Genomic DNA, 54,885 nt, shown 5'->3' with positions numbered 1-54,885 from the left:
TCGGCTTCGAGGCTTATGTCGAATGGGCGCTCGACGTGCCCATGTATTTCGTCTATCGCGACGACCGCTATATCGATGCCTCCGGCCAGTCGTTCCGCGATTTCCTGGACGGCCGCCTGCCCGCCCTGCCGGGCGAGAAACCCCATCTCGGCGACTGGTCGGCCCATCTGACCACCCTTTTCCCCGAGGCCCGGGTGAAGCGCTATATCGAGATGCGCGGCGCCGACGGCGGCCCCTGGAAGCGGCTGTGTGCCCTGCCCGCCTTCTGGGTCGGGCTGGTCTACGACGACCAGGCGCTGGCCGCCTGTCTCGACCTGGTGAAGGACTGGACGGCGGAGGAACGCCAGGCCCTGCGCGCCGCCGTGCCGCGCCTGGGCCTGCGCGCCCCCTTCCGCCGGGGCACCGTGCTCGACCTCGCCCGCCCCCTGGTCGAGATCGCTGACGCCGGCCTGAAGCGCCGGGCCGCGGTCAACGGCCTCGGCAGCGACGAGACCCTGTTCATCGAAGTCCTGAAGAAGACGGTCGACAGCGGCCGCAGCCCGGCGGACGACTTGCTGGACGCCTATCAGAACCGCTGGCACGGCGACATCACCCGCCTGTTCGCCGAATACGCCTATTGAGGCGGCGGCGATGGCGGGCCGGCGCGTCCTGACCATCCTCGGCCACCCGTCCGGGGACAGTTTCTGCGCCGCCGCGGAAGCCGCCTATGCCGAGGCCGCGGGGGCCGCGGGGGCCGAGGTCACCCGGCTCCGGCTGGGCGAGATGGCCTTCGATCCGATCCTCCGCCACGGCTACCGCAAGCGCCAGGACCTGGAGCCGGACCTCGAACGGGCCCGGGCGGCGATCCTGGCGGCGGAACACGTCGTCTTCGTCTATCCGATCTGGTGGGGTTCGGTCCCGGCCCTGCTGAAGGGTTTCCTCGACCGCAGCTTCCTGCCCGGCTTCGCCTTCGCCTATCGCGGCGACGGCCCGTCCCTGCCCGACAAATTGCTCAAGGGGCGCAGCGGCCGCCTGATCGTCACCCTGGACACGCCGGGCTGGTTCAACTGGCTGGCCTATGGCGCCCCGGGGCACCGGATGATGACCCGGACGGTCCTGAAATTCTGCGGCATCAGCCCGGTCGCGCGCAGCACCTTCGCCCCGGTGCGGAACTCCACCCCCGCCGCCCGCGCCGCCTTCCTGACGAGGCTGGCGGCGGCCGGGCGGCGCGACGCGCTCAGCGGGCGCTGAAGGCGGCGCGGGCGAAGAGCAGCATCACCCAGATGGTGAGGCCGGCCGCGATCGCCGCCGGCAGGAAGGCCACGAGGCCCCAGAGCGAGCCCGGCCCGGCCGCATTGTCCCAGGGCGAGAGGCCGCGGTTGGCGGCGAAATTGGCCGCGAGATAGAATAGCGTATTGGCCCAGATGGCGAGGGTCAGCACCCGGACGATCAGGCGCCGGACCTTCTCCGTCCCGACCACCCGGTCGATCAGGGCGGCGACGGTCAGGGCCATGACCCCGTTCAGGATCGAGCCGACATGCATGGCGCGCCAGCCCCGCTCGCTGCCCGGAAACTCGAACCGGGCCGAGGGCAAGGGATCCAGGATGAAGCCGCCGAGGGCGACGAAGCCGATGAAAAAGCCGGCGACCAGCCCGGCGACGACGACGAGCGCGCCATGGCCGGCCAACCGGCGCGCATCAAGAGACAGGCCCTGCATGTTCTTCCTCCGCTTGCGGAACTTCGTCCGATCCGGCAACGAGCATAGAGGAAAACCGCGATCGGCCCTGCCGATCGAAAGAAGGGGGTTCCATGTATCGCCGACTGGCCGCCGCCCTGCTGAAAGCCGCCATGCTGACTGGGCTGGCGACCGTCCCGGCCGCCGCCGAGGGCCGGGGCCCCGGTGCCGTCTATCGCGCCCTCAAAGCCACGCCCGATGCCGAACTGACGATCGGGGGCGGCCATCTGCGCATCTTTTTCGCCGACGGGGCCCCCGGCCTCGACCGGGCTCTGGCGCTCGACTGGCTGCGGCGGGCGGCGACGGCGGCCAGCACCTATTTCGGCCGCTTCCCGGTCGATGAGGTCGGCATCCTGGTCGTCGCCGACGACGGCGACCGGGTGCGGACCGGCACCACCTATGGCTTTCGCGGCGCGGCCATCGAGGTCACCGCGGGCCGGCACGCGACCCGCGCGGCTTTCGCCCGCGACTGGGTGCTGACCCACGAGATGATCCACCTCGCCCTGCCCATGATGGCGGACCGGCACCTCTGGCTGCTGGAGGGCAGCGCGGTCTATGCCGAACCGATCGCCCGCGCCCTGGCCGGGCAGATCACCGCGGCCGACGTCTGGCGCGACTCGCTGGCCGGCCTGCCCCGGGGCCTGCCCGGGCCGGACGACCGGGGCCTGGACCAGACCCCCACCTGGGGCCGGACCTATTGGGGCGGCGCGCTGTTCTGCCTTCGGGCCGATATCGCCATCCGCCGGGCGACCGCGGGCAAGCGCAGCCTGCGCGATGCCTTCATCGCCATCAACCGGGCCAGCGGCGGCAATTCCGCCTTCTGGTCCATGGCCGAGGTCGTCGCCGCCGGCGATGCCGCGACCGGCACGACGGTCCTTGCCGATCTCTATGCCGAGATGGCGGAACGGCCGGCGCCGACCGATCTCGACCGCCTGTTCGCCGATCTCGGCGTCGCGGAACGGGGCGGCGCCGTCGTCTTCGACGAGGGCGCGCCCCTGGCCGCCCTGCGCCGGGCGATCACCGCGCCCTGATCCCCCGGGGGAGGGGAGAGGTGGGCGGTCAGGCGGCGGTGCCGCCCACCGTCAGGCCGTCGATCAGCAGCGAGGGCTGGCCGACGCCGACCGGCACGCCCTGGCCGGACTTGCCGCAGGTGCCGATGCCGGGATCGAGGGCCATGTCGTTGGCGACGGCGCGCACCTGGGTCAGGCAGTCCGGGCCGTTGCCGATCAGGGTCGCGCCCTTCACCGCCGGGCCCAGGCGGCCGTTCTCGATCCGATAGGCTTCGGTGCAGGTGAAGACGAATTTGCCCGAGGTGATGTCCACCTGGCCGCCGCCGAAATTGACGGCATAGAGGCCGTTCTTCACCGAGGCGATGATTTCGTCCCGGGTGGTGTCGCCGCCCAGCATGATCGTGTTGGTCATGCGCGGCATCGGGCTGTGGGCATAGGACTGGCGCCGGCCGTTGCCCGTGGGCGCCATGCCCATCAGGCGGGCGTTCAGCCGGTCCTGGAGATAGCCGACCAGGATGCCGTCCTCGATCAGGGTGGTGCGGTTGGTCGGCGTGCCCTCGTCGTCGACGGTGAGCGAGCCGCGCCGCCCGGGCAGCGTGCCGTCGTCGACCACCGTCACCCCCTTGGCCGCGACCTGGGTGCCCATCAGGCCCGAGAAGGCGGATGTCTTCTTGCGGTTGAAATCGCCTTCCAGGCCATGGCCGATCGCCTCGTGCAGCAGGATGCCGGGCCAGCCGGCGCCGAGCACGACCGGCATTTCGCCGGCCGGCGCCGCCACCGCGTCGAGATTGACCAGGGCCTGGCGCAGGGCCTCGTCGACCGCGCCCTGCCAATGGGCGGGGTCCATGTATTTGGTGTAGAAGCCGCGCTCGCCGGCGCCATAGCTGCCCGCCTCCTGCTTGCCGCCGTCCTCGACCACGACCGAGACGCCGAGGCGGACCAGCGGGCGGACGTCGCGCACCCGAAGGCCCGAGGCGCGGACGATCTCCACCACCTGCCAGGACGCCGACAGCGAGGCGGAGACCTGCCGCACGCGCCGGTCCTTGGCTCGCGCATAGGCATCGATCTCGGCCAGCAGTTTGGTCTTCGCCTCGAAGGGCACCGCGCTCAGGGGATTGTCGTCGACATAGAGCTTGGCGTTGGTGCCCGCCGGCGGGCCCGCCATAGTGCCGCCATGGCCGGCGGAAACCGCGCGCACCGTGCGGGCGGCGCGTTCGATCGCCTCCTCCGACAGGTCGGCGGCATGGGCGAAGCCCGTCGCCTCGCCGGCGACGGCGCGCAGCCCGAAGCCCTGCGAGGTGTCGAAGGTCGCGGCCTTCAGGCGGCCGTCGTCGAAGGCGAAGGATTCGGACTGGGCATATTCGAGGAAAAGCTCGCCGTCGTCGGCACCGGCCAGCGCATCGTCGACCAGGCGGTCGATTCGGACCGGATCGAGACCCGCGCGCTCGAAGAACAGGGCATCGGGGACGAGACGGTCGGCTTCGGACGGCGAGGTCATGATAGGCTGCTCCTTGGACATTCGCCTAATATGGTGTATCGAAAGCCGTTCGTCATCGTCCTGACGCCGATCATTCCTGGCACCGGTAATTTCCCGCACCGGCCATGATGCAGATCAATCGGCGCCTTGCGTCATAAGGTCGCTCCGGCCTTGCAGGGGCCGGCCGGGCACAGATTTCCCCGCCTCTCCGGCCCTGGCCCGGATCCTCCCGCCGCGACAATGCCTTGGACAATTTGTCCACTTGAGTCATAAGGTCTCGAAATCCGGACAGCTTATCGCCGGGCCGGATTCTGCGCGGCGCGTCACCTGTTGATCGCTGTTGCGCATGGCGGCGCGGTGATAGGTTTATCCACAAGGCCGGCGGAGAATCCGGGCCGAGCGGGCGATGCGCCCGGTCGCATGCCCGCTGGACCGGCCGGAACAGGTTTTCGAGGGGCGGCGGGGGCGCTTACGGCACGCCCGCCAACGCAAGCAAGCGGGAGTTGGATCGACCCATGGGTCTCAAGCTCAACAGGGCCGTCATCGGCCTATCTTCCCTGATCGCCGGGACGGCCCTGCCGGGCCTCGCCCTGGCGGCGCAACCGGAACATTGGCAGCTGAACATGCAGCCGGCGGTGACGCCGGTCGCGGAACAGATGCACAGTTTCCACGACCTGCTGCTCTGGATCATCATCACGATCAGCGTCTTCGTGGCCGGGCTGCTCGTCTACGTGATGTTCAAGTTCCGGTCCGGGGCCAACCCGAACCCGTCGAAGACCGCGCACAACACCTTGATCGAGGTGCTGTGGACGGTGGCGCCGATCATGATCCTGGTCGTGATCGCCATCCCGTCGTTCCGCCTGCTCTATGTCTCGGACAAGGCGGCGGATGCGGAGATGACCGTGAAGGTGCAGGGCTACCAGTGGTACTGGGCCTATTCCTATCCGGACGAGGGCGAGTTCGTGGTCGAATCGCGCATCGCCGCCCGCACCGAGGCCGAGGCGACGGACGGCAAGATCCGCCTGCTGTCGACCGACAACCCGCTGGTCGTGCCGGTCGACACCACGATCCGCGTGATCCTGACCTCGGACAACGTCATCCATTCCTGGGCCGTGCCCGCCTTCGGCGTGCAGAAATACACGACCCCGGGCCATGCCAACGAGACCTGGTTCAAGGCCGAGCAGACCGGCACCTTCTACGGTATGTGCCAGCAGATCTGCGGCGCCGACCACGGCTTCATGCCGGTCGAGGTGAAGGTCGTGTCCAAGGAGGAATATGCCGCCTGGATCGCCGCCCAGAAGGCGCAGGCCGGCCTGACCCCCGCCACCACCTCGGTCGCCGAGGCCGCTGCGGCCCCGGCCGCCCAGAACTGAACCGCCCGAGGAGACAGAACCGATGGCGAGCAACGCTGCCGCTCACGGGCATCACGATGCCCATGACAGCCACGACCACCATACCCCCACGGGTCTGCGGCGCTGGCTGTTCTCGACCAACCACAAGGACATCGGCACCCTCTACCTGATCTTCGCGGTCTTCGCCGGGCTGATCGGCGGCGCCATGTCGATGATCATCCGCCTGGAACTGCAAGAGCCCGGTCTCCAGTGGATCCATAACGGCCATATGTTCAACGTGCTGACCACCGGGCACGGCCTGATCATGGTGTTCTTCGTGATCATGCCGGCCGTCATCGGCGGCTTCGGCAACTGGTTCGTGCCGCTGATGATCGGCGCGCCGGACATGGCCTTCCCGCGCATGAACAACATTTCGTTCTGGCTGCTGGTGCCGTCCTTCGCGCTGCTGCTGATCTCGGTCTTCGTGCCGGGCATCGGCGCCGACGCCGGCGCGGGCACGGGCTGGACGATCTATACCCCGCTGTCGTCCAGCGTTTCGGGCGTGGTCAGCCACGACGGCCCGGCGGTCGACCTCGCGATCCTGTCGCTGCACCTCTCGGGTGCCTCGTCGATCCTGGGCGCGATCAACTTCATCACCACGATCTTCAACATGCGCGCCCCGGGCATGACCCTGCACCGCATGCCGCTGTTCGCCTGGTCGGTGCTGGTGACCGCGTTCCTGCTGCTGCTGTCGCTGCCCGTGCTGGCCGGCGCCATCACCATGCTGCTGACCGACCGCAACTTCGGCACGGCCTTCTTCGATCCGGCCGGCGGCGGTGACCCGATCCTGTTCCAGCATCTGTTCTGGTTCTTCGGCCACCCCGAAGTCTACATCATGATCCTGCCGGGCTTCGGCATCATCAGCCACATCATCTCGACCTTCAGCCGCAAGCCCGTGTTCGGCTATCTCGGCATGGCCTATGCCATGGTCGCGATCGGCGTGGTCGGCTTCGTCGTCTGGGCGCACCACATGTATACGACCGGCATCTCGGTCGATACCCGCGCCTATTTCACCGCGGCCACCATGGTCATCGCGGTGCCCACGGGCATCAAGATCTTCTCCTGGATCGCGACCATGTGGGGCGGCTCGATCCGCTTCACGACGCCGATGATCTGGGCGATCGGCTTCATCTTCCTCTTCACCGTCGGCGGCGTGACCGGCGTCGTGCTGGCCAATGCCGGCATCGATACCGCGCTTCACAACACCTATTACGTCGTGGCGCACTTCCACTACGTGCTGTCGCTCGGCGCCGTGTTCTCGATCTTCGCGGGCTTCTACTACTGGTTCCCCAAGATGTCGGGCTACATGTACTCCGAACTGCTCGGCAAGATTCACTTCTGGATCATGTTCATCGGCGTGAACCTGCTGTTCTTCCCGATGCATTTCCTCGGCCTTGCCGGCATGCCGCGCCGCATTCCCGACTATCCGGACGCCCTGGCGGACTGGAACCGGATCGCCTCCTATGGTGCCTATATCTCGGGCGCGAGCGTGATCTTCTTCCTCTTCGTCGTGCTGCACGCCTTCCTGTCGGGCAAGCGCGCCGCCGCGAACCCCTGGGGCGAAGGTGCGGATACGCTGGAATGGACCCTGCCCTCGCCGCCGCCGTTCCATCAGTTCAACGAACTGCCGGTGATCAAGCCGGGCAGCCACCACTGACCCGGCCAGGTTGGAGAAGCCTTAAGTGACCATCGTCACCGACACCCGTCTCTCCACCGCGCATGACCTCGGGCCCGCCTCTTCGGAGGCGGGCTTCGAGCCCCGCGCGTCGGATTTCTTCGCACTGCTCAAGCCGCGGGTGATGTCGCTCGTGGTCTTCACCGGGCTTGTCGGCATCGTGCTGGCGCCGGGTGGCATTCACCCCTTCATCGGCTTCACCGCCCTGCTGTGCATCGCCGTCGGTGCCGGCGCCTCGGGCGCGCTCAACATGTGGTATGACGCCGACATCGATGCCCGCATGTCGCGGACGCTGTCCCGCCCGATCCCGTCGGGGCGGTTGACGCCCGACGATGCGCTCGCCTTCGGCCTCATCCTCTCCGCCGCCTCGGTCCTGACCATGGGGCTGCTGGTCAACCTGCTGGCGGCCGCCCTGCTGGCCTTCACCATCTTCTTCTATGCCGTCGTCTATACGATGGTTCTGAAGCGGCGCACGCCCCAGAACATCGTCATCGGCGGCCTGTCCGGCGCCCTGCCGCCCGTCATCGGCTGGGCCGCGGTGACCAATGCGGTCTCGATCGAGTCGCTGTCGCTCTGCGCCCTGATCTTCTTCTGGACCCCGCCCCATTTCTGGGCCCTGTCGCTGGTCAAGGCGGCCGATTACGGCGCCGTCGGCGTGCCCATGATGCCGAATGTGGCGGGCCCGGAATCGACCCGGCGCCAGATCGTCGCCTATGCCGTGCTGCTGGCCCCGCTCGGCCTCGCCCCCGTCCTGCTCGGCTTTGCCGGCATGGTCTATGGCGTCGCCGCGGCCGTGCTCGGCCTCGTCTTCCTGGGGCTGGCCGTCCGCCTCTACGTGAAGCGGGACAATCGCGCGGCGATGCAGCTTTTCGCCTTTTCCATCCTTTACCTGTTCCTGCTCTTCGCGCTCCTGCTGGTCGAGCGCCTTGCAGGACTTGCCTGAGTGAGCGCCGCCATGCCGACATCCGAGATGCACCGCCGCCGCCGCGGCCGCAATATCGCGCTGGGCCTTGCCCTTGCCGGCTGGGTGGTGGTGATCTTCCTGGTCAGCCTGGTCAAGGTCTTCGGCCAATGAGCGGCGCCCGCAAAGGCCCCAACCACGGCCGCACCGCCCTCTACCTGTCGGCCACGGTCGCCGGCATGCTGGGGCTGACCTATGCCTCGGTGCCGCTCTACGACCTGTTCTGCCGGGTGACCGGCTACGGCGGCACGCCCCAGCGCGCCAGCGAGGCGGAAGCCCGCGCCGTGACCACGGACGCCCGGGAATTCACCATCCGCTTCGACGCCAATATCTCCGGCGGCCTGCCCTGGACCTTCAAGCCGGAACAGACGTCGGTGACGGTGAAGGCGGGCGAGCAGAAAGTGGTCTTCTACAAGGCCATCAACCATTCGGACCGTCCGGTCACCGGCCGGGCCACCTTCAACGTCACGCCCGACAAGACCGGCCCCTATTTCGTGAAGGTGGACTGCTTCTGCTTCACCGAGCAGACCCTTCAGCCGGGCCAGGACGTCGACATGCCCGTGCTCTTCTACGTCGATCCGGCGGTTTCCGACGACAACCGCCTGAACGAAGTCAAGACCATCACCCTTTCCTATACGTTCTTCCGGGATGCCAATGATGTGCCGGCCGCTTCGGCCACGCAGGGCGCCCCGGGTGCCACGACCAATTGACCGAGGATCCGTTCGAGGGAACGACAGCCATGGCGCATGCAGATACCCCCCAACACGACTACCACCTGCTCAGCCCGAGCCCGTGGCCCATCATCGGCGCCTTCTCGGCCTTTGCGATGGCGCTGGGCGCCATCCACTGGATGCATCCGGAGAGTTTCCTGAGCTTCCTGCCGGCAAAGAGCGTGCTGTTCTGGATCGGCTTCGCCGGCGTGCTCTACACCATGCTGGCGTGGTGGCGCGACGTGGTCGACGAATCGGTCCACAAGAAGGAACACACCCCGGTGATCAAGCTGGGCCTGCGCTACGGCATGGTCCTGTTCATCGCCTCCGAAGTGATGTTCTTCGTCGCCTGGTTCTGGGCCTATTTCGCCGGCGCGCTGTTCCCGACCGAAGCCATGGGCCATGTCTGGCCGCCGACGGGCGTCGAGACCTTCGATCCCTGGCACCTGCCCTTCATGAACACCGTCATCCTGCTGCTCTCGGGCACCACGGTCACCTGGGCGCACCATGCCCTGATCGAGGGCGACCGCAAGGGCGTGCTGCAGGGCCTGACCCTGACCGTGATCCTGGGCGTCTTCTTCTCCTTCGTGCAGGCCTATGAATATTCGCATGCCGCCTTCACCTTCGGCGGCAACGAGGCCGGCGCCAATTTCTATGCCGGCGCCTTCTTCATGGCGACGGGCTTCCACGGCTTCCACGTCTTCGTCGGCACCGTGTTCCTGCTCGTCTGCCTGATCCGCGCCTACAAGGGCCATTTCACCACCACCAGCCACTTCGGCTTCGAGGCGGCGGCCTGGTACTGGCACTTCGTCGACGTCGTGTGGATCTTCCTCTTCGCCTCGATCTACGTCTGGGGCGCGGGCAGCCACGTGGCCGGCGCCGGCCACTGATCGAAACCGGGAAGGAGCATTTCATGGCCAAGGCCCGTTGCCCTCGCTGCGGACAGGGCCCCCTGTTCACGGGCGGCCTGGCGCTGCGCGAGAAATGCTCCTCCTGCGGGCTCGACTACAGCGCGATCGATACCGGGGACGGCCCGGCCGTCTTCGTCATCCTGATCCTGGGCGCCATCGTCACCGGTGGCGCCCTCTGGCTCGAACTCCGGTTTCAGCCGCCGACCTGGGTGCACCTGATCATCTGGCTGCCCCTCATCCTGGGCGGCTCGATCTACATGCTGCGGCGGATCAAGACCGCGCTCATTCACCAGCAGTATCGCAAGCTCGGCTGGTAAGTGCTAAGAGGGGCCCATGGTCACCTCCCCCGCCCCCACCCCCGTTTCGCCCGCCGCCCCTGCCTCGCCCAGGGCGCCGCGCCGCTTCCGCCCGACCCTCTGGCCAACCGTGGTCACCACCATCGTCATCGGCCTGCTGCTCGCGCTCGGCGCCTGGCAGCTGAATCGCATGGCCTGGAAACAGGGCCTGATCACCGCCCTCGAGGAACGGCGCGGCCAGCCGGCGGTCGAACTGCCCGCGACGATCGACGATGCGGAAGCCTGGCGCTACCGCAACGTCACCGTGACCGGCACCTTCCGGCACGAGGACGAGATCCACATCATCGCCTATTCGCCCGCCGCAAAGCAGGGCTATCAGATCGTCACCCCCATGGTGCGGGCCGACGGCACCACGGTGCTGGTCAACCGCGGCTGGGTCCCGCTCGAATCCCGCGATGCCGCCAGCCGGCCGGACAGTCTCGCCGCCGGCACGGTGACCGTGACCGGCATGGCCCGGCCCGGCTGGCCCCAGGGCTATTTCGTGCCGGACAATTCGCCCGCGACCAATACCTGGTTCTGGGGCGACCTGCCGGCCATGGCCGTGGCCGCCCATGCGCCGGACGCCCTGCCCCTCTTCGTCGAGGCGGACAAGACCCCGAACCCGGGCGGCCTGCCCATCGGCGGGCAAAGCGTGATCAACCTGCGGAACGACCACCTGCAATATGCGATCACCTGGTTCGCCCTCGCCATCGGCGTCTTCGGGGTCTATTTCGCCTATCACTTCCGTCCGGACGAGCCGAAAACCCCATGACCGCCAACAGCGCCTATTCCCGCCTCGAAGACCGTTTCCGCCGGCTTTCGGCGGTCCAGGGCGCGCTTTCGGTGCTGCATTGGGACAGCGCCGCGGTGATGCCGGCCGGCGGGGCCGAAGTGCGGGGCGAGCAGATCGCCGCCCTGTCCCTGATCGCCCATGAACAGATCACCGCGCCCGAGATCGCCGACCTGATCGAAGCCGCGGCGACCGAGCCGCTGGAGCCGTGGCCCGCCGCCAACCTGAGCGAGATCCGCCGCAACTGGCGCCATGCGACCGCCGTCCCGGCCGATCTGGTCGAGGCGATCGCGCGCCAGTCGCATGAAACCGAACTGACGTGGCGCAGCGCCCGCGCCGCCAATGATTTCGCCAGCCTCGCCCCGCGCCTCCAGTCCCTCCTGGACCTCGTGCGCCAGGTGGCCGCCGCCAAGGCCGAGGCTTTCGGCCTGTCGCCCTATGACGCCCTGCTGGACGAATATGAGGCGGGGGGCCGTTCAGCCCGGATCGATCAATTGTTCGACGAATTGGGCGCCTTCCTGCCCGATCTCCGCGCCCGCGTGATCGAGCGGCAGAATGCCCTGCCCCCGGCCCTGCCGGTCGAGGGGCCGTTCCCGGTCGAGGCGCAGCGCGCCCTGGCCGAACGCATCCTGGACGTGCTGCAATTCGACCGCGCCCACGGCCGGCTCGACGTCAGCCATCATCCCTTCACCGGCGGCGTGCCCGACGACGTCCGCATCACCACCCGCTATGCCGAGGCGGACTTCACCCGCTCGCTGATGGGCGTGATCCACGAGACCGGCCACGCCCAATACGAGCGCGGCCTGCCCAAGCCCTGGCGCGGCCAGCCGGTGGGCAATGCCCGGGGCATGGTGCTGCACGAAAGCCAGTCCCTGCTGTTCGAGATGCAGGCTTGCCGGACGCCGGAATTCATCGCCTTCCTCGCCCCCCTGGTGCGCAGCGCCTTCGACCGCCGGGGCCCGGCCTATGAGGCGGCGAACCTCCAGCGCGTCTATCACAGGGTCAGCCCCGGCCTCATCCGCGTCGATGCGGACGAGGTCTGCTATCCCTCCCACGTCATTCTCCGCTATCGCCTGGAACGGGCGATGATCGCCGGCGACCTGAAGGTCGCCGACCTGCCCGGCGCCTGGAATGAAGGCATGGCCGCGCTTCTCGGCATCACGCCGCCGAGCGACGCCGACGGCTGCATGCAGGATATCCATTGGCCGGGCGGCAGTTTCGGCTATTTCCCGACCTATACGCTGGGCGCCATGGCCGCGGCCCAGCTTTTCGCCGCGGCGACGGCGGCGGATGGCGCCATCCTGCCCGGCATCGCCCAGGGCGATTTCAAGCCGCTGCTGGCGTGGCTGCGCCCCCATGTCCATGAGAAGGGCTCGAGCCAGACGACGGACGAAGTGCTGATCGGGGCGACCGGCCTGCCGCTGGGCACCGCCGCCTTCAAGGCCCATCTGGAGCGGCGCTACCTGAACGGCTGACGCCGGCTGTCAGCCGTGCCTGCGGTCAGCGGGCGGGGCCGTCCTCGCGCCGGGGGTTCAGCTTCTGGGCGAGCTCGGCCAGATTGTCGCGCGAGTCGATATAGACGGTCTTGTGCACCTTGCGGATCAGACCGTCCTCGGCCAATTGGCCCATGACGCGGGCCACCGTCTCGCGCGTGGTCGAGGCAAGGGCGGCGATCTCGGCCTGGGTCGGCAGGGGGTAGATCATCCAGCAGCCGGGCTTCACCGGATCGGGCTTGGCCAGGCGCAGCAATTCGATGCAGACGCGCTGATGGGCGCCCAGGGTGGCGAGATCCATGATCCGCTCGTCCGCCGTGCGGATGATATGGACCATTTTCTCGAGCACGCGGAAGGACACTTGATTCTGCTGGCGCAGCAATTCGTAGAAAGTCTCGCGCGAAAGCTCGGCGATACGGCAATCGCTCTGGGCGACGATATTGGCCGAGCGCGGCTGGCCGTCGATGGCCGACAATTCGCCGAAGAAATCGCCGGTCTTGACCCGCGCATAGGCGATCTCGCGCCCCTGGGACGAGAAATTCACCACATCCACCTCGCCCTCGATGACGAGATAGACGCCCCGGCAATCGCTTTGCCGGTCGAAGATGATTTCCCCCTCCTCGAAGCGGTGCCAGCGAGCAACCCGCGCGAGATCGGTCAGGACCGCCTCGGGCAGGCCCTGAAGAAGGGAGATCTTGGCAAGCTGGCTACCGGTCGACATGGCGGGAAGGGTACCCTACCGAGCTTTGAGGTCAATCGCCCGGTTTGGGGGACGACCGATATTTTTGTGACGTTGCGCACAGCCAGGGGCGCCGGGCGGTGGCAGAGTCCGCCTTGCCTCGCACCCGAGGCAGCCAACCCTGCACAAACTTTCACCCGCCTGCGACACCGCAGGCGGGTTTCTTTTCATGCCGCCCCCTTGCCCTCCTGAGCGGAGCGTCACATCCTAAAGCCATGAACATCACGATCAGCGAAGACGTGCCCAGTCTCGAAGGCAAATTGCTGGTGGCCATGCCCGCCATCGGCGACCCCCGATTCGAGCGCACGGTGATCTATATGTGCGCCCATTCGCCCGAGGGGGCGATGGGGCTGGTGGTCAACAAGCCGGCGGATCACATCAGCTTCACCGACCTGATGTCCCAGCTCGGCATCGAGATCGCGACCGATATCGACGGCATGCGCGTGCTGTCCGGCGGGCCGGTGGAGACCGGCCGGGGTTTCGTGCTGCATTCCGACGATTACCACCAGCCGACCACCATGGGCGTCGGCGAGCATGTCGCCCTGACCGCGACCATCGACATCCTGCGCGCCATCGCCACCGGCGACGGGCCGCGCCGCTGCCTCTTCGCCCTCGGCTATGCCGGCTGGGGCCCGGGGCAACTGGACGAGGAAATCCAGGCCAACGGCTGGCTGCATGTCGATGCCGATACCGAGCTGCTGTTCTCGCCCAATCTCGAAGCGAAATGGGCGCGGGCGATCGCCAAGCTCGGCTTCGACATCGCCCATCTCTCCGCCGAGGCCGGGCGGGCCTGAACCCGGGCAAAACCGCATCGGGCAAAACCGCATCGGGCGAAGCCGGATCGGGCAGGCCCCAGGTCAGTCCGGCACCGGCGGGGCGGGCATGAGGGGCAAGAATTCCACCGGTACGACGAAGGCCCTGCCCTGCCCGATCCACCCTCGAGAGCGCGGCGCTTTCAGCGTATTGAAAACCTTGAGGACGGTCTCGTTGATCAAGGGTTCGTCGCTGGGCTCGAAGATGCCGATGTCCTTCAGGGCGCCCGCGGCATCGACCGTGAACCTGACCTTGACCTGCAGCACCGTCTCCGTCTCGCGGAGCTCACGCGGAAGCCGGAAGAGACCAGGCTTGGCGAGCCGCCAGATCATCCAGGCTTTGAGATCCTCCAACCGCTTGAGCACCGGCCGGCCGAAGCGGCTGCCGTCGGCGAAGGCGACGAAAGCCTGTCCTTCCTGGCCCAGGACCGGCGGCGAGGGCGGCAGGCGCAAGCTGCGGAGCAGCCGCAGCCATTCGGCGTCGATGGCCGGCAGGAGGCTTTTCTGGGTCAGGCGAAGATCCGCAAGCGTGCCGTCGGGCCGGATCACGGCCTGGGCGACACTCAGCCCGTCGCGGAAGTAGGAATCGGTTGTCATCCCCTGGGGGCGCCACTTCAGGTCACCGCCCAGGGCCGCGATTTTCTCCACCACCAGGCTACGCCACTCGACCTCCTGGACGATCTCGACCGGCTGCGCGAAAGCACGCGGCGACAGCACCAGGACGAAAAGCAGCAAAAGCCCGAAACGAAGGCGCCAAAGCATCACACCCTCCCCGCCGGTCACCCCACGGCGCGGCATCCCGACATGCAGCCAGGATAAATCAGAGAGGGGGCGAGCACAATCAGGGCGGGACGGTCACCTTCCCGTCGCGTCGTATTTCTGGTCCAGGAGCTTGGCTGCCTCGACCAGCTTGACCACCGCGGCGCGGGCCTTGTCGAGTTCGGCGATATGCCCCTCGACGGTGGCCCTGGTCTTATCGTCGCCGTAAACCAGCTTGCCGTCGGCACCGCGCGTGGCCTTGCCCTGGGCAAGCCCATTGGCGATCCCCGCCAGTTCCGACACCGCCTTCCGCGTGGTGAGGGAGAGCGCCACATAGAAGGCCAGATATTCCCGCTGCCGCTGCAACATATTGGCCTGGGCGTTGGCGCGGAATTCCGGCGACAGCTCGAGATGGGCGGCGGCGGCCATGATCTCCTCGCCCTCGCGCTTGTAGAGCGCCTGAAGCTGGTCCGGCATGCCGGACAGGAGCACGTCGCTGTCGAGCAGCCGGCTGTGCAGCGCGGTCAGGCCCGTCTTGTCGGCCGGATCGAGGTTGGCGATGTTCCAATCGACCGAGCCGATCTGGGCGCTGTCGAGCAGGGTCCTGGCCGAGGCCCGGGTCGCCGCCGCCCGGTCCATGGCAAAGACGAGAAAGGTCGCATAGCGGTTGCCCGTGGTGATCGCGCCGAGGCGCGCCCGCGCCTCCGCCGGGGTCTTGGCGCCGGCAAGGGCTTCGAAGGTCGCGCGCTTCTGGCGGGCATCGCCATAGACCCCGCCATGGGTGCCCCAAAGCGCACCGAGGGCGAGCAGCGAGGCAAAGCCGAGGCGCAGCGCCTTGCGCCAATCCGCGCGCCAGACCGGAATGAAGGTCAGGCCGAAACCGACCGCCGCGCCCACGCCCGCCGTCAGCAGCAGGCCGACGACGCCCGCCCAGCCGAAGCCGTAGACCATGTAAAGCACGAGGACGGCGGACACCACCGCGAGCGCGAGAAGGCCGTAGCCGACATAGCGCACAAAGGCCGGCGGCGGCTTTCCGCCCTCGGCATAGCCATAGGCGAGAGTCTCATAGGCCTCGGCCGGCGGAACCGGCTGGGGGTCCGCGTCCTTGCGTTGGTCTTCGGAGGTCAAGAAATTCTCCTGGGCGTTGCGCCGAGGGCCGTCGTCAGGGGCGGGGATCGGTCGCGAGCATGGCGAAGAGCAGGTGGTCGCGCCACTGCCCGTTGATACGCAGGTACTGGCGGGCCATGCCTTCCTCGGAAAAGCCGGCCCGGCGCAGCACGGCGCGGGACGGCTGGTTCGAGGGCAGGCAGGCCGCCTCGATACGATGCAGGCGCAAGGTTTCGAAGACGTGAACGGTGATGCCCCGCACCGCCTCGGTCATCAGGCCGCGCCCGGCATAGCGCTTGCCCATCCAGTAGCCGAGGGCGCAGCTCTGCGTCACCCCGCGCCGCACGTTGGACAGGGTGATGCCGCCAAGGAGCAGGCCCTCGCCCCGGCTGAACAGGAACAGCGTATAGCCCGCATCCTCCCGCGCTTCGCGGGCATAGCGGCGCAGCCGGTGGCGGAAGGCGTTGCGGGTGAGATCGTCCGCCGGCCACAGCGGCTCCCAAGGGGTGAGGAAATCGCGGCTTTCGGCCCGCAAGGCCGACCATTGCTCGAAATCGCCGGCGACCGGCGCCCGCAGCTCGATCCGGCTGGTGGTGACCACCGGCAGGGGATCGAGCCGCAGCGACCGGATCAGCGACATTGCCACCTCAGCCGAAACGGGCGGCGATGCGCGCCTTCGATTCGATGCCGCCGTGGGGGCCGAGGGCGGCCACCGCCGGCTGGCTCCGCATCACCTTGTCGGCGAAGCGGCGCACGGTGGCGGCATCGACCTCGGCCAGCCGCTCCAGCACTTCCTCGACCGGCATGACCCGGCCGTGGATCAGCCATTGCCGGCCGATGGTCTCGATCACCGAGGACGGGCTTTCGAGGCCCATCAGGAAGCCGGCGCGCAATTGGGCGCGGGCGCGGGCCACCTCTTCCTCGGTGGCGTCGGTGACCAGCTTGCCCATTTCATCGGCGATGACCGGGACCAATTGCCCCGCATCCTCCGCCGACGTGCCGGCATAGATGCCGACGGTGCCGCTGTCGACGCTGGAACCCGAATAGGCGAAGACCGAATAGGCCAGTCCCCGCACTTCGCGGATTTCCTGGAACAGGCGGGACGACATGCCACCGCCGAGCACGGTGGCATAGACCTGGGCCGCGAAATAATCCGGCTCGTCGTAGGAGACGCCGGGGAAGGCCATGGCCAGATGCAATTGTTCGAGGTCGCGGTCGTCGCGCCAGTCGCCGGCGACGAAGCGGGCCTGATCCGCCTGCCCCGCCGTCTTCGGGCCGAGGCCGGCGAAATGCTGTTCGGCCAGGGCGCGGACCTGCTCGTGGCTCACGGCGCCGGCGGCGACCACCGCCATGGCGGGGGCGCGGTAGTGATCGGCCATATAGCCGGCGATCTCGTCCCGGGTCAGGCGGGCGACATTCTCGGCGCTGCCGAGGATCGGGCGGCCGATCGGCTGGTCGGGATAGCTCGCCTCCTGCAGCATGTCGAAGATCAGGTCGTCCGGCGTATCCTGGGCCTGGCCGATCTCCTGGATGATCACCTGGCGCTCGCGCTCCAGCTCGTCCGGCTGGAAGGTCGAGCCGGTCAGGATATCGGCCAGGATATCAGCGCCCAGCGGCACGTCGTCCTTCAGCACGCGGGCGTAATAGGCCGTCTGCTCCCGGCTGGTGAAGGCGTTCAGGTGGCCGCCCACCGCCTCGATCTCCTCGGCGATGCGGCGCGCGGAGCGCCGCTCGGTGCCCTTGAACGCCATATGTTCCAGCATGTGCGAGACGCCGTTCAGCGCCTTCGTCTCGTGCCGCGCGCCGACGTCGACCCAGACGCCCAGCGCCACCGAGCCGAGTTCCGGCATCGGCACGGTCAATACGCCAAGGCCATTGTCCAGTTGGCTGGTCTCTACCTTCATGCCCGTCACGATCCTCAACCGATGATCGCCGCTATATGGGCCTGGAGGGCGTCGGCGTCATGGGGCAGAACAGCATACCTCTCTTCTCTTTCATAGAGGTCGGCCATGCGCGGCGGCAGTTTCGGCTCGATTCCGGTCGCCGCCCGCACCGCGGCGGGGAATTTCGCCGGATGCGCGGTCGCCAGCGTCACCATGGGCACCGCCCGCTCGCCCCGGGCCCCCGCGGCGCCGGCAAGCCCGACCGCGCTGTGCGGATCGACGACGAGGCCGGTCCGCCGCAGCGTGGCCGCCATGGTCTCGCGGGTCAGGTCCTCGTCCACCGCCACCGCATCGAAGATCTCCCGCGCCTTGGCCAGGACATTGGCGCCCAGCGCCAGTTTCCCGGTCGCCTGGAAGCCGGCCAGGGCCCCGGCGGTGACGGCGCCGTCGCGGCCGTAGAGATCGAACAGCAGGCGCTCGAAATTGCTCGACACCTGGATATCCATCGAGGGGCTGATGGTCGGCTGCACCTGCCCGGTCGAATAATCCCCGGCCCGGAGCGCCCGGGCGAGAATATCGTTCCGGTTGGTCGCGACCACCAGCCGCTCGATCGGCAGGCCCATCCGCTTGGCCACATAGCCGGCGTAGATGTCGCCGAAATTGCCGGTCGGGACCGAGAAGGACACAGGCCGGTCCGGCGCGCCCAGGGACAGGGCTGCGGTGACGTAATAGACCGTCTGGGCGACGATGCGCGCCCAATTGATCGAATTGACCGCCGAAAGCCGGGCCTTGTCGCGGAACTCCAGGCGGTTGAACAGGGTCTTCACCAGGGCCTGGCAATCGTCGAACGTGCCTTCGATCGCGACATTGTGGATATTCCCGTCGAGCACCGTGGTCATCTGCCGGCGCTGGACCTCGGACACCCGGCCCTTGGGGTGCAGCATCACCACCTTGACCGAAGGCAGGCCCTTCAGCGCCTCGATGGCGGCGGAACCGGTATCGCCCGAGGTGGCGCCGAGCACGGTCACCTGTTCGCCCCGGCGGCTCAGCACCGTGTTGAACAGCCGGCCCAGCAGCTGCATGGCGACATCCTTGAACGCCAGGGTCGGCCCGTGGAACAGTTCGAGCAGGAAGTCGTTGGGCCCGACCTGCACCAGGGGGCAGACCGCGTCATGGCCGAAGCTGCCATAGGCGCCGTCGATCAGGTCGCCCAGGGTCGCCGGCGACAGGCTGTCGCCGGCGAAGGGCGCCAGCATCTCGAAGGCCACCGCCTGGTAGGACAGCCCGCGCCAGCCCGCCAGCCGGTCGCCGATCGCGGGGAAATGCTCCGGCACATAGAGGCCGCCGTCGCGGGCGAGCCCGGCCAGCAGAACGCCTTCGAAGTCGAGCACGGGGGCGGCCCCCCGGGTGGAGATGTAACGCAAGGCCAATTCCTCAAATCCGGAGCGCGGAGACTAGCCCCGCCCGCCGGACACTTCAACCGATGCCGCATGCCCCGGCCCCGTCGCCGGGGTGGATCGGCGGGCCGGAACCGCCTATATCCCCGGCATGCTGCTGAAACAGAAGATCCTCGACGCCATCGCCGCCGGTAAGGTGAGCCTCGTCTTCCGCCGCTGGCACACGCCCGGGCTCCGCCCCGGCCTGATGCAGAGCCCGGTCGGCGCCCTGGAGGTCGAACGGGTCGAGATCGTCGATCTCGCCGCGCTGACCGCGGAAGATGCCGGACAGGCGGGCTATGCCGACCTCGCCGCCCTGCTCGCCGCCCTCGGGCCGGGGGGAGCGCCGGTTCACCGTGCCGTGCTGCGGCTGGCCCCGGGCGACGGCGGCGAAGCGCCTGCAGCCCTGGTGAAGCGCCTGGACCGGCTGGACCGGATCGAGGGCCGGGCCTGGACCCGGCCCCTGCTGGCCGCGATCGGCAGCGGGACGGCCGACCTCGCCGCCGCCGCCGGTTCAAGCCCCGACGATCTGCGCCGCCTGCTGCGGAAACTGGTCGACTTGGGCCTTGTCAGCCGGAACGGCGTCGGCTATCGCCTGTCGCCACGGGGCGAAGGCCTGATCGCCGCCGAGGGGATCAGCCCCGGCCCCGAGCAGCGAAGCGACCCAGGATGACCCCAGCCCCGAACGCGACGGCCGAATGCGGCATCTGCGGCCGGCACCTGCCGGTGCGCCGGCTGGCCGATTGCGCCGCCGTGCGCCCGGGGCTCGCCGCCGCGCTCGAGGCCGAGCACCCGGATTGGCAGCGCAGCGGCTTCGTCTGCCTCGACGAACTGGCCCGGGCCCGGCGCCGCAGCATCGAACAGATGCTGCTCCGGGAGCGGGGCGAACTGACCGACCTCGACCGCGCGGTGGTCAATTCGCTGGCCCAGGGCGGCACGGTTTCCCACGACGTCGAGGCGGATTTCGTCGAGGACCGCAGCCTGGGCGACCGGGTGGCGGACCGGGTGGCGCGTTTCGGCGGCTCCTGGGCCTTCATCATCGCCTTCTGCGCCGTGCTGGCGGTCTGGATGGCGTTCAACCTGCTGGCCGTCACGGCCGAACAATTCGACCCTTATCCCTTCATCCTTCTCAATCTCGTGCTGTCGTCGGTCGCCGCCCTGCAGGCGCCGATCATCATGATGAGCCAGCGCCGGCAGGAGGAGAAGGACCGCGCCCGCTCGGAGAACGACTACCGCATCAACCTGAAGGCCGAGCTCGAGATCCGCCACCTGCACGAAAAGCTGGACCACCTGCTGATGCGCCAGTGGGAACGCCTGACCGAGATCCAGCAGGTCCAGCTCGAACTGATGGAAGACATCGCCAATGCCCGCGAACAGCAGTAGCGCCGGCGGCCCCCGCCGCGCCACGCCGGGCTGGCTGCGCTTCGTCGGGCCCCTGCTCGCCCTCGTCGTGCTCGGCATCGCCATGTTCATGCTGAACCGCATGGCCCAGGAGATCAGCATCCGCGACGTGCGCCAGGCCATGCTGGCGACGCCGACCCTGAACATCCTGCTGTCGATCGGCTTCACCGTCGTTTCCTTCGCCGCCCTGGCCGCCTACGACGTGCTGGCGGTGAAAAGCTCGGTCGAGGAGCCGGTGCCCTTCCGCACCGCCGCCTTCGCCGGGGCCGCCGGCTATGCGGTCTCCAACGCCCTCGGCTTTCCGGTGATGACCGGGGGCTCGGTCCGCTACCGGCTCTATTCGGCGTCAGGCCTCAACATGGCCGACATCACCCGGGTGGTGACCATGGCCTGGGCGACCTTCTGGCTGGGGGCCGCCCTCGTCGTCGGCTTCTTCATGGTGATCGAGCCGGGCAGCGTCGCCGGGGCGCTGGGCATCGGCCCCGTGGTCGCCAACCTGATCGGCCTCGGCCTGCTCGGCCTCGTGCTCGCCTTCGTCGCCTGGGTCTCGACCGGGGACCGAATCGTCCGCATCTACGGCTGGACCCTGTCCATGCCCGACCGGCGGACGGTGACCGGCCAATTGGCGGCCGGCGCCATCGACATGGCGGCGGCGGGGGCCGCGCTCTACGTCCTGCTGCCCGAGGCGGTCCAGCCCGGCATCGGCACCTTCGCCGTCGTCTTCGCCGCCGCCCTGACGCTCGGCATCATCGCCCATACGCCGGGCGGCATCGGCGTCTTCGAGGCGGCGATCCTGTCCGGCCTCGGCGTCGCCGCGACGCCCGAGGTGGTGGGCTCACTGATCCTGTTCCGCGTGATCTATTACGTGCTGCCCCTGGTCGTCGCCGCCGGCGCGCTGGCGACGGCGGAAATCATCCGGCGCCGGCGCCGCGTCCGCCCGGGCCAGGCCGCCAGCCGCCTGGTCCAGGCCTTCGTGCCACCGCTGGCCGGCGGGCTGGTCTTCCTCGCCGGCATGATCCTGCTGATCTCGATCACCGTGCCCCATTCCGCCTTCCGGCTGGACCTGATGGCGTCCTTCCTGCCGCAGTCCTTCGTCGAGGGCTCGCATCTGGTCACGGCGGTGATCGGCGTCCTGCTGCTGGTGATCGCCCGCGGCCTCGCGGCGCGGCTGGCGCCGGCCTGGAATGCCGCCATGGTGCTGCTGGCGCTCGGCGCCGTGTTCTCGCTGCTCAAGGGCCTCGACTGGGAAGAGGCGGTGCTGCTCGGCGGCTTCACCCTGTTCCTCCTGGTGTTCCACGACGCCTTCTATCGCGCCGGGCGGCTGTCCGACCTCCGGCCCAGCTTCCGCTGGCTCGCGCTGATGGTCTCCTTCATCGCGCTTACCATCTGGCTCGGCTTCTTCATCTACCGGCATGTCGACTACAACAGCGATCTCTGGTGGCAGTTCGCGTGGGAAGGCAATGCCTCCCGCTTCCTGCGCGCCATGTTCTTCGTCGCCCTCGTCGTCCTCTTCATCGCCGGGGACGCGCTGATCAACCGCCACCGCCGCCTGCCGCCCGCCGCGGACAAGGCGGTGGCGGACGAGATCGCGGCGCTGGCCGCGGGCTCGCCCCGGGCCAATGCCGCCCTCGCCCTGCTCGGCGACAAGCATTTCCTGACCACCGATGCGCGCAAGGCCTTCATCATGTACGGCGTCGCCGGGCGCAGCTGGATCGCCATGGGCGATCCGGTGGGCGATGCCAATGATGCCGCCGAACTGGTCTGGCGCTTCCGGGAACTGGCCGATCTGAATGCCGGGCGCGTGGTCTTCTATGCCGTGACGCCGGACTGCCTGCCGCTCTACATCGATCTCGGCCTGTCGCTGCACAAGATCGGCGAGGTGGCGCGGGTGCCGCTGCCGGGCTTCACCCTGGAAGGGTCGGCGCGCCAGGCGCTGCGCAACATCGACCGCCGGGCAGTGAAGGACGGGCTCGACTTCGCGGTCGTGCCGGCAGCGGAAGTGCCGGCCCTGATCCCCGAATTCAGGCGGGTGTCCGACCTCTGGCTCGAAAAGCGCAATGCCCGGGAGAAAGGGTTCTCGCTCGGCAATTTCTCGCCCGACTATCTCTGCCGCTTCGATTGCGCCGTGATCCGCAAGGACGGCCGCGTCGTCGCCTTCGCCAACCTGTGGCAGAGCGGCGGGGGCGAGGAGCTTTCGGTCGACCTCATGCGCTATGAGGCCGGCGTCTCGCGCATCCTGATGGATGCCCTGTTCCTGCGCGTCATCCTCTATGGGCGCGAGCGGGGCTACCGCTGGTTCAACCTGGGCGCCGCGCCCCTGTCCGGCCTGGCGGAACATCCGCTGGCGCCGGTCTGGAACCGGGTCGGCGCCATCATCTTCCGCCACGGCGAGAAATATTACCCCTTCGAGGGCCTGCGCGCCTTCAAGGAGAAATTCCAGCCGGTGTGGCAGCCGCAATATCTGGCCTGCCGGGGGGGCGCGACGGTGCTGGCCCCGATCCTGGTCGATGTCGCCGCCCTGGTCGCCGGGGGGCGGCTGGACATCATCCGCAAATAGCCGTCAGTAACTGCGGCCGCGCGCCTCGATCGGCCAGAGGTCGACCAGCGTGTCGCCCTCGACGACATGGATGACGTCGTAGAGATTGACCGTCGGGTCGCAATGCGGCACCTGAAGGGTGACGAGACTGCCGAGGGGAACGGCCTCGAACAGGGCGCCGTGCTCGTCGCCCATGAAGGCGAAGTCGGCGCCCGACAGCGGCTTCGGTTTCGGCCCGTCGGTGGCGAAAGCCTTGAAGCCCGCATCCAGGGTGACGAAATCCGCGGTATTGGCCGAAATCACCCGGGCATCGACGAAGAGCGCCGGCCTGAACGGTCCTCCCCCCGCCGGCTCCAGGGCGACCGCGCCATATTCGACATCCATGAAGGCATAGGAGCCGGCCTGCAACTCGTTGAGGACGCCGAGCCCGCCCTCGATCGCGAAAGTGCCCGTGCCGCCGCCGGTCAGAAGGCCGGGGGCAAGGCCGGCCGCGCGCAGCGCCGCCGCCGCCCGGGCCATTTCACCCAGCGCCATTTCGGCGATCATCACGCGGGTGGCGTAATCTTCCAGGTGCTGGGCATGGCCGGCATAGCATTGCAGCCCGGCGAAGCGCAGCCCCGGCAGTCCGGCGACCTGCCGGGCCAGGGCCAGCGCCGCCGCCGCATCGGCAACGCCGGTGCGGTGAATGCCGGGATCGATATCGACCACGGCGCCGATCACCCGGCCCGCGCCCTGCGCCGCGGCGGAAAGCGCCGCCGCCCCGGCCGGCGAATCGACCACGACCAGCAATTCCGGCACCCGGGCGGCCAGGGCCGCCAGCCGGGCCGGCGCCGAGGGGCCGATGACCGGCGAGGTGACGAGAAGGCTGTTCAGGCCCGGGGTATCGGCCAGCGCCTCCGCCTCGCCGGTCTTGGCGACGCAAAGGCCGACCGCGCCGGCCGCCAGCTGCCGCGCGGCCACCGCCCGCGACTTGTGGGTCTTGGCATGGGGGCGGAGCGCCAGGCCCGCCGCCTGCGCCGCCGCGGCCATGGCGGCCAGATTATGCTCGAAGGCCGGCAGGTCCAGGATCAGGGCCGGGGTCGCCAGCAGGGCGCGGCCGCCGGGCCGGCCGATCAGGGCGGCATTCGGGTGCATGGCCTATTCCGCCGCCATTTCCGCCGGACGGTCCAGTTCCTTGTAGAAGATCACCACATCCTCGAGCTTGCCGTTGGAAGCCCGGGCATAGCGGGGCACCCGGCCGACCTCGGTCCAGCCCATGGAGCGGTACAATTTCTCGGGCTTGTCGCCGGCCCTGGTGTCGAGGGTCAGCAGCGTGCGCCCGGCGGCGACCGCCGCCGCCTCCGCCGCCACCATCAGGCGCTTGCCGACGCCGTGGCGCCGCACTTCCAGGGCAACGATGAGCATGGCGATTTCCGCCCGGTGGCTCTGGTTCGGTTCGGCCACGAGATCGACGATGACGGTCCCGACCAGGCGGTTCGCCTGTTCCGCCACCACGAGAACGCGGCGGCCGTTGGCGACGCTGCCCGCCACCTCGGTCCAGAAGGCGACGGCATCGCCGAAATCCAGCGGAGCCATGAAGGATACGGACGCCCCCGCATCCACCGCCTCGACCAGAAGGTCGGCAAGGGCGGGAATGGCGGCCCAGGCTTCAGCGGCGTCGAGAGTTCTGATGGCGATCATGCAGCAACCACACTAAACCAGCCCCCGACACCTGCGCTACGGTCGGCAATCGTTCCCCGCCCCTCGATGGTAATCACCCCCATGATCCAATCTCCAAACGATTTTTCACTCGACCCCCGTCTGGCGGGCGACACCATCCCCCTCGGCGACTTCCCCCTGTCGCGTGTCCTGATGATGGACGAGTGCCGCTACCCCTGGGTCATCCTGGTCCCGCGGCGAGACCGATTGATCGAATTGACCGACCTGTCCGAGGCGGAAACGGAAACCCTATGGGGGGAATTGCGCCAAACCAGCGCGGCCATTGCAAGCCTGGGAACAAAATTGAATGTCGGGGCCCTTGGCAATGTGGTCGCCCAGCTACATATCCACGTCATTGCCAGAACGCCCGGCGATCCGGCCTGGCCGGGGCCAGTGTGGGGTCATTCGCCGCGCCAGCCCTGGCCCGATGCGCAGGCCAGGGATGCACGGGCCGCAGAGCTTCGCGCCCGCCTGGGCCTTGCCGCCGCGACGAAATAGCGCGTCAGGACAGCAGCCGCAGGGTTTCCGAGACGATCACCGCCTCTTCGTCCGTCGGGATGACGAAGGCGGCGATTCGGCTGTCCGGGGCGGTCAGGCGCGGGCCGCCGGCCGCATTCGCGGCACCGTCGAGCCGGGCGCCGAGGAAGCCCAGCCCCTCGATCACCCGGGCGCGGACCGGGGCCGCGTTCTCGCCGATGCCGGCGGTGAAGACCAGGGCATCCAGCCCGCCCAGCACCATCATCAGCGAACCGATCTCGCGCAGGATGCGGTGCACGAAAAGGGCGACCGCCTCCGCCGCCGCCGGGGCATCGCTCGCCAGCAGGTCGCGCATGTCGTTGGACAGGCCGGACACGCCCAGCAGCCCCGATTCCCGGTAAAGGAGATCGGCGATCCGCGCGGGCGTATAGCCCTTCTGTTCGAGGAGATAGAGCACGACGCCCGGATCGATGGCGCCCGAGCGCGTGCCCATCACCAGCCCGTCGAGGGCGGTAAAGCCCATGGTGGTGGCGACCGAGCGCCGCCCGTCCATCGCGCACATCGAGCAGCCGTTGCCCAGGTGGGCGACGATCACCTTGCCGTCCGCCCCCGGCCCCATCACCGCCGGCATGCGCGCCGCGATCGCCTGATAGGACAGGCCGTGGAAGCCGTAGCGGAACACGCCTTCGTCGATCAGGGCGCGGGGCAGACCGAACAGCCGGGCGATGCGATCCTGGCCGATGTGAAAGGCGGTGTCGAAACAAGCCACCTGGGGCAGGTCCGGCCGCAGCCGGGCCAGGGCCCGGATCGCGGCGAGATTATGGGGCTGGTGCAGGGGCGCCAGGGGCACGAAGGCATCCAGCCGGTCCAGCACCGCCGCATCCGCGATCACCGGCGCGGCGAAATCGAGGCCGCCGTGCACCACCCGGTGCCCCGCCGCCAGGATCTGCCGCCCGGGCAGGAACTCGGCGGCGATGCCGAGCAGCAGGTCGAGGGCGTCCTGATGCTCGTCCATCCGCTCCGGCGCGAGGTCGAGGGGAATGGTCTTGCCCGCGCCGTCCTTCAGCTTGAAGGCGGGCTTCGAGCCGATGCCGCTGATGGCGCCTTCGTAAAGCGCCGTGCCGCTTTCTTCCGCGATGCGGAACTTCACGCTGGACGAGCCGGCATTGAGGACGAGAACGATCCCTTCCGCCATGGCTCAGGCGTCCTTCTTCGGCGCGCAGCGGACGCGCAGCACCGCCAGCGCGGCCGAGGCGGCCCGCGCCGCCGGCCCATCGGCCCGGCTGGTCAGCATGATCGGCACCCGGGCGCCGAGGACGATGCCCGAGGCCTCGCCGTCGGCGAGATAGCCCAATTGCTTGGCCACCATATTGCCGGATTCGAGATCGGGGCAGAGCAAGATGTCCGGCTCGCCCGAGACGGGGGAACTGATGCCCTTGGTCTTCGCCGCCTCGGCGGAAATCGCATTGTCGAAGGCGAGCGGCCCGTCGACGATGCCGCCCGTGATCTGGCCCCGGTCCGCCATCTTGGACAGGGCCGCGGCATCGATGGTCGAGGGGATCTTGGGCGAGACCGTCTCGACCGCCGAAAGCACGGCGACCTTCGGCACGTCGATCCCGATCGCGCGGGCGAGGTCGATGGCGTTCTGGGCGATGTCGCGCTTTTCCGCCAGGGTGGGGGCGATATTGACCGCGGCATCGGTGATCAGCAGCAGCTTCGGGTAGGACGGCACATCCATGACGAAGACATGGGACAGGCGCCGGTCCGTGCGCAAGCCGCCATTGTGGCCGACCACCGCGCCCAGGACTTCGTCCGTATGCAGGCTGCCCTTCATCAAGGCCTCGACCTCGCCCTTCTGGGCCAGGTCGACGCCGGCTTCCGCCGCCGCATGGGAATGTTCGGCGGCGACGAGGCGCAGGCCGTCGAGCCCCCGGCCGAGCTTTTCCGCCGCCGCCCGGATGCGCGCCTCGGGCCCGACCAGCACCGGCTCGATCAGGCCGAGGTCGCGGGCATCCAGCGCCCCGGCCAGGGACGCGGCATCGCAAGGATGGACGACCGCGACCTTCAGGGCCGGGAAAGCCTTCGCCGCCTCGATCAGCCGGGCAAGGCGGGCGCCTTTCCGCAGCAGGCGGATTTCCGGCAGGCCCACGGCCTCGCGCCGGATCTTTTCCGCCGGGGCGAGCACGAGGGCGGTGCCGGACAGCACGTCCCGGCCCTCCTGGTTGCGGCCGGTGAAGGCGAGTTCGAGGTCGCGCTCCGGCCGCTTGGCGACGACGCGGAGGGTGATGGTCAGAACATCGTCGAGACCGACGGGGCGCAGGAAATCGATCGCCTGCGCCTTGATGATGGCGCCCGGCCCCGGCAGCACCGTGCCGATCAGCGCCGAGACCAGGGCCAGCGCCCAGGGCGCCGGCGCCACCGGCTCGCCATAGCGATGGGTGGAGGCAAAGGCGGGATCGACCAAGTATGGATTGAGGTCGCCGGCCAGGGATGCCAGGGTGGCAACATCCTCGAGATGGAGGCGGCGTTCGATCGTGGCGGACTCGCCGACCAGGATCTCGTCAAACGGGCGGTTTTCGATCATCGTCATGGTGAGCAGAGTAGAGCGGCGCTTGATGACAACAAGAAGAAGATTAGGCCGGGGGCGAACCGAAATATGATCAAGCTGATGGTCTGCATGCGGCGCCAGCCGGGCATGTCGCGCCGGGATTTCCAGCACTATTGGCGCCAGGTCCACGGCCCCATGGCCATCGAACGCGCCGCCACCCTCGGCATCCGCCGCTATGTCCAGAACGTCACCGTGCACGAGGAAATCTCCAGCGCCCTCGCGGCGACGCGCGGCACCACCGAACCCTATGACGGCATCGATTCGCTCTATTGGGACTCGGTCGAAGCCATGCTGAACCACCTCAGCACCCCGGAAGGCGGCCGCGCCGCCTCCGAGCTTTTCCTCGACCACATCAATTTCATCGACTACCCGAACTCCCCGATCTTCATCGGGGAAGAGGTCGATCTGGTCGGAGGGGCCGTTTAAAAAGCAGGGGCGGCGACAGATCCCTTACCACGAAGCGCCCCAATGTGAGGTGCTTCGAAGGATGCACGACAGTCATCCAATGCTTCATTCGGCGGCGATGCCCGTTTTTTCCGCCGCGATCGCGTGCTCCATCAGGATACGCATCTGATTGACCGCGGCGTCATGCGCGATACCGATCATGCGTGCATCGGGGTTCGCCTTGATGTTCGCGTATTGCCCCTCGATCATCTCCTTGTCTTCAAGGAATGCTTGATAGATGCCCTTGGCCAGCAGGTTGCTGGTTTCCTGGCCGGCGGCCTTCGGGGCCCCCCACGAAAAGTAATAGACGCATTGCTCGGCATTGACCGGGACCACCGACTGGCAGGTCCAGGTATCCAGCAGCAATTCCCCGTCCGACGGGCCTTCCACCGCGGTCCCCGCCGTGAAAACCTTGAAACGCATGACGAAGACGCAGGGCATCAGCACCGAATAGTCAAGGTGCATGTCGTAGCGGCCCTGCATGATGTGCTGCGTGAAGTTGAGTGCCGGAACATTGCGTACCCAGCGCTCGATCCTCATGCCGCGCTCCAGCCGGGTTATTTCCGGCTTGGTATACGCGAAGATGTCGCCGCCGAACGTCTTGCGGTGAACATAGGTCAGGTGGGAGAAATCGAGGAGATTATCGATCACCAGCCTGTAGTCCGCATTGAAGAGCAGCGAATTGGGCCGCATGTCCCAATCGGGGTCGCCGGGCCCGATCGAGAAGGGAATCAATTCCGGATCGGCCCGCGCCGCATCCCCCATCCATACCCAGATCCAATTGTCGCGCTCGACCGTCGGATAGGACCGTACGGCCGCTCGGGGCGGCACGCGATCCTGGCCCGGAACCTCGACGCAGCGACCGCTGGGGTCAAACTTCATGCCGTGGTACATGCAGCGGATGCAGTCCCCCTCGATCTCGCCGAGATGGAGCGGGGCGTGGCGATGACAACAACGATCCTCGATCGCGACGACACCGCCATCCTGGCGCCGATAGAGCGCCAGCGGTTCTCCGATGATCTTGCGGGCAATAACTTTGCCTGGCGGGAGGTCGTAGTCCCAGCCGGCCACATACCAACAATTGCGCACAAACATATCCACCTCCCCTTATTATTTTATTCGGGTGATTCAGGTGAGTGCGTGGCAGCACATTTCAGGTCGCTCTGACCGTCATTTTTTATTAGTGGCCTGGCGATTTCAGGTCCAATACCGTTTGGCCAGCGACTTCATACCTCCCCGGTATGCCCCCCTTGACCGCATGGGCCATGGCTTCGGATACGTCGATGCGGGTTTGATCCGTACGGGCCGGCCGCCGCCATGATGCCATAAAAAAACGCCCCGGTTTCGGCCGGGGCGTTTTTCGATCAACCGCGGGTCAGCGGCTTGTACTTGATGCGGTGCGGCTGGTCCGCGTCGGTACCCAGGCGGCGGTGGCGGTCCGCCTCGTATTCCTGGTAGTTGCCTTCGAACCATTCGACGTGGCTTTCGCCCTCGAAGGCCATGATGTGGGTCGCGATCCGGTCGAGGAAGTAGCGATCGTGCGAGATCACCATGGCGCAGCCCGCGAAGTCGAGCAGCGCCTCTTCAAGGGCGCGCAGGGTGTCGACGTCGAGGTCGTTGGTCGGTTCGTCGAGGAGCAGGAAGTTCGACTGCGACTTCAGCATCTTGGCCAGATGCACCCGGTTGCGCTCGCCGCCCGACAGCATGCCGACCTTCTTCTGCTGGTCGGCGCCGCGGAAGTTGAAGCTGCCGAGATAGGCGCGGCTCTGGATTTCGCGCTTGCCGATGGTCAGCATCTCGTGGCCGCCCGAGACTTCCTCCCACACCGTCTTATTGGCGTCGAGGGCATCGCGCGACTGGTCGACATAGCCGAGCACCACCGTGTCGCCCAGGCGGACTTCGCCCGCATCCGGCTTCTCGACGCCAGTGATCATCTTGAACAGCGTGGTCTTGCCGGCGCCGTTCGGGCCGATGATGCCGACGATGCCGCCCGGCGGCAGGTTGAACGACAGATTGTCGATCAGCAGCCGGTCGCCGAAGGACTTGGAGATCGCCTTCGCTTCGAGCACCAGGCCGCCGAGCCGCGGGCCGGGCGGGATGACGATGGTCGAGCGGCCGATCTCGCGCTCGCCCTGCTGCGCCACCAGATCGTCGAAGGCCGAGATACGGGCCTTGGACTTGGCCTGGCGGGCGCGCGGCGAGGCGCGAATCCATTCCAATTCGCGCTCGATCGCCTTCTGGCGCGATTCTTCCTGGTTCTTCTCGATTTCCTGGCGCTTGCGCTTGGCGTCCATCCAGCCGGTGTAATTGCCCTCGAAGGGCAGGCACTGGCCGCGGTCCATTTCGAGGATCCAGCCGGCGACATTGTCGAGGAAGTAACGGTCGTGGGTGACCGCGACCACCGTGCCCTCGTATTTCTCCAGGAATTTTTCCAGCCAGTTGATGGACTCGGCGTCCAGGTGGTTGGTCGGTTCGTCGAGCAGCAGCATGTCCGGCTTTTCGAGCAACAGGCGGCACAGCGCGACGCGGCGCCGCTCGCCGCCCGAGAGCTTGGTCACATCCGCATCGCCCGGCGGGCAGCGGAGCGCATCCATGGCGATCTCGACATGGCGCTGCAGGTCCCAGGCATCCTTGGCGTCGATCTGTTCCTGCAGTTCGGCCTGACGGGCGATGAGGTCGTTCATCTCGTCGTCGGTCATGTCTTCGCCGAACTTGGCCGAGACTTCCTCGAATTCATCGAGCAGGGCCTTGGTCGCCCCGACGCCGAGCATGACATTGCCGAGCACGTCCAGCTTGGGGTCCAGCGGCGGTTCCTGGGGCAGATAGCCGACCTTGACGCCTTCCGCCGGCCAGGCCTCGCCCTGGAACTCGCTGTCGATGCCGGCCATGATCTTCATCAGCGTCGACTTGCCGGCGCCGTTGCCGCCAAGCACGCCGATCTTGGCGCCCGGCAGGAACGACAGCCAGACATTCTTCAGAACCGTCTTCCCCCCCGGAAAGGTCTTGGACAGATCCTTCATCACATAGACGTACTGGTAGGAAGCCATGCTCCTGAATCTCCTGCTGATACGGTCTGGCGGCGGCGGCGGGGTGCCGCGCCGGGCTTCCTGGCGCCCTGCCACGCGTTATGACGGATCCGTGAAAAGGCCGGGGTGGCGCGCCTCGGAAAGCCCCTCGCCAAGGCCCCACATAGATAGTCGCGCAAGGCCACAAGTCCACTAAAAAAGCCCGCCCGCGGGGCGGTTGATCGCCCCCGCGGTGCTGGCTAGAGTTTGTCCGATTTTGGCTGATTCAGCCAAAATCGAAAAAGACAGACGGCCACGCATAAGCCTGGAGCTTGTCCACTTCAGTATGAAGCGGACAAGCTCCAGGCTGGCCGGGCCGACCGAGGGAGGAACCGAATCCATGGCCGCCACACCCCTGCCGCCGCGCGACGGCAATTGTATCTTCTGCAAGATCGTCGACGGCATCCTGCCCTGCCACAAGATCCACGAGGACGAGCACACCATCGCCTTCATGGATATTTTCCCCCTGAGCCCCGGCCATGCCCTGGTCATCCCCAAGGACCACCACCCCGACCTCTACAGCATGCCCGACGACCTGCTGGGCCCGGTGATGCGGACGACGCGGCGGGTGGCGCTGGCGATGGCCAAGGGCCAGGGGCCGGACGGCATGAACCTGTTCCAGGCCAACGGCGTCGCCGCCGGCCAGACCGTGTTCCATTTCCACATGCATATCCTGCCGCGCCGGACCGGCGACGGCGTGATTTCCGCCGAACACGGCAAGCGCCCGGGCGACCATGCCATGCTGGCGCGCGAGGCGGAGATGCTGCGGGGCATTCTCGCCGAGCTTTGACCCCGTGATCCGGCGCTTCCGCATCCGCAACTACCGCTCGCTCCGCGATGTCGAGATCGCGCCGGCGGGCTTGACCGTGGTCACGGGGGCGAACGGCGCCGGCAAGTCCAATCTCTACCGCGCCCTGACCCTGGCCGCCGCCGCCGCGCGCGGCCAGCTGGCCCCGACCTTGATGGCGGAAGGCGGCATGCCGTCCGCGCTGTGGGCCGGGGCATGGCGCCAGGACGAGCGCCGCCGCATGGTGGTGGAGGTGGAGGGCAGTGCCTGGTCCTATGCCCTGGCCCTCGGCCTTGCCCCTCACGAATGGCCGGCCGGCGCCCCGCCCCCGGTCTTCGCCCTGGACCCGGTGGTCGGGGAGGAGCATCTCCACGGGGCCGACGGCACCCTGCTGCTCGAACGCGACGGCCCCGGCGCCTGGATGCGGGCGAAGGGCGCGAAAGGCCGGACGGCCTTCCCCCCCGGCCTGGAACCGCAGGAAGCAGCCCTCGCCCAGGTGCGCGAGCCCCATCTCTATCCCGATCTCGCCCAGGCGCAGGCCGAGATGGCGCGCTGGCGCTTCTACCACCACTTCCGGACCGACGCCGCCTCGCCCATCCGCATGCCCCAGGTGGGCACGCGCACGCCGGTGCTGTCGGCCGACGGCGGCGACCTTGCCGCCGCCGTCACCACCATCCGCGAGATCGGCGACACCGGCAGCCTGGACGAGGCGATCGACCGCGCCTTTCCCGGCGCCCGGCTGGAGGTCGAGCAAGACCTGGGGCACTTCGCCCTGTTCCTGCGCCGGCGCGACTTCAAGCGGCCCTTCGCCGCGCGCGAACTGTCGGACGGCACGCTGCGCTATCTCTGCCTCGCCGCCGCCCTGCTCTCGCCCCGACCCAGCCCCCTGCTGATCCTGAACGAACCGGACCAGAGCCTGCACCCGGATCTTGCCGAACCGCTGGCCGAGCTGATCGCGCGGGCGGCCGAGGATTCCCAGCTCTGGGTCATCACCCACAGCGAGGCCCTGGCCCGATCCCTGCTGCGGCATGGCGCCGCCGGCTATGACCTTCGCCTCGAAGGCGGGGCGACCCTGGCCGAGGCGACGGCATGATCCGGCACCTCCGCATCCGCAACTACCGCTCGCTCCGCAATGTCGCGATCGAGCCCGCGGGCCTGACCGTGGTGACCGGGGGCAATGGTGCCGGCAAATCCAACCTCTACCGGGCCCTGACCCTGCTGGGGGCCGCCGCCCGCGGCACATTGGCCCCCGGCATGGTCGAGGAGGGCGGCATGCCCTCCGCCCTCTGGGCCGGGGAATGGCGGAAGGACGAGCGCAGCCGCATCATCGTCGAGGTCGAGAGCACCACCTGGTCCTACAGCCTCGCCCTCGGCCTGCCGCCCCCGCCGGAAGGGGCCTTCGCCCTCGACCCCCGGGTGAAGGAAGAATATCTGCACGATGCCGCCGGCAACAGCCTGATGGAGCGGAAAGGCCCGAGCGCCTGGATGCGGGTCCGGGGCGCCAGGGGCCGGACGGCCTATCCCTTCGCCCTCGACCCGCAGGAGGCGGCGCTGGCCCAATTGCGCGAACCCCACCTCTACCCGGAGGTCGCGGCCGCCCAGGGCGAAATGGCGCGCTGGCGCTTCTATCACCACTTCCGGACCGATGCCGCCTCGCCCATCCGCAATCCGCAGGTGGGCACGCGCACGACCGTCCTCGCCGCCGACGGCCACGACCTTGCCGCCGCCGTGGCCACCCTGCGCGAGGGCGGCCCGTCCGCCGCTCTCGACCGGGCTGTCGACCGGGCCTTTCCCGGCGCCCGGCTGGAGGTCGAGCACGATCGGGGCGAGTTCACCCTGTTGCTGAAGCGGCACGACATCGAACGGCCCTTCGCCGCGCGCGAATTGTCGGACGGCACGCTGCGCTTCCTGTGCCTCGCGACCGCCCTGCTGTCGGCCCGGCCCAGCCCCCTGCTGATCCTGAACGAACCGGACCAGAGCCTGCACCCGGACCTTGCCGCCCCCCTGGCCGAATTGATCCTGGATGCCGCCGCCCGCAGCCAGGTCTGGGTCATCACCCATAGCGAAGCCCTGGCCCGCCACCTCGTCCGCGGCGGGGCGGCCGGTTACGACCTCCGCCTCGAAGGCGGGGCCACGGTGGCGGAAGCGGTGACCTGACCGGAAAGCGCGGACAGAGTCACGGCGCGGCAGGCGCCTGCGGGGCCGCCGCGGGATTGTGGATCAGCAGCGTTCTCAGTTCCTCGGCGATATGGACGCCGAACTGAAGGACATAGGGCGCCCGGATCGAAAAGGGCGCCTGTGTCAGGTCCAGGCACCTGAAGCCGCCGACCTCGATGTCGACATTGCTGGGCGTGTCCAGCTTCCGGTAGGAATTGGTGATCAGGGCATAGCGGAACCGCGGGAAGACTTCGTCGCGATAGCGCATGATCAGCGGGCTGGGCAAATGCTGCAGAACATCCTTCATGATCAGCAGGTCGGCGGCGGGCAGCGCTTCCAGGCCGGGCGGCGCCACGGCGAAATCGACATTGGCGGATGAAAACAGCCGCTTGTTGCGGGCGACGACGCTTTCGACGACGTCGAGCCCGAGATAGCGGGCGCCCCGGAAATTCACATAGCGCGAGAACTGCCAGTCGCCGCAGCCGATATCGACGATCGAGCCGATGCCGTTCAGGCGGATGAACGCCTCGAGGAAGCCGCGATAGGGAATATTGTAGAAGGCATCGGAGCCCGGCCCCGAGCTTCGCCCCCAATCCTCGTCGTCCGCTTCGTATTTTCTGGCGAAAACCGCGCCAATATCGATCTGGTCCGGACTCATCGACCGCCCCCCGTCAACAAGACACGATCTTCAACAAGACACGATCCGCAACGCCCTTCCGCCCAGCGGCGGCGGCGCACAGCCTAGCACGATCACGGCGCAGCCAGAACGGCCGTCACGCCACCCGGCACGACTTTCCCGCGCCGGTTCGAGGCGGGCCTGTTTTGCGGTCAGAAGCCCAGAATGCCGAGCAGCGCCGCCGGCAAGGCCGCCATGGGCAGCCCGGTGAGATCGAGACCGGCCGCGGCATTGAGGCGGGCCCGGGCGGACGCCCCCAGAAGAGTGCGGATGTCGCCCAGAACCGGCGCCGGCGCAACGATGACCAGACGGTCGAAGCGCCCCGCGCGCGCGGCGGCATCGAGACGGGATGCCAGGACCTTGGCCAAGCCCCCGCCTTGCGGCTCGCCGCCTCCCGCTTCGCCGTCGGCCGATTCGCGGTCGGCCCCGATCGCGCCCTCCCCGACCGCCCCTTCGACGGGGTGCAAATCCTTGAACGGCCGCGTCCCCTCGAACAGGCGGGCCCTGACGCCATCGGCCAGCAGGACCCAATAAGACGGCAGACGCGGCATGATGCGGTGCTCTCCCTTCCCGATCGCCGCAATCGTGGCCGCGGACAGGCGGACGGCCATTGATCTGGATCAATGGCCGTCCATCCGGGAGGAGATCAGTGGATCAGTTCGGGGGTGCGTTCGTCCTCGCCGTCCTCGGCTTCCGAAGCGGGCGGGCGCTTGGCCGCCTCGATCTCGAAGACCAGTTCCCCGGCCTTGAAATCGACGTGGACGGTGCCGCCCCGGGCCAGCTTGCCGAAGAGGAGATCGTCGGCCAGCGGCTTCTTCACCTTTTCGGCGATGACCCGGGCGAGCGGGCGGGCGCCGAACGCGGGGTCGAAGCCGGCTTCGGCCAGATGGCTGCGCGCCGCCTGGGACACGGTGATGTCGACGCCGCGATCGGCGAGCTGGAATTCCAGTTCGGCGATGAACTTGTCGACGACCTTCGAGATGATGTCCGGGGTCAGGCCGCCGAAGGGCACGATGGCATCCAGGCGGTTACGGAACTCCGGCGTGAACAGGCGCTTGACCGCATCCTCGTCGGCGCCGACGTTGGTCGTCCGGCCGAAGCCGATCGCGGGCCTTGCCGCATCCGCCGCGCCGGCATTGGTGGTCATGATCAGCACGACGTTGCGGAAGTCGATCTTCTTGCCGTTGTGATCGGTCAGTTTGCCGTGGTCCATCACCTGCAGCAGGATGTTGTAGAGGTCCTGGTGCGCCTTCTCGATCTCGTCGAGCAGGAGGACGCAATGGGGATGCTGGTCGATCGCATCGGTCAGGAGCCCGCCCTGGTCGAAGCCGACGTAACCCGGGGGGGCACCGATCAGGCGCGACACCGTGTGCCGTTCCATATATTCCGACATGTCGAAGCGGATCAGCTCGACCCCCAGGATCTTGGCCAATTGCCGCGCCACCTCGGTCTTGCCGACGCCGGTGGGCCCGGAGAAGAGATAGGAGCCGATCGGCTTCTCCCCTTCCCGGAGGCCGGCCCGGGCGAGCTTGATCGAGGCGGAGAGTGCCGAGATCGCCGCATCCTGGCCATAGACGACGCGGCGCAGTTCCGCCTCCAGGTTGGCGAGCAGGGCCTTGTCGTCCTTGGAGACGGATTTGGGCGGGATGCGGGCGATCTTGGCCACCACCGCCTCGATCTCCTTCACGCCGATGGTCTTGCGCCGCTTGGTCGGCGGCAGCAGCATCTGGGCCGCGCCCGATTCGTCGATCACGTCGATCGCCTTGTCGGGCAGCTTGCGGTCGTTGATATATTTCGCCGCCAGTTCCACCGCCGCCTTGATGGCGTCGCTGGTGTAACGCACCTGGTGGTGTTCCTCGAAATAGGGCTTCAGGCCCTTCAGAATCTTGATCGCGTCGGGCACGCTCGGCTCGTTGACGTCGATCTTCTGGAACCGGCGCAGCAGCGCCCGGTCCTTCTCGAAATAGGAGCGGAATTCCTTGTAGGTGGTCGAGCCGATGCAGCGCAGCGTGCCTTGCGCCAGGGCCGGCTTCAGGAGGTTGGAGGCATCCATCGAGCCGCCGGAGGTGGCGCCGGCGCCGATCACCGTATGGATCTCGTCGATGAAGAGAATGGCGCCGGGCGATTGCTCGATCTCGGCGATCACCGCCTTCAGCCGTTCCTCGAAATCGCCGCGATAGCGCGTGCCGGCCAGGAGCGTGCCCATGTCGAGGGAATGGATGACCGCGTTCAGCAGCACTTCCGGCACGTCGCCCTGGACGATCTTCAGCGCCAGCCCCTCGGCGATCGCGGTCTTGCCGACGCCGGGATCGCCGACCAGCAGGGGATTGTTCTTCTGGCGCCGGCACAGGATCTGGATCGTGCGCTCGATCTCGGCTTCGCGGCCGATCACCGGGTCGATCTTGCCCTCGGCCGCCTTGCGGTTGAGGTTGACGGCATAGGTCGCCAGGGCCTCGCCCTTGCGCGGCGCATTCGCCTCGGTCTGGCGGCGCTGGCCGCCGGCCTCGCCGTTGCCCTCCTCGTCGGCACCGCGCACGGCGCGCGGCTCGGTATGGCCGGGACGCTTGGCGACGCCGTGGCTGATGTAACTGACCGCATCCAGCCGGGTCATGTCCTGCTCCTGCAGGAAATAGGCGGCGTGGGATTCGCGTTCGCCGAAGATGGCGACCAGGACATTGGCCCCGGTCACCTGGTCGCGGCCCGACGACTGGACATGGACGACGGCGCGCTGGATGACGCGCTGGAAGCCGGTGGTCGGCTTCGCCTCGTCGTCCTGCTCGACCACGAGGCCCTCGAGGTCGGTCTCGATATATTGGACCAGCTGGCGGCGCAGCAATTCGAGATCGACGTTGCAGGCGCGCATCACATTGCCCGCATCGGCGTCGTCGATGAGGGCAAGCAGGAGATGTTCGAGGGTGGCGAATTCATGGCTTCGCTCGTTGGCGAGCGCCAAGGCCCGATGCAGGGACTTTTCGAGGCTGCGCGAAAAAGACGGCAAGGCACACCTCCCACTTTGCGTCGGCCGCCGGACGGGCGACCACACCGACCGTTCCCCTCGACGGAGGGGCGGCTAGGCGCAAAGGCCGGCGAAGACCCCGCGCCTATTCCTTCTCCATGGTGCATTGAAGCGGATGCTGGTGTCGACGGGCGAAATCAACCACCTGGGTCACTTTCGTCTCCGCCACCTCGTAGGTGTAGACACCGCAGATCCCGATCCCCTTCTGGTGCACATGAAGCATGATCTGGGTCGCCTCCTCCCGGTTCTTGTGGAAGAAGCGTTCGAGAACGTGGACGACGAATTCCATCGGCGTGTAATCGTCGTTCAGCAGCAGGACGCGATACATGGGGGGACGCGCCGTCTTCGGGCGCGTCGCGGTCAGGAGGCCGGTCTGGTGGTCGTCGTCCCCCGTCATCACGGGGTCCCGGGCCAGGAGATGATCGGTCGAACTGGTCATGGTCGCGGACATCAATCCGATAGATTGGGTTGAGCCGGCAGCTTGTCCAGGGGTGGCGATGCAGGGCCCGGGTCGATGCCGTGGCCGGCAGACAATTTAATCATTCGATTCTGCGCGCTTTGCCGGCTTTGGCAAGCCTCGCCCGCGCGCACGGGCCATGCGCGGCACGGGGGACGCGCCCCGAAAAGACGGCGCCCCGAAAAGACGAAAGCCGGCACGAACGAATCGTGCCGGCCATCGCAATCACAAGCAACGAACGCAACGAACCTCGCCGGCCATGGTACGCAAGCCGGCGGTTCGCAGCAGCCGGATCAGGCGACCGGCTGGGCGAACTTCTTGAAGGCCGTGCCGAGCTGGCGGGAGACGGGCTCGACCGCTTCCTGCGTGAAGGCCACGGTCAGTTCGCCGACCTTGTTGGTATAGGCGAGGAAGGCGTCGAAGGCGGCCTTGGTGAAGTCGTTCTGCAGGTCGACGACTTCACGCAGGCTCTTCGCACCGACCACCGCCTTGGAGGCGGCGACGAAATCTTCCACCGACTTCTTGGCATAGGCGGCGGACTCGGCGGTCACGCCCTCGATGCCCTTCACGGTGATGTTGAAGGAAGAGACGAAAGCCTCATAGGTCTCCTTCGAGACGGAGCCGGCTTCCTCGAAGGCCTTCAGGGCCTGGTCGATCTTGCCCTTCACCTGTTCGGTGGTCGCCTTGATGGTTTCGGTCGCGGTATCGGTCACTTCGGTAGTCTCCGGTTTGGCGGCTTTGGATTTGACGGCCATGTTGATCCCTCGTTCGCAAATGCTTCGTGGGTCAGGTCGGCCATTCGTTCTCGCCGGCCCGCCGTGGCGGAGCACCATCGCCCCGCTGTCGTTTAGGCGCCGCAGCGCCCCGGCCCCCAAGCGGCCGGCCCGTTGCTGCAACGCGGCATGGGCATAAGTTCCGCCCGATGCCCCCTCAAGTCAAGGGACATTGTTGCGTTGCAGCAAAAATTAGACGAAAGACCAAGCCGGGCCGTGCCGCGGCGTCAATCCCACCGGGCGACATCGAGACTCTCGCCCGAGACCTGCACGGTGAAGATCAGGCCGTCGTCCCGGTCCGGGGCGCCGGCGAGCGGCGGCAGGTCCAGCCGCCGGGGCCGGTTGACGGCGATATCCGTGCGGTCGGCCTCGAACAATTGCTCGGGGAAGGTCAGGGCCTCGAAGCGGCCGTCGCCGGCCTGGAAGGCGTTGAAATGGAAGCGGCCCTGCCGGCAGCTGGCGACCACCCAATAGAAATTGTCCGAGCGCAGGAACTTGCCCTGCGGCGACGGCCCCTGGACGTCGGAGGCGGCCATGGCCCGCTCCAGCCGGGCGAGGCGGGCGCGGTCGATGCCGATATTGGCTTTCTCGGCCCGGATCTGCGGCCCGCTGGTGGTGCCGGCCAGCAAGGCGGCGGGGCCCCAGACATATTGGTCGACCTGGGCACCGTAGTCCGCGAACTTCAGTTCGTAGGCACGTACCTGCTCGGTCCAGACCGCGTTGTAGACGAAGCGGACCCGGTCCGGGCCCCCGGCCGCGCAGGCCTGGCGGATGTCGTCGCCGGCGAGATAGCGGTACCAGCCGGGCAGGCGGCCGAGGTTGAACTCGGCCGGTCCGCGCGGCATGCAGGCCGTCGCCGCCAGGGCCGCCGCCAAGGCCGCCAGCACCGCCGCCGGACGCCGCTTCGTGGACCGCATCGTCACCATCGCCTCAACTCCAGAAAAGCCGGCCAGAGCATGCCTCACCCGAACCGGGGCGCCAAGCGGGCGCAATCGCGGCAATTTGCCGGCACAACCTCAGTCCTGGACTCAAGCGCCGCCCGCAACCTTCGGATTCCATGGACAAAGTGGCGTTCGAACCGTATCGTCGAATCGGGCATTCACCATCATTCAGGGGCGAGCCATGCGTGGTGCGCTGTTAAGGGCCTGGTCGGCATTGACCGGCCATTCGCATAACACCGGCGGCCGGGGCCCCGTGCGGGCCCCCGTGCCGTTGCTGCTGGCGCTGGCCCTCGTCCTCGGCGCCGCCACCCTGGCCGCGCCGGCGGCCCAGGCCGCCCCCCCGACCTCGGTGGTCATTCTCGACGGTTCGACCGGGCGGGTCATCCTCTCGGAAAACCCGGGATCGCAGCGCCATCCGGCGTCGCTGACCAAGATGATGACCATCTATATGACCTTCGACGCGGTGAAGGCCGGCAGCCTGACCCTGGACCAGATGCTGACCGTCTCGGCCAATGCCGCCTCGCGCCCGGCGACCAAGCTGGGCCTGAAGCCCGGCCAGAAGATTTCGGTGAAGAACGCGATCATGTCGCTGATCACCCTGTCGGCCAACGACATGTCGGTCGTCCTGGCCGAGGCGATCGCCGGCTCGGAGGAAGCCTTCGCCGCCCGCATGACCGCCCGCGCCCGCGAACTGGGCATGGGCGAGACCCTGTTCCGCAATGCGAACGGCCTGCCCGATCCGGACCAGGTGACCTCCGCCTTCGACATGGCGAAGCTCGGCCTCGCGCTGATGCGCGATCATCCGGATCTCTATCCCATGTTCTCGACCCAGCAGTGGCGCTATGGCGGCAAGGTGATCACCAATCACAACCGCATGCTCGGCCGCTACGAAGGCACGAACGGCATCAAGACCGGCTATATCCGCGCCTCCGGCTTCAATCTGGTGGTTTCGGTGAAGCGCGACGGCCACCATCTGGTCGGCGCCATTTTCGGCGGCACCTCCGCCCGGGCGCGCGACGACCGCATGATCCAATATCTGGACGCCGCCCTGCTGCGCCTGAAGACCCAGCCGGATCTGGTCGCCGGCGCCCCGGTGGTGCAGCCGAATGCGGTTGCCGCGCCGCGCGCCGTCGCTGTCGCCGCCGCCCCGGCGCCCGCCGCAAGCCCGGCCCCGGCCGATATCGCCGTCGCCGCCGCCGCTCTCGATGCCAAGGTCGCCGATATCAGCCGCGGCGAAGAGGATCTGGCCGAAGCCACCTATGGCGCCGCCCCCCCGCCCCCTGCGCCGGCGCCGGCTCCGGCACCGGTCGTGGCCGCCGCCCCGCCCCGCCCCGCCCCGGCCAAGCCCGCCGCGACCGCCGGTTCCCTGAACGCCCAGGCCGCCGCCGCCCATGCCCGCGAAGCCTCGGGCGAGTCCTGGGGCATCCAGATCGGTGCCTTCCGCCGCCAGGATGCGGCCATGGAGCATCTGAACGGCGCCGCCCGCCTGGTGCCCGCCACCCTGCGCGGCGCCCAGAGGGCGGTGCACCAGGGCAGCGACGACAAGGGCAAGCTCTATCGCGCCCGTTTCGTCGGCCTGTCGGAGAACGACGCCCGCCAAACCTGCCTGAAGCTGCGCCAGAAATCGGTCTCCTGCATCGCCCTGAAAGTGCCGTCCACCGCGACCGTCACCGCCAGCGCCGGCAGTTCGGACTGACCTGGAACCTTGAATGAAACCGGGGTCAAGGCTTTAAGCCCTGCGCCTCGGCAGGGCGGCGATGCATGCGCCGGCCTTTCCCCGGGCCGCGGCGGCGGGCACCATGGGCCGAACAGCCGCCCGATGCCCCGCCAGCGAATGCCCTGCCAGCGAATGTCATGACCGCCGATATTCCCCCCGCCGCCCCGCCCTTCAATGCCCCGACCGCGGGCGAGCGCCAGGGCTTGCGCCGTGCCGTCCGCCCGCGCGATGCCGCGACCCTGATCCTCCATCGCCCGGCCGGCAGCGGCTGGGAATTGCTCATGGGCCGGCGCCACGAGGGGCACCGCTTCATGCCCAACCAATGGGTGTTCCCCGGCGGGCGGCTGGACCGGGCCGATCTCTATACGCCGGCGACCGCGCTGCGCCCCGATGTCGCCGCCCCCCTCGGCCGGGCCGCGCCGCCGCGCCGGGCCCATGGCCTCGGCGTCGCCGCCATCCGCGAGACCTTCGAGGAAACCGGGCTGATGATCGGCGCGCCCGATGCCCGGGCCGGCCGCCTGGACCGGGGGCCGCTGGCCGCCTTCGCCGCCGCCGGCCTGGTGCCGGACCTTGCCGCCCTCGATTATGTCGCCCGGGCGATCACCCCGCCCTATCGGCCGATGCGTTTTCACGCCCGCTTCTTCCTGGCCCCGGCGAGTGCCGCCCGGGGCGAGGCCCGCCCCTCGCCCGAATTGACCGAGGTTGCCTGGGTGCCCCTGCCCGAGGCGGCGCAACTGGACCTGCCGCGCATCACCGGCGTCGTGCTCGACGTCATCGGCCGGCGCCTTGCCGGCCTTGACCGGCGGATTCCCGCCTTCGCCCACCGCCGTGGCCAGCATACGGTCTGCCATGACGACGAGGGCTGAGCCGGCCGGCCGGCGGGTGCGCGCCAAGCCCGCCGCCAGCCTGATCCTGATCGGCCCCGAGGGCAGCGTGCTGATGGGCCGCCGGCCCAGCCGCAGCCGCTTCGCCCCCGATGCCTGGGTCTTTCCCGGCGGCCGGGTCGATGCCGCGGACCTGCGCGCCGGCGGCGACCGCTTCCGTGCCGCCGCCGTCCGCGAAACCGCCGAGGAAACCGGCCTGGCGGTCGATCCCGCCCGGCTCGCCCCCCTCGGCCGGGCGATCACGCCGAGCGAAAGCCCGATCCGTTTCGACGCCCGCTTCTTCATCACCCGGGCCGATCCGGCCTGCCGCGCCGCGCCCCTGGTGACCAACGGCGAATTCACCGACCTGCTTTGGCTGCCCCTGGGCGAGGCCCGGCGCCTGCCCCTGATGGATGTAACCGAATTGATGCTGGACGAGGCCATCGCCCGGGACCGCGGCGGCCCGGACGGGGTGCTGACCCTGACCTACCGGCGGGGCCGCGCCCTGATCGTCCGGCGATGAGCGCCGTCATCGACCGGCACGGCCGGCTCGACGGGCGGGTCGCGCTCAGCATCGGGGGCATCATCGTCTGCATCACCACGGTCGGCATGACCTACAGCCTGACCCTGCCCCTGCTCGCCCTGCTGCTCGAGGCGCAAGGGGTGGAAGGCTGGCTGATCGGCGCCAATGCCGCCATGACCGGGGCCGCCACCCTGGCCAGCGCGCCCCTGGTGCCGCGCCTGATCCGCCGCTTCGGCGTCATGCCCTTCATCCAGGGTTGCCTGCTGCTGGCGGCCACGACCCTGATCGCCTTTCCCCTGCTGCCCTCGCTGGCCGCGTGGTTCGTGCTGCGCTTCCTGATGAATGTGGCGATCACCGGCCTCTTCATCACCTCGGAAGCCTGGATCGGCCATCTTGCCGGCAACAGCCACCGCGGCCGGATCATGGGCATCTATGCGACCGCCATGGCCGTCGGCCATACCATCGGCCCGGTGGTGGTGCAGGTCACCGGGATCGAGGGCATCGCCCCCTTCGCCACCGTGGCCCTGGCGACCGCGGCCGGCATGCTGCCGGTCAATCTGGCGCGGCGCCACCTGCCGCCCTTCGATACCCATGGCAGCGCCAGCCTTGCCGGCATCGCTCGCTCGGCGCCGACGCCGGTGCTGGCCGCCCTGCTGGCGGGCGCCATCGAGTCGGGCATGCTGTCGCTGCTGCCGGTCTGGGGCGTGCAGGGCGGCCTGACCGAGCTTGGCGCCGCCCGGCTGATGATCTGGCTCGGCCTCGGCAATATCCTGCTGCAGATCCCGATCGGCTGGGCCTCCGACCGGGTCGGGCGCCATCGCATGCTGATCGGCTGCGCCCTGGTCGGGGTCGGCGGCGCGATCGGCCTGCCGCTGCTGATCGGGACCATGGCCGTGGCGCCCCTGCTCGTGGTCATGGGCGGGGCTTTGATGGGGATCTATACCGTCGGCCTGACCCTGCTCGGGCAGCGCTTCTCGGGGCCGGACCTGACCACGGCCAATGCCGCCTTCGTCATCTTCTACGGTCTCGGCGCCCTGGTCGGGCCGCCGGTCGGGGGCGCCGCGCTCGATCTTGCCGGCCGCCTGGGCCTGCCTTTCGCCCTGGGCCTGTCGTGTTGCGCCTTCGCGCTTTATGCCTTGCGCGATCTCTGCCGTAAATCTTGACAAGAGCGCCGGCCCGAGTATGTTCGCGGTTCATTTTTTCGAGGCGCTACGAGAGAACCGCGCCTGCTGGAGTCTGTCATGGCAAAGCCGAATACGCTGAAGATCAAGCTCCTCAGCACCGCCGAGACCGGTTACTTCTACGTGACCAAGAAGAATCCGCGGACCAAGACCGAGAAGCTGTCCCTGAAGAAATACGACCCGATCGTGCGCAAGCATGTCGAGTTCAAGGAAACCAAGATCAAGTAAGGCGCTGCCGCGGCTCTGATCTGCGGCTCCCCCGCTTGTTCACGCCCCCGCTTGTTCACGCCAATGGCGGCCCGTAAGGTGCCGCCATTGCCGTTTCTGCGCTGGAGGAATCGATGGCTGCCGCCCTGACGCTCGAACAATGGGAAGCGCGTGCCGGCGCGCTGTCGTTCCGCCATCTCGCCTTCGTCGGCGGCCGCTTCGTGCCCGCCCTTTCGGGCAAGACCTTCTCCCGCCTCTCGCCGGCCGACGGCCGCCTGCTGACCCAGGTTTCCGCCTGCGAGGCCGAGGATGTCGACCATGCCGTCGCCGCCGCCCGCAAGGCGTTCGACAGCGGTTCCTGGTCGCGCATGGCGCCGCGCGGGCGGAAGAAGATCCTGCTGCGCTTCGCCGACCTCATGCGCAAGCATGCCGACGAACTGGCCCTGCTCGAAACCCTCGACATGGGCAAGCCGATCAGCGATTCCCTGGCGGTGGACGTGCCCGCCGCCGCCAATACGATCCAATGGTATGCCGAGGCGATCGACAAGGTTTACGACGAGATCGCCCCGACCGCCCACAATGCCCTCGGCCTGGTGACGCGGGAACCGGTGGGCGTGGTCGCCGCCGTGGTGCCGTGGAACTTCCCCCTGCTGATGGCCTGCTGGAAGCTGGGCCCGGCGCTTGCCACCGGCAATTCGGTGGTGCTGAAGCCGGCCGAGCAATCGCCCCTGACCGCGCTGCGCCTGGCCGAGATCGCGGCCGAGGCCGGCCTGCCGGACGGCGTGCTGAATGTCGTGCCCGGCTTCGGCGAGACCGCGGGCGCGGCGCTCGGCCTGCATATGGATGTCGATGCGGTCACCTTCACCGGTTCGACCCAGGTGGGGAAATATTTCCTCGAATATGCCGGGCGCTCGAACATGAAGCTGGTCAGCCTCGAATGCGGGGGCAAGTCGCCGCATATCGTGATGGCCGACTGCGGCGACCTGGAGCTCGCCGCGACCAAGGCCGCCTGGGGCATCTTCTTCAATCAGGGCGAAGTCTGCACCGCCGGTTCCCGCCTCCTGGTCGAGGAGCCGATCAAGGAGGAATTCCTCGACCGCCTCGCCCGGGTCACCGCCACCATCCAGCCGGGCAACCCGCTCGACCCCGCGACGAAAATGGGCGCGATCGTCGATGAGAAGCAGATGAAACGGGTGCTCGGCTATATCGAGACCGGGCGCGCGGACGGCGGCGAGATCCGCCTGGGCGGCAAGCGCGCCCGGATCGAGAGCGGCGGCTACTACATCGAGCCGACGGTCTTCGACAAGGTCAGCCCGACCGCCCGCATCGCCCAGGAAGAAATCTTCGGCCCCGTACTCTCGACCATCACCTTCAACGGGCTGGACGAGGCGATCCGCATCGGCAACGGCACGATCTACGGCCTCGCCTCCGCGATCTGGACCAAGGACATCGACAAGGCGCTGAAGGCGGCGCGGGCCCTGCGCGCCGGCCTCGTCTGGATCAACGGCTGGGACGAGGACGATATCACCGTGCCCTTCGGCGGGGTCAAGCAGTCGGGCACCGGCCGCGACCGCTCGCTTCACGCCATGGAAAAATACACCCAGCTGAAATCGACCTGGATCAGCATCCGCTGACAAAGAGAAGCCCCCTTCCCTGACCGGAAGGGGGCTTCGAGGGGCCACGGGAACGCGGGGCACGCGGCTTCCCGTGGGGTAAGGGAAACGCGCTTACGCGTCCTCGGCCGAGCCTTCGGCGTCGGCCTCCGGGCTGCCGGTCATCGCGGCGGAAACGATGCCGGCATTGGCGCGGATCTTCCGCTCGATCTCGTCCGCCATCTCGGGGTGGCTGGCGAGGAAAGTCTTGGCGTTCTCGCGGCCCTGGCCGATGCGCTGGCTGTCGTAGGAGAACCACGAGCCCGACTTGTCGACGATGCCGGCCTTGATGCCGAGGTCGATCAATTCGCCGGTCTTCGAGGTGCCTTCGCCATACATGATATCGAACAGCGCTTCCTTGAACGGCGGCGCCATCTTGTTCTTGACCACCTTCACCTTGGTCTGGTTGCCGACCACCTCTTCCTTGTCCTTGATCGCGCCGATGCGGCGGATGTCGAGACGGACCGAGGCATAGAACTTCAGGGCATTGCCGCCGGTGGTGGTTTCCGGATTGCCGAACATCACGCCGATCTTCTGGCGGATCTGGTTGATGAAGATCACCATGCAGTTCGACTTGGAGATCGAGCCGGTCAGCTTGCGCAGGGCCTGGGACATCAGGCGGGCCTGGAGGCCGACATGGGAATCGCCCATCTCGCCCTCGAGTTCGGCGCGGGGCGTGAGCGCCGCCACCGAATCGATCACCAGCACTTCGACCGCGCCGGAGCGGACCAGCGTATCGGCGATTTCCAGCGCCTGTTCGCCGGTGTCGGGCTGGGAGATCAGCAATTCGTCGACGTCGACGCCGAGCTTGCGGGCATAGATCGGGTCGAGCGCATGTTCCGCGTCGACGAAGGCGCAGATGCCGCCCTTGCGCTGGGCATTGGCGACGACCTGAAGGGCGAGCGTGGTCTTGCCCGAGGATTCGGGGCCGTAGATCTCGACGATGCGGCCGCGCGGCAGGCCGCCGATGCCGAGGGCGATGTCGAGCCCGAGCGAGCCGGTCGAGACCGCCTCGGCCTCCACCGCGCTTTCGCGGGCGCCGAGCTTCATCACCGAGCCCTTGCCGAAGGCGCGTTCAATCTGCCCGAGAGCGGCCTCGAGGGCCTTCTGCTTGTCCATGTTTTCCGATCCGACGAGGCGCAAGGCTGGCGACGACATGTAGAGGACCTCCTTATTCCAAAGCCCCCGGCGCGTTTCAACCCGCCAATGCAGGGCCCCGAGCGGTTTTCCCTTGGCCCTCAATGTACCTTATTTGTTCCCGCCCGCAATCCTGTTTTGTTCTCGTTTCACCCTATTTGCCGTCCAGCACCTCGCGCACCAGGGCGCCCAGCTGCTTCAGGCTGAAGGGCTTGGCCAGGAAGGTGAAGGCGAGGCCGGGGTCCAGGCTCTTGCGGAACTGTTCCTCGGCATAGCCGGAAATCAGGATCACCTTGAGGTCGGGCAGCAATTCCTGGGCGCGGCGCGCCAGCGAGGGCCCGTCCATGGTCGGCATCACCACGTCGGAGATCAGCAGCTCGATTCGCGCCGCGCCGCTTTCGATGATCTCGAGCGCCTCCTCGCCGGTCGGGGCTTCGAGCACCTGATAGCCCTGGCGGCGCAGGGCCCGGACCGAGAAATTGCGCACCGCATCCTCGTCCTCGACGATGAGCACGGTTTCATTGCCGGGGGCGGCCGCGGTCTCGGGCTTTTCGGGTGCCTCGGCCGCCGCCTCCGTATCCGCCTCGGCGCCGCCGACATGGCGCGGCAGGGCGATGCGGAAGGTGGTGCCCTGGCCCGGCTCGCTGTCGACGGTGATCGAGCCGCCGGTCTGCTTCACGATGCCATAGACGGTGGAAAGGCCGAGGCCGGTGCCCGCCCCCACTTCCTTGGTGGTGAAGAAGGGCTCGAAGATCTTGGGCAGGACGTCGCGGGGAATGCCGTGGCCGCTGTCCGCGACCTCGATCATCACATAGTCGCCGGGCGGCAGCTGCAGGGCCGGATGGCGGCGCAATTCGCGGCGCGACAGGTTGCGGGTCTTGATGGTGATGCGGCCGCCCTCGGCCATGGCGTCGCGGGCATTGACGACGAGGTTGATGATCACCTGGTCGAACTGGCTGGGGTCGACGCGGACGAGGCCGAGATCGGGGGCATGCTGGAGATCGAGGCGGATATTGGCGCCGATCAGGCGCCGCAGCAATGTGGAGAGGTCGTTCAGCGTATCGCGGATGTCGATGATCTTGGGCCGCAGCGTCTGCCGGCGCGAGAAGGCGAGCAGCTGGCGGACCAGGTTGGCGGCGCGATTGGCGTTCTGCTTGATCTGCATGACGTCGGGGAAGGAATCGTCCCCCGGCCCGTGGCGGGTGAGCAGCAGGTCGCAGAAGCCGATGATGGCGGTCAGCAGGTTGTTGAAATCATGGGCGATGCCGCCGGCGAGCTGGCCCACGGCCTGCATCTTCTGGGACTGGACAAATTGTTCCTCCAGCGCCTTCTGGGCGGAGACGTCGAGCATATAGACGATGCGGGTGGTGGTGCGCTCGCCGCCGATGTGGACCCGGCTGGCGCGGGTCGCGAACAGGCGGAGCGTCAGGCTGGGGGTCGCCTTGAAGCGCAATTCGGCGCTGGCCCCGTCGGCCCCGGCCAGGACCTGGGCGAAATCGGCGCCGGCGCGGTCGTCGTCGGGCGGCCAGTCGATCATCTGGCGCAGGTCCTGGCCCAGCACTTCCTCGGGCTCGGGCCGGCCGGCGACCATTTCGGCGAAGACCGGGTTGGCTTCCTCGACCCGGCCCTCGGCGGTCAGCGCGGCGATGCCGACCGGGGCATCGTCGATGAAGCGGCCGAAGCGCTCCGCCGATTCGGCCAGGGCCTCGACCGAGCGCACGATCTCGCGGAGATCGATGATCAGGCCGCCGCGCGGCGCCGTGCCGCCGGCGCCGCCCTGCAACACCACTTCGACCGGGAAACTCTCGTCGTCGACCGGCAGGAGATCGGCGCGGTAGCGGTCGTCGCCGACATCGGCATGGGCCGCGGGCCGGAAGATTTCGTAGATCGACAGGCCGCCGGCATAGATATCCTCGATCGGGCGGCCGAGCCAATTGGCCAGCGTCGCATTGATCGCCGTGACCGCGCCGCGCGGGTCCATCTCGAACCAGCCGAGGTCGGCATGCTCGAAAATGCCGGGATCGATGCTCGGCGCCTCGATCACGTCGCGGACCGTCAGCAGGTAGTAATGGGCCAGGGTGCCGAGGCCCCGCCCCACCACCTCGATCTGGCGGCCGCTGGGCACCAGGGCGAAGCGGCGCTCCTGGCCGCGCTCCACCGCCTCGACCCAGGGCTCGGGCACGGTGTCCCGCGGCAGCCCCATGGCGGCCCAGGGCATATTGTGCTGGATGACGATGCCCTCGGGCCCGATCACCGCCCGCGCCACCGCCGACAATTCCATGGCCGGGCCGATCTCTTCGATCATGGCCTCGACCGACTGGCGCCGGCGCCGCGCCGTCAGCGAATTGCGAAGCGTGATCGCCATCATCGGGATCGCCACCGCCACCCCCCCGACGATGCCGTAAAGGACGTCGCCGGTGGCGATGCCGACGCCGATCAGGGCGCCGCCCGCCCCCGCCAGCGTGCCGCGCAGGAAAGGCATGAAGGAGCGGCCTGGCTTCTGCTTCACGGCAAGTTTGTCGAGATGGCGGTCGGGCATCCCTATTGATTACGAAAGCTAGGCCCGCTTGGGAAGCGTTCCCCGCCGCCGCAGCACGAATCCGATCACTTCCGCCACGGCTTTGTAATGTTCGGGCGGCACTTCGTCGTCGACCTCGACCGCGGCATAGAGCGCGCGGGCGAGCGGCGGGTTCTCGACCAGGGGGACCGAGGCGTCCTCCGCCGCCTTGCGGATGCGGGCGGCCAGCGAATCGACACCCTTGGCCACCACCCGGGGCGCGCCCATGGTCTCCGAGTCGTATTTCAGCGCGACGGCGAAATGGGTCGGGTTGGTGACCACCACGTCGGCGGTCGGCACCTGGGCCATCATGCGCCGCCGCATGCGGGCCCGCGCCATCTGGCGCTGGCGGCCCTTGATCTCGGGGTCGCCTTCCGACTGCTTGTGCTCGTCCTTCACCTCCTGCTTGGTCATGCGCAGGCGGCGCAGGCGCTCGAAGCGCTGGAACAGGTAGTCGGCCCCGGCGATGACCGCGAGCACGACCAGCGCGCCGCCGAACAGGCGGATCACGGAGCGCAGGATCAGGCCCGAAAGCTCGGTCAGTTCATAGTGGGGCGTCGTCACCAGCACGTCGAAGGTCGGCATGGCGGCGATGGTCGCCCCCGCCCCCACCGCCGTGATCTTGGCGATGCCCTTGGCGAATTCCATCAGCCCCTGGCGCGAGAAGATCCGCCCCAGGCCCTTGATGGGCGAGAGCTTGGCCAGATCGGGCTTCATCTTCTCGGCCGAGAAGATGATCTTGTGCTGGACCGCGTGGCCGGCGATGGCGGCGACCACGAGCAGCAGCAGCGGCAGGCCCAGGCCGACGATGAGATCGCCCCCGACCTCGGCCAGGACGGCGACGCCGCCCTTGCCGTCGAGGGGAATGGCATGACTGTGGTCGAGGAAGCCGGCCAGCCGCCGGCCGATGCGCGGCCCGGTCACCGTCGCGATGATGACGATGGCGCCGAGCCCGGCGGCAAGGCCGAACCAATGGCCGATTTCGGCACTTTTGAGCAGGTCGCCGCGCTTTTCCGCGTCTTGGAGGCGTTTCGCGGACGGTTCTTCCGTTTTCGAGGAGTCGTCCTGGTCTTCGGCCATGCCCGCCGCCTCAGGGTATCAAGGGGCCGAGGGCGGCCACGAAATGATCGAGGAAAACCGCGATCATCATGCCGACCGAGAGCGCGAAGAGCAGGAAGGCGAGCGGCAGTTGCAGCGGCATCGCGATGAAGAAGACCTGCATCACCGGCATCAGCCGGTTCATCAGGCCGAGCAGCACGTTGAAGACGATGCCGAAGGCCAGGAAGGGCGCCGCCATCTGCACGCCGAGCTTGAAGGTATCCGCCACCACCCCGGTGGCCAGGCGGGCGAGATCGCCCACCGGCACCACGCCCTGGACCGGAAACAGCCGATAGCTTTCGACCAGGGCGGAAATCAGCAGATGGTGGAGATCGGTCAGCACGATCACCGTCGTCCCCAGCATGACGATGAAATTGGACGACACCGCCGATTGGGTGCCCTGGGTCGGATCGAGGTTCTGCGCCGCCGCCAGGCCCGACTGCACGGCAACCAGGGTGCCGGCGACATGAAGGGCGGTGACCGTCAGCCGGGCGATCCCGGCGATGGCCAGGCCGAGCAGGATCTCGCCGCCGATCAGCGGGATCAGCCGGGCCGGCTCGGCCGGCAGCACCGGCAGCGCGCCGGCGCGCGGCGCGATGATCAGGGTGAGCAGGATCGCGAGCACGAGGCGGAGCCGGACCTGGACATATTGTTCGCCGAACACCGGCAGGACCATGACCATGGCCCCGATCCGGGCGAAGACGAGGGCGAGCGAGAACAGCGCCGCCGGCAGCATCTGGTCCAGCATGGCCCGGGCCTAGCCGCCGCCGGGGACGATGGTTTCCACCCGGCGGTCGCCGTCGCCGATGCGGGACATCACCTGCTGGGTCAATTGCCCGAGCTGGGCGCCCATGAACGGCAGGGCCAGCAGGAGGACGGCGAAGATCGCCAGGATCTTCGGCACGAAGCTGAGGGTCGCCTCCTGGATCTGGGTCAGGGCCTGGAGCAGGGAAATGCCGAGGCCGATGACCAGCGCCACCACCATCACCGGGGCGGAGGTGATCAGAATAGCCAGCAGCGCCTCACGCGCGACATCCAGGGCTTCGCCGCCGGTCATGGCACAGCGCCGCCGGTCAGATCGGCATGCGCATGATTTCCTGATAGGCGGAAACCACCTTGTCGCGCACCGCGACCACCGCCTGCAAGGTCACCTCGGCATTGGTCAGGGCGGTGACGACATCGGTGACATTGGCCTTGCCCGCCGCCGCCGACAGGGAAACCTGATCCGCCTTGACCGAGGTGGCGACCGCATCGTCCATCGCCCGGCCGAGCACGGCGCTGAAGCTGGCGTCCGGGCCGCCGGCCGCGGCGGGCGACGCACCGCCGCCGGCGATGCCGCCGGTGCCGGCACCGGCGCCGCGGCGAAGCGCGTCGTTATAGGCGCCGAGCGCGCGACTGGTGATCGGGTCCATGGCGGCTCCCCTCCGGCCTTACGACGACCGCAGCAGGTCGATGGTGCGCATCATCATGCTGCGCGCCGAATCGACGACGTTCAGATTGGCTTCATAGGTGCGCTGGGCCTGGCGCATGTCGTTCACTTCGACCAGCATGTTGACGTTCGGCGTGCGCACATAGCCCGCGGGATCCGCCGCCGGATGGCCGGGATCGAAGCGGCTGCCGAATTCGGACTGGTCGCGGCCGACCGACTTCACCCGCACGGTCTCGGCGCCGGTGGCGCGGTCCAATTCGTCGGCGAAGGTGACGACCTTGCGGCGGTAGGGCTCGTCCCCCGGCTTCAGGCCGACAGTATCGGCATTGGCGAGATTTTCCGCGATCACGCGCATGCGGACACTCTGCGCCCGCATGCCGCTGGCGGAAATCAGCAGGGTCTTGCCCAGATCGTCGATGGCCATGGCCTTCTCCCCCTTCAGGCGGAACTGCCGGGACCGCGCAGCGCGGTCTTCAGCATCTGCACCTGCTTGCGGTAGATGCCGGTGATCGTGTCGTAATTCATCTGGTTGTCGGCAAGGCGGGCCATTTCCTCCTCGAGGACGACCGCATTGCCCGAAGGCGAGGTCTCGTAATCGTCCTGCCGTTCGGAACGGCGCGTTGCCGCGCCCCGCTCGGCCAGGGTGCCGGACAGATGGGCGGCATTGGTCGCCTGCAAGGCGGAAGGCGACGAGGGGGCCGAGGACGACTGGCCGGGCCCCATCTCGCGCGCGACATGGCGGGCGAAACTGTCCTCGGTCACGTCGCGCGGCTTGTAGCCGGGGGTATCCGCATTGGCGACATTCTGCGCGATGACGCGCTGGCGGGCGCCCAGGAATTCCATCCTGCGCACCAGCATGCCGATCAGCGGAATGCGGTCCAGATCCATCGGGACTTACGCCTTTGCCTCGCTCGCGTCCTGTCGCATGCTGTAACCATTGCGCTTAACAGGCGGTAAACGCCAGCGTTAGATCGTTGCAAAAGTCTTCGTTAACCCTGTTGGGCGACAATCGCGCCATGACCGACCCGGATTCTCCCCGCCCTTCCCCTCCCCCGCGCCGGGCCAAGGCCGTCGCCCTGAACTATACAAGGGGCGCGGACAAGGCGCCGCGCGTGGTGGCGCGGGGCGGCGGCGAGGTGGCGGAACGGATCGTGGAACTGGCCCTTGCCCATGGCGTCAAGGTGCGCGAGGACGCCGATCTGGTCGAGATCCTGGAACGGGTCGATCTCGACGAGGCCATCCCGCTCGAAGCCTTCGCCGCGGTGGCCGAAATCCTGGCCCAGGTCTATCTCGCCAACAACCGCCTGCGCGAGGCGCATAAGGCGCCGAACCCCGACGAGGGCACGCGCTGATGTGGCCCGACCTGCTGCGCGCGGCCTTTGCCCTCGGCCTCGTCATCCTGCTGATCCTGGTGTTCGGGGCGGTGCTGCGCCGGTTCGGCGGCGCCGGCCTGCAACGCCAGGGCAAGCGCCTTGCGGTCAGCGAGACCCTGGCCCTCGATCCCCGGCGCCGCCTCGTCCTCGTCCGCCGGGACGGGCGGGAACATCTCCTGCTGCTCAGCCCGTCCGGCGACATCGTCGTCGAGCCGGGCATCGACGCCGCCGCCCCGCCCGCCGCCCCGCCCGCGACAGAAACAGAACAGGCCGACGCATGACCCGCCCCCTGCCCCGCCTCGGCCTTGCCGCCTGTCTTGCCGCATGCGTGCTGGCGCTGGGCACCGGCATCGCCGCCGCCCAGTCGATCAGCCTCGATTTCGGGGCCGAGGGCGGCATGACCACGACCATCGTGCAGATGATCGTGCTTGTCACCGTGCTCACCCTGGCGCCGTCGCTGCTGGTGGTCGTCACCTGTTTCGGGCGGCTGGTGATCGTATTGTCGCTGCTGCGGACGGCGATCGGCGCGCAGCAGACGCCGCCGAACACCATTCTGATCGGGCTCGCCCTGTTCCTGACCGCCTTCATCATGGCGCCGACCTTCGACCGGGCCTGGACCGACGGCATCAATCCCTACATCCAGGGCCAGCTGGACGAGCGCGCCGCCTTCGACGCGACCGCCGCGCCGTTCCGGACCTTCATGCTGCGCCACACGCGCGAGAACGACCTCGCCCTCTTCATCGACATGGCGGACGGGCCGCGCCCGGAAACGCCGGAAGCAGTACCCCTGACCACCCTGGTGCCGGCCTTCATGATCTCGGAACTGCGCCGCGCCTTCGAGATCGGCTTCCTGCTGTTCGTGCCCTTCCTGGTGATCGACATGGTGGTCGCCTCGATCCTGATGGGCAT

The 54,885-nt window shown here is 68.2% G+C and carries 57 protein-coding genes (2 of these 57 only partly in view); 29 read left to right on the top strand and 28 right to left on the bottom strand.

Annotated features, from left to right (window positions below):
* Together DKG75_RS15490 and DKG75_RS15485 are read left to right on the top strand one after the other, a co-directional pair.
* On the top strand, positions 1-620 hold the final stretch of the coding sequence (locus tag DKG75_RS15490; protein ID WP_109922032.1) for a glutamate--cysteine ligase. Its footprint begins 742 nt before the window's first position; 620 of the gene's 1,362 nt are visible here — the last part of the coding sequence; its start codon lies beyond the left edge, outside the window; the stop codon is at positions 618-620.
* A 10-nt stretch (positions 621-630) separates the two neighbouring features.
* On the top strand, positions 631-1,230 hold the full coding sequence (locus tag DKG75_RS15485) for an NAD(P)H-dependent oxidoreductase (protein ID WP_109922031.1): 600 nt from the start codon (positions 631-633) through the stop codon (positions 1,228-1,230).
* Here the strand turns inward: DKG75_RS15485 and DKG75_RS15480 are convergent.
* A complete protein-coding gene (locus DKG75_RS15480; protein WP_109922030.1) occupies positions 1,217-1,696 on the bottom strand; it encodes a styrene oxide isomerase in 480 nt (159 codons plus the stop codon). The genes DKG75_RS15485 and DKG75_RS15480 overlap by 14 nt on opposite strands.
* Before the next feature lie 92 nt (positions 1,697-1,788).
* On the opposite strand from DKG75_RS15480, the gene DKG75_RS15475 reads away from it, so the two are divergent.
* Positions 1,789-2,745 (top strand): gluzincin family metallopeptidase, encoded by a 957-nt coding sequence (locus DKG75_RS15475; protein WP_109922029.1) that lies wholly within the window; start codon positions 1,789-1,791, stop codon positions 2,743-2,745.
* A 28-nt stretch (positions 2,746-2,773) separates the two neighbouring features.
* Here the strand turns inward: DKG75_RS15475 and tldD are convergent, their stop codons facing one another.
* Entirely contained in the window at positions 2,774-4,222 is a 1,449-nt protein-coding gene (gene tldD / locus DKG75_RS15470) for a metalloprotease TldD (RefSeq protein ID WP_109922325.1), read from the bottom strand.
* A 494-nt stretch (positions 4,223-4,716) separates the two neighbouring features.
* Here tldD and coxB point away from each other — a divergent pair, with 494 nt between their 5' ends.
* The 8 genes from coxB (at position 4,717) to DKG75_RS15430 (ending at position 12,449) form a co-directional block, all read left to right on the top strand.
* The gene (gene coxB / locus DKG75_RS15465) at positions 4,717-5,574 is read left to right on the top strand and encodes a cytochrome c oxidase subunit II (protein ID WP_109922028.1); all 858 of its coding nucleotides are present in this window, start codon (positions 4,717-4,719) and stop codon (positions 5,572-5,574) included.
* A 22-nt stretch (positions 5,575-5,596) separates the two neighbouring features.
* Positions 5,597-7,249, top strand: coding sequence for a cytochrome c oxidase subunit I (gene ctaD / locus DKG75_RS15460; protein ID WP_109922027.1), 1,653 nt, complete (start codon positions 5,597-5,599; stop codon positions 7,247-7,249).
* A gap of 25 nt (positions 7,250-7,274) precedes the next feature.
* A complete protein-coding gene (locus tag DKG75_RS15455) occupies positions 7,275-8,210 on the top strand; it encodes a heme o synthase (protein WP_109922026.1) in 936 nt (311 codons plus the stop codon).
* 128 nt (positions 8,211-8,338) lie between these two features.
* Positions 8,339-8,938, top strand: a complete 600-nt coding sequence (locus tag DKG75_RS15450; protein WP_109922025.1) for a cytochrome c oxidase assembly protein — start codon at positions 8,339-8,341, stop codon at positions 8,936-8,938.
* Positions 8,939-8,967: 29 nt separating this feature from the next.
* A complete protein-coding gene (locus DKG75_RS15445; RefSeq protein WP_109922024.1) occupies positions 8,968-9,828 on the top strand; it encodes a cytochrome c oxidase subunit 3 in 861 nt (286 codons plus the stop codon).
* A gap of 23 nt (positions 9,829-9,851) precedes the next feature.
* On the top strand, positions 9,852-10,166 hold the full coding sequence (locus tag DKG75_RS15440) for a DUF983 domain-containing protein (protein ID WP_109922023.1): 315 nt from the start codon (positions 9,852-9,854) through the stop codon (positions 10,164-10,166).
* 16 nt (positions 10,167-10,182) lie between these two features.
* A complete protein-coding gene (locus DKG75_RS15435) occupies positions 10,183-10,956 on the top strand; it encodes an SURF1 family protein (RefSeq protein WP_109922022.1) in 774 nt (257 codons plus the stop codon).
* The gene (locus DKG75_RS15430) at positions 10,953-12,449 is read left to right on the top strand and encodes a carboxypeptidase M32 (protein WP_109922021.1); all 1,497 of its coding nucleotides are present in this window, start codon (positions 10,953-10,955) and stop codon (positions 12,447-12,449) included. The genes DKG75_RS15435 and DKG75_RS15430 overlap by 4 nt, the downstream gene beginning before the upstream one ends.
* A gap of 25 nt (positions 12,450-12,474) precedes the next feature.
* Here DKG75_RS15430 and DKG75_RS15425 read toward each other — a convergent pair whose 3' ends face one another.
* Positions 12,475-13,188: a Crp/Fnr family transcriptional regulator gene (locus tag DKG75_RS15425; protein ID WP_109922020.1), complete on the bottom strand. Its 714-nt coding sequence runs from the start codon at positions 13,186-13,188 to the stop codon at positions 12,475-12,477.
* Between the two features lie 233 nt (positions 13,189-13,421).
* On the opposite strand from DKG75_RS15425, the gene DKG75_RS15420 reads away from it, so the two are divergent.
* Positions 13,422-14,000: a YqgE/AlgH family protein gene (locus DKG75_RS15420; RefSeq protein WP_109922019.1), complete on the top strand. Its 579-nt coding sequence runs from the start codon at positions 13,422-13,424 to the stop codon at positions 13,998-14,000.
* Positions 14,001-14,063: 63 nt separating this feature from the next.
* Here the strand turns inward: DKG75_RS15420 and DKG75_RS15415 are convergent, their stop codons facing one another.
* The 5 genes from DKG75_RS15415 to thrC form a co-directional block, all read right to left on the bottom strand.
* Entirely contained in the window at positions 14,064-14,780 is a 717-nt protein-coding gene (locus DKG75_RS15415) for an energy transducer TonB (RefSeq protein ID WP_109922018.1), read from the bottom strand.
* Positions 14,781-14,873: 93 nt separating this feature from the next.
* Complete coding sequence (locus tag DKG75_RS15410; protein WP_109922017.1) at positions 14,874-15,905, bottom strand: hypothetical protein; 1,032 nt, start codon at positions 15,903-15,905, stop codon at positions 14,874-14,876.
* Between the two features lie 34 nt (positions 15,906-15,939).
* Positions 15,940-16,524: a GNAT family N-acetyltransferase gene (locus DKG75_RS15405; protein WP_109922016.1), complete on the bottom strand. Its 585-nt coding sequence runs from the start codon at positions 16,522-16,524 to the stop codon at positions 15,940-15,942.
* A 7-nt stretch (positions 16,525-16,531) separates the two neighbouring features.
* Positions 16,532-17,788, bottom strand: coding sequence for a M16 family metallopeptidase (locus DKG75_RS15400; protein ID WP_109922015.1), 1,257 nt, complete (start codon positions 17,786-17,788; stop codon positions 16,532-16,534).
* Between the two features lie 14 nt (positions 17,789-17,802).
* On the bottom strand, positions 17,803-19,191 hold the full coding sequence (gene thrC, locus DKG75_RS15395; protein WP_109922014.1) for a threonine synthase: 1,389 nt from the start codon (positions 19,189-19,191) through the stop codon (positions 17,803-17,805).
* A 124-nt stretch (positions 19,192-19,315) separates the two neighbouring features.
* Between thrC and DKG75_RS15390 the strand changes: the two genes are divergently transcribed.
* The 3 genes from DKG75_RS15390 to mprF are packed head-to-tail and all read left to right on the top strand — an operon-like array spanning position 19,316 to position 23,161.
* The gene (locus DKG75_RS15390; RefSeq protein WP_109922013.1) at positions 19,316-19,876 is read left to right on the top strand and encodes an ASCH domain-containing protein; all 561 of its coding nucleotides are present in this window, start codon (positions 19,316-19,318) and stop codon (positions 19,874-19,876) included.
* Positions 19,873-20,586 (top strand): DUF1003 domain-containing protein, encoded by a 714-nt coding sequence (locus DKG75_RS15385; RefSeq protein ID WP_109922012.1) that lies wholly within the window; start codon positions 19,873-19,875, stop codon positions 20,584-20,586. Before DKG75_RS15390 ends, DKG75_RS15385 begins: the two co-directional genes overlap by 4 nt.
* On the top strand, positions 20,567-23,161 hold the full coding sequence (gene mprF, locus DKG75_RS15380) for a bifunctional lysylphosphatidylglycerol flippase/synthetase MprF (protein WP_109922011.1): 2,595 nt from the start codon (positions 20,567-20,569) through the stop codon (positions 23,159-23,161). The genes DKG75_RS15385 and mprF overlap by 20 nt, the downstream gene beginning before the upstream one ends.
* A 3-nt stretch (positions 23,162-23,164) precedes the next feature.
* On the opposite strand, the gene DKG75_RS15375 is transcribed toward mprF, so the two are convergent.
* Both DKG75_RS15375 and DKG75_RS15370 read right to left on the bottom strand, forming a co-directional pair.
* Positions 23,165-24,274 carry an alanine racemase gene (locus DKG75_RS15375; protein ID WP_109922010.1) on the bottom strand — a complete coding sequence of 370 codons (1,110 nt, stop codon included), beginning with the start codon at positions 24,272-24,274 and terminating at the stop codon, positions 23,165-23,167.
* Positions 24,275-24,277: 3 nt separating this feature from the next.
* Positions 24,278-24,820: a GNAT family N-acetyltransferase gene (locus DKG75_RS15370; protein ID WP_109922009.1), complete on the bottom strand. Its 543-nt coding sequence runs from the start codon at positions 24,818-24,820 to the stop codon at positions 24,278-24,280.
* Between the two features lie 66 nt (positions 24,821-24,886).
* On the opposite strand from DKG75_RS15370, the gene DKG75_RS15365 reads away from it, so the two are divergent.
* Complete coding sequence (locus DKG75_RS15365) at positions 24,887-25,336, top strand: HIT domain-containing protein (protein WP_342352182.1); 450 nt, start codon at positions 24,887-24,889, stop codon at positions 25,334-25,336.
* Positions 25,337-25,340: 4 nt separating this feature from the next.
* Here the strand turns inward: DKG75_RS15365 and DKG75_RS15360 are convergent, their stop codons facing one another.
* Positions 25,341-26,510: an acetate/propionate family kinase gene (locus tag DKG75_RS15360; RefSeq protein ID WP_109922008.1), complete on the bottom strand. Its 1,170-nt coding sequence runs from the start codon at positions 26,508-26,510 to the stop codon at positions 25,341-25,343.
* Between the two features lie 3 nt (positions 26,511-26,513).
* Positions 26,514-27,905, bottom strand: coding sequence for a bifunctional enoyl-CoA hydratase/phosphate acetyltransferase (locus DKG75_RS15355; RefSeq protein WP_109922323.1), 1,392 nt, complete (start codon positions 27,903-27,905; stop codon positions 26,514-26,516).
* Between the two features lie 66 nt (positions 27,906-27,971).
* Between DKG75_RS15355 and DKG75_RS15350 the strand changes: the two genes are divergently transcribed.
* Entirely contained in the window at positions 27,972-28,349 is a 378-nt protein-coding gene (locus DKG75_RS15350) for an EthD domain-containing protein (RefSeq protein ID WP_166646502.1), read from the top strand.
* Between the two features lie 84 nt (positions 28,350-28,433).
* Here the strand turns inward: DKG75_RS15350 and DKG75_RS15345 are convergent, their stop codons facing one another.
* Positions 28,434-29,462: an aromatic ring-hydroxylating dioxygenase subunit alpha gene (locus tag DKG75_RS15345; protein ID WP_109922006.1), complete on the bottom strand. Its 1,029-nt coding sequence runs from the start codon at positions 29,460-29,462 to the stop codon at positions 28,434-28,436.
* Positions 29,463-29,731: 269 nt separating this feature from the next.
* Positions 29,732-31,414, bottom strand: a complete 1,683-nt coding sequence (gene ettA / locus DKG75_RS15340; protein ID WP_109922005.1) for an energy-dependent translational throttle protein EttA — start codon at positions 31,412-31,414, stop codon at positions 29,732-29,734.
* Positions 31,415-31,772: 358 nt separating this feature from the next.
* Between ettA and DKG75_RS15335 the strand changes: the two genes are divergently transcribed.
* Genes DKG75_RS15335 through DKG75_RS15325 form a run of 3 tightly spaced genes read left to right on the top strand, consistent with a single transcriptional unit; the run spans position 31,773 to position 34,376 of the window.
* Complete coding sequence (locus DKG75_RS15335; protein ID WP_109922004.1) at positions 31,773-32,222, top strand: HIT family protein; 450 nt, start codon at positions 31,773-31,775, stop codon at positions 32,220-32,222.
* 4 nt (positions 32,223-32,226) lie between these two features.
* The gene (locus tag DKG75_RS23800; RefSeq protein ID WP_208112091.1) at positions 32,227-33,312 is read left to right on the top strand and encodes an AAA family ATPase; all 1,086 of its coding nucleotides are present in this window, start codon (positions 32,227-32,229) and stop codon (positions 33,310-33,312) included.
* Complete coding sequence (locus DKG75_RS15325) at positions 33,309-34,376, top strand: AAA family ATPase (protein WP_109922002.1); 1,068 nt, start codon at positions 33,309-33,311, stop codon at positions 34,374-34,376. Before DKG75_RS23800 ends, DKG75_RS15325 begins: the two co-directional genes overlap by 4 nt.
* Positions 34,377-34,395: 19 nt before the next feature.
* Here the strand turns inward: DKG75_RS15325 and DKG75_RS15320 are convergent, their stop codons facing one another.
* From DKG75_RS15320 to DKG75_RS15295, 6 genes are all read right to left on the bottom strand, one after another.
* On the bottom strand, positions 34,396-35,034 hold the full coding sequence (locus DKG75_RS15320) for a class I SAM-dependent methyltransferase (protein ID WP_109922001.1): 639 nt from the start codon (positions 35,032-35,034) through the stop codon (positions 34,396-34,398).
* A 170-nt stretch (positions 35,035-35,204) separates the two neighbouring features.
* Positions 35,205-35,663, bottom strand: a complete 459-nt coding sequence (locus DKG75_RS15315; protein WP_109922000.1) for a host attachment protein — start codon at positions 35,661-35,663, stop codon at positions 35,205-35,207.
* A 35-nt stretch (positions 35,664-35,698) separates the two neighbouring features.
* A complete protein-coding gene (clpA, locus tag DKG75_RS15310; RefSeq protein ID WP_109921999.1) occupies positions 35,699-38,050 on the bottom strand; it encodes an ATP-dependent Clp protease ATP-binding subunit ClpA in 2,352 nt (783 codons plus the stop codon).
* A 103-nt stretch (positions 38,051-38,153) separates the two neighbouring features.
* Positions 38,154-38,465, bottom strand: coding sequence for an ATP-dependent Clp protease adapter ClpS (gene clpS, locus DKG75_RS15305; RefSeq protein ID WP_243746557.1), 312 nt, complete (start codon positions 38,463-38,465; stop codon positions 38,154-38,156).
* A 353-nt stretch (positions 38,466-38,818) separates the two neighbouring features.
* A complete protein-coding gene (locus DKG75_RS15300; RefSeq protein WP_166646504.1) occupies positions 38,819-39,280 on the bottom strand; it encodes a phasin family protein in 462 nt (153 codons plus the stop codon).
* A gap of 245 nt (positions 39,281-39,525) precedes the next feature.
* The gene (locus DKG75_RS15295; protein WP_109921997.1) at positions 39,526-40,215 is read right to left on the bottom strand and encodes a hypothetical protein; all 690 of its coding nucleotides are present in this window, start codon (positions 40,213-40,215) and stop codon (positions 39,526-39,528) included.
* Positions 40,216-40,420: 205 nt separating this feature from the next.
* Here DKG75_RS15295 and DKG75_RS23795 point away from each other — a divergent pair, with 205 nt between their 5' ends.
* The 6 genes from DKG75_RS23795 (at position 40,421) to DKG75_RS15265 (ending at position 46,364) form a co-directional block, all read left to right on the top strand.
* Complete coding sequence (locus DKG75_RS23795; protein WP_166646505.1) at positions 40,421-41,935, top strand: D-alanyl-D-alanine carboxypeptidase family protein; 1,515 nt, start codon at positions 40,421-40,423, stop codon at positions 41,933-41,935.
* A 158-nt stretch (positions 41,936-42,093) separates the two neighbouring features.
* Entirely contained in the window at positions 42,094-42,822 is a 729-nt protein-coding gene (locus DKG75_RS15285; protein WP_208112092.1) for an NUDIX hydrolase, read from the top strand.
* Positions 42,806-43,342: an NUDIX hydrolase gene (locus DKG75_RS15280; protein ID WP_109921995.1), complete on the top strand. Its 537-nt coding sequence runs from the start codon at positions 42,806-42,808 to the stop codon at positions 43,340-43,342. The genes DKG75_RS15285 and DKG75_RS15280 overlap by 17 nt, the downstream gene beginning before the upstream one ends.
* Complete coding sequence (locus DKG75_RS15275) at positions 43,339-44,505, top strand: MFS transporter (RefSeq protein ID WP_109921994.1); 1,167 nt, start codon at positions 43,339-43,341, stop codon at positions 44,503-44,505. Before DKG75_RS15280 ends, DKG75_RS15275 begins: the two co-directional genes overlap by 4 nt.
* 78 nt (positions 44,506-44,583) lie before the next feature.
* Positions 44,584-44,751, top strand: a complete 168-nt coding sequence (rpmG, locus tag DKG75_RS15270; protein WP_109921993.1) for a 50S ribosomal protein L33 — start codon at positions 44,584-44,586, stop codon at positions 44,749-44,751.
* A gap of 113 nt (positions 44,752-44,864) precedes the next feature.
* On the top strand, positions 44,865-46,364 hold the full coding sequence (locus DKG75_RS15265; RefSeq protein WP_109921992.1) for an aldehyde dehydrogenase: 1,500 nt from the start codon (positions 44,865-44,867) through the stop codon (positions 46,362-46,364).
* Between the two features lie 93 nt (positions 46,365-46,457).
* Here DKG75_RS15265 and recA read toward each other — a convergent pair whose 3' ends face one another.
* The 8 genes from recA to flgB form a co-directional block, all read right to left on the bottom strand.
* The gene (gene recA, locus DKG75_RS15260; RefSeq protein ID WP_109921991.1) at positions 46,458-47,540 is read right to left on the bottom strand and encodes a recombinase RecA; all 1,083 of its coding nucleotides are present in this window, start codon (positions 47,538-47,540) and stop codon (positions 46,458-46,460) included.
* A 133-nt stretch (positions 47,541-47,673) separates the two neighbouring features.
* The gene (locus DKG75_RS15255) at positions 47,674-50,058 is read right to left on the bottom strand and encodes a hybrid sensor histidine kinase/response regulator (RefSeq protein WP_109921990.1); all 2,385 of its coding nucleotides are present in this window, start codon (positions 50,056-50,058) and stop codon (positions 47,674-47,676) included.
* 18 nt (positions 50,059-50,076) lie between these two features.
* A complete protein-coding gene (gene flhB / locus DKG75_RS15250; protein WP_109921989.1) occupies positions 50,077-51,156 on the bottom strand; it encodes a flagellar biosynthesis protein FlhB in 1,080 nt (359 codons plus the stop codon).
* Between the two features lie 10 nt (positions 51,157-51,166).
* Entirely contained in the window at positions 51,167-51,922 is a 756-nt protein-coding gene (fliR, locus tag DKG75_RS15245; RefSeq protein WP_109921988.1) for a flagellar biosynthetic protein FliR, read from the bottom strand.
* A gap of 9 nt (positions 51,923-51,931) precedes the next feature.
* Positions 51,932-52,231: a flagellar biosynthesis protein FliQ gene (fliQ, locus tag DKG75_RS15240; protein ID WP_109921987.1), complete on the bottom strand. Its 300-nt coding sequence runs from the start codon at positions 52,229-52,231 to the stop codon at positions 51,932-51,934.
* 16 nt (positions 52,232-52,247) lie between these two features.
* Entirely contained in the window at positions 52,248-52,586 is a 339-nt protein-coding gene (fliE, locus tag DKG75_RS15235) for a flagellar hook-basal body complex protein FliE (protein WP_109921986.1), read from the bottom strand.
* Between the two features lie 18 nt (positions 52,587-52,604).
* Positions 52,605-53,027, bottom strand: coding sequence for a flagellar basal body rod protein FlgC (gene flgC / locus DKG75_RS15230; protein WP_109921985.1), 423 nt, complete (start codon positions 53,025-53,027; stop codon positions 52,605-52,607).
* Between the two features lie 14 nt (positions 53,028-53,041).
* The gene (gene flgB, locus DKG75_RS15225) at positions 53,042-53,491 is read right to left on the bottom strand and encodes a flagellar basal body rod protein FlgB (RefSeq protein ID WP_109921984.1); all 450 of its coding nucleotides are present in this window, start codon (positions 53,489-53,491) and stop codon (positions 53,042-53,044) included.
* Positions 53,492-53,619: 128 nt separating this feature from the next.
* Between flgB and DKG75_RS15220 the strand changes: the two genes are divergently transcribed.
* The 3 genes in view from DKG75_RS15220 to fliP are tightly spaced (each overlapping or abutting the next) and all read left to right on the top strand, a layout consistent with a single transcriptional unit that may run on beyond the window.
* Positions 53,620-53,955, top strand: coding sequence for an EscU/YscU/HrcU family type III secretion system export apparatus switch protein (locus tag DKG75_RS15220; protein ID WP_109921983.1), 336 nt, complete (start codon positions 53,620-53,622; stop codon positions 53,953-53,955).
* On the top strand, positions 53,955-54,257 hold the full coding sequence (locus DKG75_RS15215; protein ID WP_109921982.1) for a flagellar biosynthetic protein FliO: 303 nt from the start codon (positions 53,955-53,957) through the stop codon (positions 54,255-54,257). The genes DKG75_RS15220 and DKG75_RS15215 overlap by 1 nt, the downstream gene beginning before the upstream one ends.
* Positions 54,254-54,885, top strand: partial view of a flagellar type III secretion system pore protein FliP gene (gene fliP / locus DKG75_RS15210; protein WP_109921981.1) — the 5' portion only. The gene runs 118 nt beyond the window's last position; the window shows 632 of its 750 coding nt (coding positions 1-632); its start codon is at positions 54,254-54,256; its stop codon lies off the right edge, out of view. Before DKG75_RS15215 ends, fliP begins: the two co-directional genes overlap by 4 nt.

The organism is Zavarzinia compransoris (assembly GCF_003173055.1).
Classification (GTDB): Bacteria; Pseudomonadota; Alphaproteobacteria; order Zavarziniales; family Zavarziniaceae; genus Zavarzinia; species Zavarzinia compransoris.
This window is presented reverse-complemented; position numbering and strand designations above follow the sequence as displayed.

Coding starts and splice junctions, on each gene's coding strand:
- DKG75_RS15440 (WP_109922023.1), top strand. CDS start 9,852: ATGGCCAAGGCCCGTTGCCCTCGCTGCGGACAGGGCCCCCTGTTCACG.
- DKG75_RS15215 (WP_109921982.1), top strand. CDS start 53,955: ATGTGGCCCGACCTGCTGCGCGCGGCCTTTGCCCTCGGCCTCGTCATC.
- DKG75_RS15400 (WP_109922015.1), bottom strand. CDS start 17,788: ATGAAGGTAGAGACCAGCCAACTGGACAATGGCCTTGGCGTATTGACC.
- DKG75_RS15285 (WP_208112092.1), top strand. CDS start 42,094: ATGACCGCCGATATTCCCCCCGCCGCCCCGCCCTTCAATGCCCCGACC.
- DKG75_RS15415 (WP_109922018.1), bottom strand. CDS start 14,780: ATGCTTTGGCGCCTTCGTTTCGGGCTTTTGCTGCTTTTCGTCCTGGTG.
- clpS (WP_243746557.1), bottom strand. CDS start 38,465: ATGACGGGGGACGACGACCACCAGACCGGCCTCCTGACCGCGACGCGC.
- flgC (WP_109921985.1), bottom strand. CDS start 53,027: ATGGCCATCGACGATCTGGGCAAGACCCTGCTGATTTCCGCCAGCGGC.
- DKG75_RS15315 (WP_109922000.1), bottom strand. CDS start 35,663: ATGGCCGTCCGCCTGTCCGCGGCCACGATTGCGGCGATCGGGAAGGGA.
- DKG75_RS15405 (WP_109922016.1), bottom strand. CDS start 16,524: ATGTCGCTGATCCGGTCGCTGCGGCTCGATCCCCTGCCGGTGGTCACC.
- DKG75_RS15350 (WP_166646502.1), top strand. CDS start 27,972: ATGATCAAGCTGATGGTCTGCATGCGGCGCCAGCCGGGCATGTCGCGC.
- DKG75_RS15480 (WP_109922030.1), bottom strand. CDS start 1,696: ATGCAGGGCCTGTCTCTTGATGCGCGCCGGTTGGCCGGCCATGGCGCG.
- DKG75_RS15325 (WP_109922002.1), top strand. CDS start 33,309: ATGATCCGGCACCTCCGCATCCGCAACTACCGCTCGCTCCGCAATGTC.
- DKG75_RS15420 (WP_109922019.1), top strand. CDS start 13,422: ATGAACATCACGATCAGCGAAGACGTGCCCAGTCTCGAAGGCAAATTG.
- DKG75_RS15445 (WP_109922024.1), top strand. CDS start 8,968: ATGGCGCATGCAGATACCCCCCAACACGACTACCACCTGCTCAGCCCG.
- DKG75_RS15475 (WP_109922029.1), top strand. CDS start 1,789: ATGTATCGCCGACTGGCCGCCGCCCTGCTGAAAGCCGCCATGCTGACT.
- DKG75_RS15265 (WP_109921992.1), top strand. CDS start 44,865: ATGGCTGCCGCCCTGACGCTCGAACAATGGGAAGCGCGTGCCGGCGCG.
- DKG75_RS15335 (WP_109922004.1), top strand. CDS start 31,773: ATGGCCGCCACACCCCTGCCGCCGCGCGACGGCAATTGTATCTTCTGC.
- DKG75_RS15370 (WP_109922009.1), bottom strand. CDS start 24,820: ATGATCGCCATCAGAACTCTCGACGCCGCTGAAGCCTGGGCCGCCATT.
- DKG75_RS15275 (WP_109921994.1), top strand. CDS start 43,339: ATGAGCGCCGTCATCGACCGGCACGGCCGGCTCGACGGGCGGGTCGCG.
- DKG75_RS15390 (WP_109922013.1), top strand. CDS start 19,316: ATGCTGCTGAAACAGAAGATCCTCGACGCCATCGCCGCCGGTAAGGTG.
- DKG75_RS23795 (WP_166646505.1), top strand. CDS start 40,421: ATGCGTGGTGCGCTGTTAAGGGCCTGGTCGGCATTGACCGGCCATTCG.
- DKG75_RS15295 (WP_109921997.1), bottom strand. CDS start 40,215: ATGCGGTCCACGAAGCGGCGTCCGGCGGCGGTGCTGGCGGCCTTGGCG.
- fliQ (WP_109921987.1), bottom strand. CDS start 52,231: ATGACCGGCGGCGAAGCCCTGGATGTCGCGCGTGAGGCGCTGCTGGCT.
- DKG75_RS15345 (WP_109922006.1), bottom strand. CDS start 29,462: ATGTTTGTGCGCAATTGTTGGTATGTGGCCGGCTGGGACTACGACCTC.
- DKG75_RS15280 (WP_109921995.1), top strand. CDS start 42,806: ATGACGACGAGGGCTGAGCCGGCCGGCCGGCGGGTGCGCGCCAAGCCC.
- DKG75_RS15300 (WP_166646504.1), bottom strand. CDS start 39,280: ATGGCCGTCAAATCCAAAGCCGCCAAACCGGAGACTACCGAAGTGACC.
- DKG75_RS15360 (WP_109922008.1), bottom strand. CDS start 26,510: ATGGCGGAAGGGATCGTTCTCGTCCTCAATGCCGGCTCGTCCAGCGTG.
- DKG75_RS15220 (WP_109921983.1), top strand. CDS start 53,620: ATGACCGACCCGGATTCTCCCCGCCCTTCCCCTCCCCCGCGCCGGGCC.
- rpmG (WP_109921993.1), top strand. CDS start 44,584: ATGGCAAAGCCGAATACGCTGAAGATCAAGCTCCTCAGCACCGCCGAG.
- flhB (WP_109921989.1), bottom strand. CDS start 51,156: ATGGCCGAAGACCAGGACGACTCCTCGAAAACGGAAGAACCGTCCGCG.
- DKG75_RS15365 (WP_342352182.1), top strand. CDS start 24,887: ATGGTAATCACCCCCATGATCCAATCTCCAAACGATTTTTCACTCGAC.
- coxB (WP_109922028.1), top strand. CDS start 4,717: ATGGGTCTCAAGCTCAACAGGGCCGTCATCGGCCTATCTTCCCTGATC.
- fliR (WP_109921988.1), bottom strand. CDS start 51,922: ATGCTGGACCAGATGCTGCCGGCGGCGCTGTTCTCGCTCGCCCTCGTC.
- DKG75_RS15385 (WP_109922012.1), top strand. CDS start 19,873: ATGACCCCAGCCCCGAACGCGACGGCCGAATGCGGCATCTGCGGCCGG.
- fliE (WP_109921986.1), bottom strand. CDS start 52,586: ATGGACCCGATCACCAGTCGCGCGCTCGGCGCCTATAACGACGCGCTT.
- ctaD (WP_109922027.1), top strand. CDS start 5,597: ATGGCGAGCAACGCTGCCGCTCACGGGCATCACGATGCCCATGACAGC.
- DKG75_RS15435 (WP_109922022.1), top strand. CDS start 10,183: ATGGTCACCTCCCCCGCCCCCACCCCCGTTTCGCCCGCCGCCCCTGCC.
- recA (WP_109921991.1), bottom strand. CDS start 47,540: ATGTCGTCGCCAGCCTTGCGCCTCGTCGGATCGGAAAACATGGACAAG.
- DKG75_RS15450 (WP_109922025.1), top strand. CDS start 8,339: ATGAGCGGCGCCCGCAAAGGCCCCAACCACGGCCGCACCGCCCTCTAC.
- mprF (WP_109922011.1), top strand. CDS start 20,567: ATGCCCGCGAACAGCAGTAGCGCCGGCGGCCCCCGCCGCGCCACGCCG.
- DKG75_RS15430 (WP_109922021.1), top strand. CDS start 10,953: ATGACCGCCAACAGCGCCTATTCCCGCCTCGAAGACCGTTTCCGCCGG.
- DKG75_RS15320 (WP_109922001.1), bottom strand. CDS start 35,034: ATGAGTCCGGACCAGATCGATATTGGCGCGGTTTTCGCCAGAAAATAC.
- DKG75_RS15375 (WP_109922010.1), bottom strand. CDS start 24,274: ATGCACCCGAATGCCGCCCTGATCGGCCGGCCCGGCGGCCGCGCCCTG.
- ettA (WP_109922005.1), bottom strand. CDS start 31,414: ATGGCTTCCTACCAGTACGTCTATGTGATGAAGGATCTGTCCAAGACC.
- DKG75_RS15425 (WP_109922020.1), bottom strand. CDS start 13,188: ATGTCGACCGGTAGCCAGCTTGCCAAGATCTCCCTTCTTCAGGGCCTG.
- DKG75_RS15485 (WP_109922031.1), top strand. CDS start 631: ATGGCGGGCCGGCGCGTCCTGACCATCCTCGGCCACCCGTCCGGGGAC.
- tldD (WP_109922325.1), bottom strand. CDS start 4,222: ATGACCTCGCCGTCCGAAGCCGACCGTCTCGTCCCCGATGCCCTGTTC.
- DKG75_RS15355 (WP_109922323.1), bottom strand. CDS start 27,905: ATGACGATGATCGAAAACCGCCCGTTTGACGAGATCCTGGTCGGCGAG.
- flgB (WP_109921984.1), bottom strand. CDS start 53,491: ATGGATCTGGACCGCATTCCGCTGATCGGCATGCTGGTGCGCAGGATG.
- DKG75_RS15255 (WP_109921990.1), bottom strand. CDS start 50,058: ATGCCCGACCGCCATCTCGACAAACTTGCCGTGAAGCAGAAGCCAGGC.